This is a genomic window from Corynebacterium halotolerans YIM 70093 = DSM 44683 (assembly GCF_000341345.1).
Lineage (GTDB): Bacteria > Actinomycetota > Actinomycetes > Mycobacteriales > Mycobacteriaceae > Corynebacterium > Corynebacterium halotolerans.
This window is the reverse complement of the sequence record NC_020302.1, coordinates 2979139-3036606: the sequence shown is the minus strand read 5'-3', so window position 1 is coordinate 3036606 and position 57468 is coordinate 2979139. Positions and strand designations below refer to the sequence as shown.

At 64.8% G+C, this 57468-nt stretch carries 50 protein-coding genes and 3 rRNA genes (2 of these 53 cut by a window edge); 36 read left to right on the top strand and 17 right to left on the bottom strand.

Features of this window, described 5'->3' with window-relative positions:
• A protein-coding gene (locus A605_RS13840) for a bifunctional ADP-dependent NAD(P)H-hydrate dehydratase/NAD(P)H-hydrate epimerase (protein ID WP_015402132.1) crosses the window boundary here: on the bottom strand, positions 1-940 show its 5' portion. Its footprint begins 794 nt before the window's first position; 940 of the gene's 1734 nt are visible here — the first part of the coding sequence; it begins with the start codon at positions 938-940; its stop codon lies beyond the left edge, outside the window.
• A 16-nt stretch (positions 941-956) separates the two neighbouring features.
• The gene (locus tag A605_RS13835) at positions 957-1769 is read right to left on the bottom strand and encodes an Fpg/Nei family DNA glycosylase (RefSeq protein ID WP_015402131.1); all 813 of its coding nucleotides are present in this window, start codon (positions 1767-1769) and stop codon (positions 957-959) included.
• Positions 1770-2088: 319 nt separating this feature from the next.
• On the opposite strand from A605_RS13835, the gene dctP reads away from it, so the two are divergent.
• From dctP to A605_RS13820, 3 genes are read left to right on the top strand one after another with little or no spacing between them, the layout of a single operon-like run.
• Positions 2089-3186 (top strand): TRAP transporter substrate-binding protein DctP, encoded by a 1098-nt coding sequence (dctP, locus tag A605_RS13830; RefSeq protein ID WP_081602147.1) that lies wholly within the window; start codon positions 2089-2091, stop codon positions 3184-3186.
• Entirely contained in the window at positions 3183-3752 is a 570-nt protein-coding gene (locus A605_RS13825; protein WP_015402129.1) for a TRAP transporter small permease, read from the top strand. The genes dctP and A605_RS13825 overlap by 4 nt, the downstream gene beginning before the upstream one ends.
• 3 nt (positions 3753-3755) lie before the next feature.
• Entirely contained in the window at positions 3756-5066 is a 1311-nt protein-coding gene (locus A605_RS13820; RefSeq protein WP_015402128.1) for a TRAP transporter large permease, read from the top strand.
• Positions 5067-5338: 272 nt separating this feature from the next.
• Here the strand turns inward: A605_RS13820 and A605_RS13815 are convergent, their stop codons facing one another.
• Positions 5339-6835 (bottom strand): sensor histidine kinase, encoded by a 1497-nt coding sequence (locus A605_RS13815; protein ID WP_027004369.1) that lies wholly within the window; start codon positions 6833-6835, stop codon positions 5339-5341.
• 177 nt (positions 6836-7012) lie between these two features.
• Here A605_RS13815 and A605_RS13810 point away from each other — a divergent pair, with 177 nt between their 5' ends.
• The 6 genes from A605_RS13810 to A605_RS13785 all read left to right on the top strand — a co-directional run bounded on the left by A605_RS13810 (position 7013) and on the right by A605_RS13785 (position 12257).
• Positions 7013-8236, top strand: coding sequence for an acyl-CoA dehydrogenase family protein (locus tag A605_RS13810; RefSeq protein ID WP_015402126.1), 1224 nt, complete (start codon positions 7013-7015; stop codon positions 8234-8236).
• Positions 8237-8278: 42 nt separating this feature from the next.
• Positions 8279-8641: a hypothetical protein gene (locus tag A605_RS13805; protein ID WP_015402125.1), complete on the top strand. Its 363-nt coding sequence runs from the start codon at positions 8279-8281 to the stop codon at positions 8639-8641.
• Between the two features lie 48 nt (positions 8642-8689).
• Entirely contained in the window at positions 8690-9967 is a 1278-nt protein-coding gene (locus A605_RS13800) for an aromatic ring-hydroxylating oxygenase subunit alpha (protein WP_015402124.1), read from the top strand.
• Complete coding sequence (locus tag A605_RS13795; RefSeq protein WP_015402123.1) at positions 9960-10472, top strand: aromatic-ring-hydroxylating dioxygenase subunit beta; 513 nt, start codon at positions 9960-9962, stop codon at positions 10470-10472. Before A605_RS13800 ends, A605_RS13795 begins: the two co-directional genes overlap by 8 nt.
• A 10-nt stretch (positions 10473-10482) precedes the next feature.
• A complete protein-coding gene (locus tag A605_RS13790) occupies positions 10483-11241 on the top strand; it encodes an SDR family NAD(P)-dependent oxidoreductase (RefSeq protein ID WP_015402122.1) in 759 nt (252 codons plus the stop codon).
• 65 nt (positions 11242-11306) lie between these two features.
• Positions 11307-12257, top strand: a complete 951-nt coding sequence (locus A605_RS13785) for a PDR/VanB family oxidoreductase (RefSeq protein ID WP_015402121.1) — start codon at positions 11307-11309, stop codon at positions 12255-12257.
• 611 nt (positions 12258-12868) lie between these two features.
• Here the strand turns inward: A605_RS13785 and A605_RS13780 are convergent.
• From A605_RS13780 to A605_RS13770, 3 genes are read right to left on the bottom strand one after another with little or no spacing between them, the layout of a single operon-like run.
• Positions 12869-13504: a response regulator transcription factor gene (locus tag A605_RS13780; protein ID WP_015402120.1), complete on the bottom strand. Its 636-nt coding sequence runs from the start codon at positions 13502-13504 to the stop codon at positions 12869-12871.
• A gap of 52 nt (positions 13505-13556) precedes the next feature.
• A complete protein-coding gene (locus A605_RS13775) occupies positions 13557-13835 on the bottom strand; it encodes a hypothetical protein (RefSeq protein ID WP_015402119.1) in 279 nt (92 codons plus the stop codon).
• Complete coding sequence (locus A605_RS13770) at positions 13829-15172, bottom strand: amidase (protein WP_015402118.1); 1344 nt, start codon at positions 15170-15172, stop codon at positions 13829-13831. Before A605_RS13770 ends, A605_RS13775 begins: the two co-directional genes overlap by 7 nt.
• 205 nt (positions 15173-15377) lie before the next feature.
• Between A605_RS13770 and A605_RS13765 the strand changes: the two genes are divergently transcribed.
• From A605_RS13765 to trhO, 5 genes are all read left to right on the top strand, one after another.
• A complete protein-coding gene (locus A605_RS13765; RefSeq protein WP_027004367.1) occupies positions 15378-16820 on the top strand; it encodes an MFS transporter in 1443 nt (480 codons plus the stop codon).
• A 47-nt stretch (positions 16821-16867) separates the two neighbouring features.
• Entirely contained in the window at positions 16868-18070 is a 1203-nt protein-coding gene (locus A605_RS13760) for a flavin reductase family protein (protein ID WP_042440188.1), read from the top strand.
• A gap of 14 nt (positions 18071-18084) precedes the next feature.
• Positions 18085-18630, top strand: a complete 546-nt coding sequence (locus tag A605_RS13755; protein ID WP_015402115.1) for a nuclear transport factor 2 family protein — start codon at positions 18085-18087, stop codon at positions 18628-18630.
• Between the two features lie 393 nt (positions 18631-19023).
• Positions 19024-20517, top strand: coding sequence for a DUF1846 domain-containing protein (locus tag A605_RS13750; protein ID WP_015402114.1), 1494 nt, complete (start codon positions 19024-19026; stop codon positions 20515-20517).
• A 65-nt stretch (positions 20518-20582) separates the two neighbouring features.
• Entirely contained in the window at positions 20583-21497 is a 915-nt protein-coding gene (gene trhO / locus A605_RS13745; protein WP_015402113.1) for an oxygen-dependent tRNA uridine(34) hydroxylase TrhO, read from the top strand.
• A gap of 105 nt (positions 21498-21602) precedes the next feature.
• Here the strand turns inward: trhO and A605_RS13740 are convergent, their stop codons facing one another.
• The 4 genes from A605_RS13740 to A605_RS13725 form a co-directional block, all read right to left on the bottom strand.
• Complete coding sequence (locus A605_RS13740; RefSeq protein WP_015402112.1) at positions 21603-22124, bottom strand: hypothetical protein; 522 nt, start codon at positions 22122-22124, stop codon at positions 21603-21605.
• Between the two features lie 22 nt (positions 22125-22146).
• Positions 22147-23109, bottom strand: a complete 963-nt coding sequence (locus A605_RS13735) for a universal stress protein (protein ID WP_015402111.1) — start codon at positions 23107-23109, stop codon at positions 22147-22149.
• A 58-nt stretch (positions 23110-23167) separates the two neighbouring features.
• Positions 23168-23629: a MarR family winged helix-turn-helix transcriptional regulator gene (locus A605_RS13730; protein ID WP_015402110.1), complete on the bottom strand. Its 462-nt coding sequence runs from the start codon at positions 23627-23629 to the stop codon at positions 23168-23170.
• Between the two features lie 67 nt (positions 23630-23696).
• The gene (locus A605_RS13725) at positions 23697-24788 is read right to left on the bottom strand and encodes an inositol-3-phosphate synthase (protein WP_015402109.1); all 1092 of its coding nucleotides are present in this window, start codon (positions 24786-24788) and stop codon (positions 23697-23699) included.
• Between the two features lie 248 nt (positions 24789-25036).
• Between A605_RS13725 and A605_RS13720 the strand changes: the two genes are divergently transcribed.
• The 10 genes from A605_RS13720 to dnaB all read left to right on the top strand — a co-directional run bounded on the left by A605_RS13720 (position 25037) and on the right by dnaB (position 36287).
• On the top strand, positions 25037-25399 hold the full coding sequence (locus A605_RS13720) for a DUF5318 family protein (RefSeq protein ID WP_015402108.1): 363 nt from the start codon (positions 25037-25039) through the stop codon (positions 25397-25399).
• Between the two features lie 90 nt (positions 25400-25489).
• On the top strand, positions 25490-27751 hold the full coding sequence (locus A605_RS13715) for a transglycosylase domain-containing protein (protein ID WP_015402107.1): 2262 nt from the start codon (positions 25490-25492) through the stop codon (positions 27749-27751).
• Positions 27752-27977: 226 nt separating this feature from the next.
• Complete coding sequence (locus A605_RS13710) at positions 27978-29573, top strand: glycosyltransferase family 87 protein (protein ID WP_015402106.1); 1596 nt, start codon at positions 27978-27980, stop codon at positions 29571-29573.
• Between the two features lies 1 nt (position 29574).
• Positions 29575-29760: a hypothetical protein gene (locus tag A605_RS15540; RefSeq protein ID WP_015402105.1), complete on the top strand. Its 186-nt coding sequence runs from the start codon at positions 29575-29577 to the stop codon at positions 29758-29760.
• 129 nt (positions 29761-29889) lie between these two features.
• Positions 29890-30408, top strand: a complete 519-nt coding sequence (locus tag A605_RS14895) for a dihydrolipoyllysine-residue succinyltransferase component of 2-oxoglutarate dehydrogenase complex (RefSeq protein WP_015402104.1) — start codon at positions 29890-29892, stop codon at positions 30406-30408.
• A 156-nt stretch (positions 30409-30564) separates the two neighbouring features.
• A complete protein-coding gene (rpsF, locus tag A605_RS13695; protein WP_027004364.1) occupies positions 30565-30861 on the top strand; it encodes a 30S ribosomal protein S6 in 297 nt (98 codons plus the stop codon).
• Between the two features lie 118 nt (positions 30862-30979).
• Positions 30980-31660 carry a single-stranded DNA-binding protein gene (locus tag A605_RS13690; RefSeq protein WP_015402102.1) on the top strand — a complete coding sequence of 227 codons (681 nt, stop codon included), beginning with the start codon at positions 30980-30982 and terminating at the stop codon, positions 31658-31660.
• Between the two features lie 108 nt (positions 31661-31768).
• Entirely contained in the window at positions 31769-32221 is a 453-nt protein-coding gene (gene rplI / locus A605_RS13685) for a 50S ribosomal protein L9 (protein WP_015402101.1), read from the top strand.
• Between the two features lie 539 nt (positions 32222-32760).
• Positions 32761-34656, top strand: coding sequence for a glycoside hydrolase family 15 protein (locus A605_RS13680; protein WP_015402100.1), 1896 nt, complete (start codon positions 32761-32763; stop codon positions 34654-34656).
• Positions 34657-34823: 167 nt separating this feature from the next.
• Positions 34824-36287 (top strand): replicative DNA helicase, encoded by a 1464-nt coding sequence (dnaB, locus tag A605_RS13675; RefSeq protein ID WP_015402099.1) that lies wholly within the window; start codon positions 34824-34826, stop codon positions 36285-36287.
• 47 nt (positions 36288-36334) lie between these two features.
• Here dnaB and A605_RS13670 read toward each other — a convergent pair whose 3' ends face one another.
• Positions 36335-37543 (bottom strand): MFS transporter, encoded by a 1209-nt coding sequence (locus A605_RS13670; protein ID WP_015402098.1) that lies wholly within the window; start codon positions 37541-37543, stop codon positions 36335-36337.
• Positions 37544-37955: 412 nt separating this feature from the next.
• On the opposite strand from A605_RS13670, the gene A605_RS13665 reads away from it, so the two are divergent.
• Positions 37956-38135 carry a hypothetical protein gene (locus A605_RS13665; RefSeq protein WP_034990794.1) on the top strand — a complete coding sequence of 60 codons (180 nt, stop codon included), beginning with the start codon at positions 37956-37958 and terminating at the stop codon, positions 38133-38135.
• A gap of 51 nt (positions 38136-38186) precedes the next feature.
• On the opposite strand, the gene A605_RS13660 is transcribed toward A605_RS13665, so the two are convergent.
• From A605_RS13660 to A605_RS13645, 4 genes are all read right to left on the bottom strand, one after another.
• On the bottom strand, positions 38187-39536 hold the full coding sequence (locus tag A605_RS13660; RefSeq protein WP_034990793.1) for an MFS transporter: 1350 nt from the start codon (positions 39534-39536) through the stop codon (positions 38187-38189).
• 158 nt (positions 39537-39694) lie between these two features.
• Positions 39695-41986: a heavy metal translocating P-type ATPase gene (locus tag A605_RS13655; protein WP_015402096.1), complete on the bottom strand. Its 2292-nt coding sequence runs from the start codon at positions 41984-41986 to the stop codon at positions 39695-39697.
• A 221-nt stretch (positions 41987-42207) separates the two neighbouring features.
• A complete protein-coding gene (locus A605_RS13650) occupies positions 42208-42417 on the bottom strand; it encodes a heavy-metal-associated domain-containing protein (protein ID WP_015402095.1) in 210 nt (69 codons plus the stop codon).
• Between the two features lie 121 nt (positions 42418-42538).
• On the bottom strand, positions 42539-42739 hold the full coding sequence (locus tag A605_RS13645; protein ID WP_015402094.1) for a heavy-metal-associated domain-containing protein: 201 nt from the start codon (positions 42737-42739) through the stop codon (positions 42539-42541).
• A 129-nt stretch (positions 42740-42868) separates the two neighbouring features.
• Here A605_RS13645 and trxA point away from each other — a divergent pair, with 129 nt between their 5' ends.
• Both trxA and A605_RS13635 read left to right on the top strand, forming a co-directional pair.
• Positions 42869-43252 (top strand): thioredoxin, encoded by a 384-nt coding sequence (trxA, locus tag A605_RS13640; protein ID WP_015402093.1) that lies wholly within the window; start codon positions 42869-42871, stop codon positions 43250-43252.
• A 187-nt stretch (positions 43253-43439) separates the two neighbouring features.
• A complete protein-coding gene (locus A605_RS13635) occupies positions 43440-44390 on the top strand; it encodes a PspA/IM30 family protein (RefSeq protein WP_015402092.1) in 951 nt (316 codons plus the stop codon).
• A 58-nt stretch (positions 44391-44448) separates the two neighbouring features.
• On the opposite strand, the gene A605_RS13630 is transcribed toward A605_RS13635, so the two are convergent.
• Positions 44449-45738 (bottom strand): NYN domain-containing protein, encoded by a 1290-nt coding sequence (locus tag A605_RS13630; protein ID WP_027004362.1) that lies wholly within the window; start codon positions 45736-45738, stop codon positions 44449-44451.
• Positions 45739-45952: 214 nt separating this feature from the next.
• Here A605_RS13630 and A605_RS13625 point away from each other — a divergent pair, with 214 nt between their 5' ends.
• The 8 genes from A605_RS13625 to rrf all read left to right on the top strand — a co-directional run bounded on the left by A605_RS13625 (position 45953) and on the right by rrf (position 56250).
• On the top strand, positions 45953-46327 hold the full coding sequence (locus A605_RS13625; RefSeq protein ID WP_015402090.1) for a GntR family transcriptional regulator: 375 nt from the start codon (positions 45953-45955) through the stop codon (positions 46325-46327).
• Positions 46324-47193 carry an ATP-binding cassette domain-containing protein gene (locus tag A605_RS13620; RefSeq protein WP_015402089.1) on the top strand — a complete coding sequence of 290 codons (870 nt, stop codon included), beginning with the start codon at positions 46324-46326 and terminating at the stop codon, positions 47191-47193. The genes A605_RS13625 and A605_RS13620 overlap by 4 nt, the downstream gene beginning before the upstream one ends.
• A gap of 2 nt (positions 47194-47195) precedes the next feature.
• The gene (locus tag A605_RS13615) at positions 47196-48302 is read left to right on the top strand and encodes a hypothetical protein (RefSeq protein WP_034990790.1); all 1107 of its coding nucleotides are present in this window, start codon (positions 47196-47198) and stop codon (positions 48300-48302) included.
• A 14-nt stretch (positions 48303-48316) separates the two neighbouring features.
• On the top strand, positions 48317-49219 hold the full coding sequence (locus A605_RS13610; protein WP_081602145.1) for an AAA family ATPase: 903 nt from the start codon (positions 48317-48319) through the stop codon (positions 49217-49219).
• Entirely contained in the window at positions 49216-50301 is a 1086-nt protein-coding gene (locus A605_RS13605; RefSeq protein WP_015402086.1) for a hypothetical protein, read from the top strand. Before A605_RS13610 ends, A605_RS13605 begins: the two co-directional genes overlap by 4 nt.
• Before the next feature lie 720 nt (positions 50302-51021).
• Positions 51022-52543 (top strand): 16S ribosomal RNA (locus A605_RS13600).
• 393 nt (positions 52544-52936) lie between these two features.
• Positions 52937-56016: ribosomal RNA gene (locus tag A605_RS13595) — 23S ribosomal RNA — on the top strand.
• A gap of 116 nt (positions 56017-56132) precedes the next feature.
• A 5S ribosomal RNA gene (gene rrf / locus A605_RS13590) occupies positions 56133-56250 on the top strand.
• The 16S, 23S and 5S rRNA genes sit together here, the layout of an rRNA operon.
• 136 nt (positions 56251-56386) lie before the next feature.
• Here the strand turns inward: rrf and A605_RS13585 are convergent.
• A complete protein-coding gene (locus A605_RS13585) occupies positions 56387-57373 on the bottom strand; it encodes a pseudouridine synthase (protein ID WP_027004425.1) in 987 nt (328 codons plus the stop codon).
• Here A605_RS13585 and A605_RS15665 point away from each other — a divergent pair.
• Positions 57372-57468, top strand: partial view of a hypothetical protein gene (locus A605_RS15665; RefSeq protein WP_169331444.1) — the 5' portion only. 50 nt of this gene lie beyond the right edge of the window; only the first 97 of its 147 coding nucleotides appear in the window; the start codon lies at positions 57372-57374; its stop codon lies beyond the right edge, outside the window. The genes A605_RS13585 and A605_RS15665 overlap by 2 nt on opposite strands.

The window sequence follows — 57468 nt, the reverse complement described above, 5'->3', positions numbered from 1 at the left end:
GATACTGGCCCGAACCGGCGCAGATGCCGACCACCCCACCGGAGTACTTGTCCTCGTCCGCGCCGGGTTCCATTGACTCGCTGTTCGGGAAAGGATTGATCGGCCGCAGTGGTTCGGGCCATTCAATGCCTGAGGCGGCCGGTACCGCTCGGCTGACCAGGGTGCCGGGGTCGCCGCCCTGCCGGACCGAGGCGGATATCAGCCGACGGGACAGCTCGTCGCCGTCGATACCGATGTCGGTGAGCAGTACCTCGCCGCAGTCGGCGGCGACCGCGTGCGCCGGGCGCAGCGCGCCGAAGGTCACCGTGACCTCGGCCCGTATGTGCTGGCGCAGGACGCGCTTGCGCCGCTCATCCCGTCCGGCAGCCGGGTCTACCCCCAGGGCCAGGTTCGGTAGATCGGTGGTGACCTCCGGCGGGAGGGCGCCGGTGTCCGCGTTGATGCCCGAGGGCACGTCGACGGCCAGGACCGGGATCCAGAACATCGTGACAAGTTCCAGCCAGGTGGCCGTCTTCTCCCCGAGTCCTCCAGCGCCGCCGAGACCGAGTATCCCGTCGATGATCAAGCGGTAGGGCCGCACATCCATAGGCAGTCCCTCGAGCACCTCCCCGTCGGCCTCCTTGAAGGCCGTCAGCGCGCGCTCGTGCACGCGGCCGTCGCGGCCCAGCAGCACGGCGTCCACTCCCCTGCCCCCGGCGGCGAGTTCCGCGCCGGCGTAGAGGGCGTCACCACCATTGCCGCCGGCGCCCACGAGCAACAGGATGCGGTCGTCGGTGGCCTGCAGCTGCTGGATCAGATCGGGCTCGGCGGCGCACATGGCTTTCGCGGCCAACGCCACCGCATGGGCGGCCTGCCGCATGAGCTCGTCGGGCTCCGACTGGGCGTCGAGAAGCACCTGCTCGGCGGCTCGGATATCGGCGACGGGGTACGCATAGCTCATGCGCCCCAGGCTAACGTCAATCCGCCTGACAGGTCGGGCACCAGAAGAGGTTGCGGCCCTCCATCACCTGCTCGGTGATCGGGGTGCCGCAGAGATAACAGGGCTGCCCGGCGCGGCGGTAGACGTAGACCTCGCCGCCGTGGTCGTCCTTGCGAGGTGCGCGGCCCATGGCCTCCGGGGTGTGCTCGTCGCGGACGGTGTCGATGCGACCGCGCTCCACGCCGATGGCCATCAGGCCGACCAGATCCGCCCAGATCGAGTCGAACTCGGCGTCGGTCAGCTGATTCCCGGGCCGGAAGGGCGAGATGCCGAGGCGGAAGAGGGTCTCCGCGCGGTAGATGTTTCCCACCCCGGCGTAGAGCTTCTGGTCCATGAGCAGGGAGCCGATGCTGCGGCGGCTGCGCGCGATCCTCGGCCGGAGCTGCTCCGGGTCGGCGTCGGCGCGGATGGGATCCTCGCCCGCCTTGGCGACGACCGCGTCCCGCTCGGCGTCGGTGACCAGGCGGCACCATTGCGGCCCCCGCAGGTTCGCGGCCGTGGCCCCGTTGTCGATGCGCAGGCGGATCTGCCCCCACACGTCTTCGCTCGGTTCGAAGCGCAGCGAGCCGATCAGGCCCAGGTGGATGTAGACGATGTGCTCAGGGTGGTCGATGTCGAAGTCGACGAACAGATGCTTGCCGACGGCCTCGGCGTGCGCGATGCGGTGACCGTCCAGGAGGGCCGCTTCCGCGGCGAACCGGCCCTGCGGGGAGGTCACGGTCAGATCCTGTCCGGTGAAATCGCTGTTGAGTTCGGCGGCGAGACGGTGGATGACGTGACCTTCGGGCATGGGGGATCAGTGTAGTTGGTGACCGAACGAGGGTCCGCGCGAGTGAGCGGTACCTAACTTCTGCCAGGGTGGGAGATTTCCGGTCCTCCTGCCGTCATCTGGTCTAACCGGGTTATCGATGAGCTCGCGAGTGTTTCCTGAACATCTGTTGCCACTACTGCACAAGGCTTGATCGGCTAGAGGTTTCTTTACCGGGAACCAAGATATTTCTTATGGTTGAAGCCACTTTCCACTGCTTAATGTTAAGTAGTTCACACCTCGATCTGTGTGATTGTTGTTGCTCGAATGTCGCGTATTCACGCGCCAACCTGGGAGAAACATGAGGAAACTGCAGAAGGTCTTAATTCCTGCACTGCTCGCTAGTGCTTTATTATTTACAGGCTGTTCAGCCACTCTTGAAGACGAGACCACTTCCGAAGGGCCCGATCCGGTCACGCTGACTTTGGCAAGTTCTTTCGCCACGACTCATACAAATAATGACGGGCTGTGGATGTTTCTCGAGAACCTCGAGAAAAATGCTCCGTGGATCACCGTCGACTTCAAGGGTGGTCCGGAGGTCATTCATCCGAATCTACTCATTGAAGCTACCTCGGCCGGTGTAGTTGATATGGCACACCTGCCAGGCGACTATTACGTGAATCAACTTCCTGCGATGGACGTTCCGCGCTTTAGTCCCTTCACTCCGATGGAAGAGCGTGAGAATGGGGTTCGGGAAATTTACGACGAAATTCACCGGGATCAGCTGGGCCTGACTTATCTTGGTCACACAGTCTCAGGGATGCCGCAGGTCATCCTAGTGGACACTTCGCTCGATGGAGCTGACCTGGAGGGAAAGTCGGTACGAACATCCCCGGCCACCTCATATATCGTCGAGCAATTGGGTGGTATTCCCGTCGATCTGCCTGGGGGCGAGGTCTATACAGCGCTCGAACGCGGCGTGGTGGATGGAGCGACTTGGGCTTCTGTGGGGCCTGCAAGCCTCGGCCTGGAAGAGGTCGTCAATTATGACGTGAGCCCTCGCTTCTATGAGTCAGTCGCCAACCTCGTAATATACGAGCAGACCTGGGAGAACCTGGAAGAAGAAACTCGGGAAGCGCTCACTCGGACGATAGCGGAGACCGAACCGGACATTTTCCAGCACTACCTCAAGACCAACATCGAAGAGACCGCGGTTTGGAATGAAGCGGGCGTCGAGGAGAATCCACTCTCTGACGAGGCCGCCGAGCGGCTTCTCCAGTTGGCTTACCGTGATGCCTGGCAGGACCTGGACTGGGACTCGATCATCTCAGCCACTCCGGCCGCCGAACGACTCAAGACCGCCTACGAGACTCAATTCACTGGGGAACTGACTGAAGTGGTGCCCGGTGGCTATAACTCCGAAGCCACACAGGGCATTCTCGAGGAGATGGGACAATGATCGACAAAACTAGCGGGGTCGACGGAGGCGTCGATGTCGGAGAATTTGTGGAAACGGAGCACTCCGCAGGACAACTACAGGGCAGGGTGTGGGCTCCTGTACGTGTCTTGGGTCAGATTGCGGGACTGCTCACGCTCGTCCTTGCCCTCTTCGTTACAGCCACTGTCCTGCTTCGTGTCGTGGATCTCGGAGTGGTGGGTGCCGTCGAGCTGGCTTCGCTGAGCATGGTGGTCCTCACCGTCCTCATTATTCCTGCCGTTACCGCGGCGGACGACAATTTCCGGGTCGAGATCGTTGACTTCCTCGTAGGCCCTCGGTCCCTCCACTGGCTCAACGTGTTCGGGCTGCTCGTGCAGCTCTTCGTGACTGCCTTCATCACCTTCGCCGTGCTCGAACTCTTCATCCACGACATCGACACAGGCACGACAATGGCCGGCGAACTCTATCTGCGGCGTTGGTGGCTCACAGCAGTCGTGTTCATTGGTTTTGTCGGTGCACTGTACGCCACAGTCATCAATCTCGTCCGGGTCTTCCGCAGCACCTTAACTAACGAGAGCGAGGCCTAGGCCATGGAATGGTATCTTTTTCTCCCCCTGTTCATCGTCGCGCTTCTCATTGTTCTTTTTCTCCGGGTTCCGGTGGCCTGGGGTCTCTTCGCCATCGGCATCGTCTCATCCCTCATTATCTTCGACACTTTTGAGGCGACGACAACACTGGTGAGTCTGAGCGTGATCAGCTCAGTGAACAGCTTCACTTTCTCCGCTATTCCCCTGTTCATTCTGATGGGCGAGATTCTCTTCCGCTCCCGAATAGCTCAGGATGCATTGGCCGAGATATCGCTCCTCATGCGTCGGGTCCCAGGCCGCCTCCCGATGGTCACTGTTGCCGGCGGCGCCGCCTTCGGACTTCTCTCTGGCTCCTCACTCGCAAACACCGCCTTGTTCAGCCGTACCCTTTTACCTCAGATGCGGGAGGCGGGATACGCCACCAAACTCTCCGCTGGGTCAATCCTCGCTTCCAGTGGCCTGGCGATGGTTCTTCCTCCCACCGCTCTCGGCATCCTGTGGGGAGGTATTGCCCAGGTTCCAATCGGTCCGCTGTTGATGGCGGGTATCATTCCCGGTCTTTTGATGGCCGTCGGGTACGTGTTCATCGTGTTGTATCAGTCCCGCGGCGGAAAGGCTCGCGACAGCGAAGGGATGCCGAGCCGTAGCGCCGGTGAGGTCGTTCAGGGTTTCATGCGCAATCTGCTGATTCCCGGTGTTCTGGCCCTTGTCATTCTCGGCATCATCTTCTTCGGTATCGCTACTCCAACAGAGTCTGCAGCGATCGGGGCAACCGCCAGCCTCGTCGTCGCGATGGTCATTGGGCGTCTGCCCCTGCGGGAGTTGTTGAACGCCTGCATCTCCTCGGCGCGTATCACCGGCTCCATTTTTATCCTCGTCATGGCCTCGACACTGTACGCCCAGATCATGGCCTACATGGGCGCCACGCAGAGCTTGGTTGTCTGGGTCTCGGAGTCCATCACCAACGGAGCGTTGATGCTGTTCCTGATCATCGTGCTCTTGGTTCTCCTGAGCGCGTTCATCGACCAGGCATCCATCATGCTCATCACGGCACCGTTGCTCATGCCCATTGCCACTGGCTTCGGGTGGGATGGGGTCTGGTTCTCGATTCTGGTCCTGGTCACCCTCCAGATCGGCAATATTTCTCCACCGTTCGGTATGAGTCTCTTCGTCATGAAGGGTGTCGCCCCTTGGCTTCCACTGCCGACCCTCTACCGTTCGGCCATCCCGTGGATCATCTCGGACCTCGTGGTGATTCTCATCCTCGCGATCTTCCCGTGGCTGGTTCTCGTTATTCCATCCCTGATGGGCTGACATCAGGGTTCATTCTGGGAGGGACGACAACCAGTTCAGTATCCCCGGTCTCTGATTCGATGGTTGTGAGCGGCCGCCCGCGGAGAGTCCGAGGACCACGGAGATCTGCATGGTTATTCCCGCTAACGCTCGGTTAGATGTCGGCTCGGGGCCCGGATGATGGTGGACACGGTGATTGGGTAGGTAGTGCGATCAACGTCACGTTATGGTCTGCTACTTCGCGGTCACCCGGGTTCGGGCCTACTGCCACGCCTAATCGGCCAGCATTGTTTCTATCTCCCCGCCCCGTTCGGCTCCTGTTTCGACTTCAACGGCAGAGACAACGTCGCGATCGTTCCCTGCGGTTGATTCGGGGTAAACAGGATCGTCCCGCCGTGACGCTGGGCGATGTGCTCCGAAATGATCAGGCCGATGCCGGAGCCGTCCTTCTTCGAACTGAAGGCGCCGGCGGCCAGTTGCTCGTCTGGAACGGCACGCATGCCCCGTCCCTGATCTGCGATTGAAAGCGAAGCGAGGCCACCGAATTCGGTCAGTTTGATGTCCAGTTCCTTCACCTTGGTCTCCGGTCGCTTGATCTCATCGATCGCATTCATGCACAGGTTGATGATCACCTGGCCGATGAGCACGCTCTCGCCTTCCATCATCAGTTCGTCGGTTCCTAGGTCGGTGTTAACCGCCACCCCCTCCTCTTCGGCGCGGAGACGAACGAAGTAGAGGGACTCCTCAATGGTGGACGGGAAGCTGAATTCAGCGGCGGTGCTCTCGATGCGCCGAACATATCGTTTGGCGGAGGCGACGATATCGGAGGCGCGCCTGAGCTGCTTTTCCACCATCTCGATCCCGTAGTTCAGCTGGGTGAAATTCGGGGTGGGCGTATTGAGACGGGTCTTGAGTCCGCTGAGGAAATTGAGGGATGCGGCGAGCGGCTGGCCGAGATCGTGGGCCAGGACCATCGCCATGTCCCCCATCGCGTTGTAGCGGCTCAGGTATTGCAACTGGGTACGTTGTGCCTCCTCACGTTTTTCCGCCTCCACGCGGTCCGTGATGTCGCGCATAGTCAGCACTCGATAAGTCGTTGTTTCGATCCGCACGTTCTCCAGATAGCAGGCCAGCCAGCGTATATTGCTGTCGTCCACCCTCACCTTCATGCGAAAGTTCACCCGCCCCTCGGGCTGCTGGGCCGGCTCCCGGAGTTGCTCCTCGCTGATCCCGGGGTCCGTTGACCCCAGAGACTCCAGCTCCTGCCCAATGATTCCGGCGGCGGTGAAGCCGAAGAGCCCGGCGGCATAGGGGGAGGCTCGTTCGACCTGGTTATCGGTGTCGAGGACCAGGACGCCGGAGGCGGTGTGTGACATGATGCGTTCGAGTGAGGCCGAGACCCATTCCGGGGAATCTGGCACCTGCCCACTCTCCTCGATCAATCTCATTTCCACCATGATCACCTCGTCCTGTTTGAATGGAACGACGGTCGCTGTGGCGTCGGTGAGGAATTCAGTGCCGTCTGCGGCCTGGTATTTCCACTGCCTCCGACTGGAGCCGTAGAGGGCGGCCGAGTGGAGCCAGGCTACACCGTCCTCGCGCCGGTACCGCTCATCCTGCGAACTCATGTGATGCGCTTTGAGGGAGCGCAATTCGGCGAGACTGTACTGGAAGAGCGTGCAGGCCCGGTTGTTGGCCCAGAGGATGCGCAAAGAACCCTTCTCATGCAGCAGAACTGCGTTCTGCGAGTATTGCGCCATGGCCTGAAGGTCCTCACTGCCGGGAATCATGCTCATGATCCTAGATCCCCCATCTCCGCTGGCGAATCGGGAAAATTTCACTCTCTGCTAAAGAATTCCTTAGTGACCTGCCGGTTTTCTCCAATACCGCGACTGTGAGGGGCGCCATAGCATCGCCATTACAGCAATCGAAGTCGCAGGAATTGGAGCAAGGCGATGGGACTAGCAATGAAGGATGAAAGCGCGGCCGCGATCATCGCGGACACCGCTGACGCCGCCACGGCGGCCGGAAAGCTCGCGGCTGAGGTAGCTGCGGAGCCCGCGGGGCCAGCCCGTGAGGCCGCATTTGACCACGCTCTGGAGGTCCTGCGGGACCGTCGTGACGAGTTCAACGAGAAGGGCCACGTCCCTCGCGACTACATCGCCCTGCTCAAGAAAGCCGGCCTGTTCGGCGTGGCCATCCCCGAGCAGTTCGGGGGGCAGCCGCAGTCTCCGGCGAAGTTCATGAAGCAGGTCGAGAAGATCTCCGCCGTCGACCCCGCCACGGGGTGGGTAGCGAGTTTCGGCTCTGCTCCGGTGTACTTTGCCTCCCTTCCAGTGGAGACCCAGCGCAAGATCTACGCGGAAAGCACGGACATCGTCTTTGCCGCCGGTATGTTCCCGATGTTCGAGGCCGAGCGGGTCGAGGGTGGGTACATCTGCTCCGGCGAGTGGCAGTTCGCCAGCGGTTGCAAGGGGGCGGATCTGCTCGGCATGGGGCTCCGCGGCGGAGAGGGCACCAACGGTAAGCCGCTGACGGCGCTGGTGGATCCGGCGAAGGTCGAGATCGTCGACAACTGGTCCGTCGCTGGCATGAAAGCCACGGGATCCCATAACGTCCGTGCCGACCGGGTATTCATCCCCGAGGAGATGACCTTCGTCCGAGGCGGAGAGCCCACGATCGACGAGCCCATCAGCCGGTACCCGGTCATCGCCTACGCGGCACAGGTGCTGGCGGTCGTGGCCCTGGGTGCAGCCCGTGGCGCACTGGACTACGTCACCGAGGTCGGTTCCGCCAAGGCCTCCATCACAGGCGGCCCGGCCAAAGGTAACCGTCCGGTCTACAAGTCCGGTCTGGCCAAGGCGGAGGCGGATCTGCGTTCCGCCCGGGCGTTCTTCTACGAGACCACCGAGGAAGTCTGGGCCAAGGCGGTCGCCGACGAGGAGATCACTGACCGGGACAAAGCCCTGCTGCGGATGGCCTCGACCCAGGCTGCTCACGTGGGCCGAGAGGTGGTGCTTGCGGCGTTCAATCTCGCCGGAACCGGTGCCATTTTTGAGCGGCACCCGATGCAGCGCTTTCTACAGGACGGTCTGGTTCCCGCCCAGCACGCGATGCTCCAAGAACACACTTTCGAGGCCTCCGGTGCATTGCTGCTCGGTCTCAACGCCGGTATCCCCAGCTTCCCCTGATATCCCGGGCCACCTTCATCCTTGAACCGTTAGGAGAACTCCATGGCGCAAGACCAACTGCGCACCCTGTTCTGTGTCGGCAACAACCAGAACTTCTTCGATCTGCCGAAGGCCGACATCGGCCCGGTATGGGTCGCCACCCAGACCTTTCTGACCAGCCTGCGGGACATGGACGGTGTGGAGGTCATCGGCACCTTCGACGATGACTCCCACATGGTCGGTCCCTCCGACGGCTGGCCCTGGACGTTCTATGTGCTGGCCGACGTGAAGGATCAGGCCACCGTCAAGGAGGCGTGCAACCTGATGCGCACCATCATGGTCGGCGAGTTCGCCCTGTGGAAGTACTTCAAGATCGAGGCGCGGATGGGCCGGGAGCTGGTCATCCGCGACGACGTCGAACTCTGATCCGGCCTACAGCTCACTTTGACTCACCACAACAACTGGAGGAAAACGATGACCACCACGCAGGAACCCATGGGCGGATTCGCCACCCTGGTCGAGGGCGACCGGGTCGCCGGCGCGCTCTACACCGATCCAGAGATCTTCCAGGAGGAAATGGAGAAGATCTTCTACAAGACCTGGGTGTGGGTTGCCCATGAGAGCGAGGTCCCCGAGGCCGGTTCGTTCAAGACCACGCATGTCGGTGACCAGCCGGTGATCGTGAACCGCGACCGCAAGGGCAACTTCAACACCCTGCTCAACCGCTGTCGCCACCGGGGCGCCACGGTCTGCGACCAGCGCAACGGCAAGGCGAACGGCTTCACCTGCCCGTACCACAACTGGTCCTACACCCTGGATGGCCGGTTGCGCGGCATCCCCTACCCCGATGGGTACGAAGGTGTGGTGGACAAGAAGAACTTCCCGCTGCAGAAGCTGCGCACCGAGTCCTACCTGGGCATGATCTTCGCGACCTTCAACGAGGACGCCCCGCCGCTGGAGGAGCACCTGGGTGACGCGAAGATCTGGATGGAGCGCTTCCTGAAGCAGTCCAACGGTTTTCCGACGAAGGTCATCGGCATCCACAAGTTCCGCTTCAAGGGCAACTGGAAGATCCAGCTGGAGAATACCACGGACGGTTACCACTTCCCGATGGTGCACAAGTCGTGGATGGCATCGGTGGACGAGGAGACCGCCGACATGATGTCGTTTATGGACGACCCGGCGGCCGAGACCCACGCCCTGGGCAATGGCCACAGCGTGGGCATCATGGCGGCGGCTCACGTGGACCTGGACATCGACGACGGCACTGAGGAGATCCAGCCGCGGTTCCAGCACCTCGTCGATGAGCTGGAGGCGGCGGGTGAGAGCCCGGAGCGCATCCGCCGCTACATGCGTTCGATGCATGGGTGTGGCTTCAACCTCAACATGTTCCCGAACATCGGCATGTCCTCCGCCTTCTTCCGGGTGCTGATCCCGATCTCGGTGAATGAGACAGAGATCTGGCACATGGCCATTGGCATGGACGGCGGCCCCGAGAGCGTCAACCGTGAGCGGCTGCGCATCCACGAGCACTTCCAGGGGCCCTTCGGCTTCGGGTCACCGGACGACGCAGAGGGCTGGGACCGGGTGCAGATTGGCGCCGGCGGCAACCCGAACATGCCGATTCTGGTCAACCGTGGTCTGAACCGCGAATACAAGAACGACGAAGGCTGGCCCACCTCGCATGTCACCGACGAGACCGGCATGCGTGAGGCCTACTACATGTGGAAGAAGATGATGAGCGATGACTAATTCCCTGCTGAACCTCCAGTCGACCAGCCTCTCCGATGAGCGGGTGCTCTGCGCCATCGAGTTGATCTGGAAGGAGGCCGCGATCCTGGATGCCAAGGATTACCCGGCCTGGGAAGAGTTGTTCACGGACGAGGCCTACTACGTGGTGCCGATCGATCCTGACACCGAAGATTTCGCAGCCTCGTTGAACATGATCTACGACGACAAGCGGATGCGTCACCTGCGCGTCGAGCGCATGATGCAGGGCTATGCACCCTCCGCTGTCGCTGCAGCCCGAACCGCGCGGGTGGTGTCCACATTCGTGGTCAAGTCGGTCTCGGACGACGAGGTGATCATCCGTTCCACGCAGGTGCTCACCGCGTTCAAGCGCAACAGCCACCAGACCCTCGGAGCGGAACTGACGCACACTATCGCATTGTCCGACGACGGTGGCCGCATCGCCCAGAAGGTCGCCCGCCTCATCAACAGTGAAGACGCCGTCAGTGCCGCCGGCTTCCTCATCTAGGAGAGGCATCATGACAGAAACAGCACATATCCCGGGTGTCGCGGTCGTCACCGGCGCCGCCGGAGGCATGGGACAGGAAATAGTCCGTAAGCTGCACGCCGATGGTAACCGCGTCGGCCTCGCCGACATCGCGGTGGATAAGGCGGAGGAGCTGGCCAAGGAGCTCTCCACCGACGGTTCCACAGCCCGGGCTCTCCGGCTCGACGTGTCGAAGCGGGAGGATTTTGTCCGGGCTCTGAAAGACATCACCGCAGAATGGGCGACTCCCACGATCCTCGTCAACAACGCCGCAGTGACCCGTGCCGCCGACCTGATGACCCTCTTGGAGGAGGATTTCAATCAGGTGCTCACCACCAATGTGGACAGCATCTTCTTCGGGTGCCAGGTCTTCGGCGCAGCCATGGCCGATCAGGGTTACGGCCGGATCATCAACATGGCCTCGCTGGCGGGGCAGAACGGCGGCACGGCGACGGGCGGTCACTACGCGGTCTCTAAGGGTGCGATCCTGACCACCACCAAGATCTTCGCCCGCGAGCTGGCGGGACGTGGCGTGACAGTCAACGCTATCTCACCTGGCCCACACGATCTGCCGATCGTCCACCAGACCGTCCCCGCCGACAAACTCGACAAGGTGATCGAGGGCATCCCGGTTCAGCGCCTGGGCGACCCCGCCTTCATCGCCAAGACGGTGTCGCTGCTCGCTGACGAGGATGCCGCCTTCGTCACAGGTGCCTGCTGGGACATCAACGGCGGCCTCTACGTCCGCTGATCCAACCACCATCGCCGGTCACCGGTCGGTATTGACCGAACAGTCAAGGAAAGGGGAGTGCAGAGATGTCTCTCATCGACGTTGTGGTTTCGGACATTGTCCAGGAGACCCCCACCATCAAGTCGTTCTATCTGACGCTGCCCGACGGTAAGCCGGTCGGGCACTACTCCCCCGGCGCGCACATCGACGTCGTGGGTCCTAATTCACTGACCAGACAGTACTCGTTGTGCGGTCGACCCGACGGTGAGGATGCGTATCTTTTCGCGGTCAAGCGCGAGGAGGGTGGCCGGGGTGGCTCGGAGGCACTGCACGAGCTGAAAATCGGGGACCAGCTGCAGGTCTCCGCCCCCCGTAACCTGCTGCAGATCGCTGAGGATGCCGAGCACCATATTCTCGTTGCCGGCGGCATCGGTATCACCCCGATGCTCAGCCTCGCCCGGTACATGGATGTGCGTGACATCAGCTTCGAACTGCACTACTACGCCCGCAGCGAGGAGGAGGCCGCCTTCCTGCCGCTCCTCACCGAGAAGTGCCCGGACAAGCTCCACGCGCATCTCGGAGTCGGCCGCGAAGAGCAGAAGCAGCGGCTGACGGAGACCGTCGAGGCCACTCCCGAGAACACTCATCTGTACGTCTGCGGTCCCGAGGGATTCATGGACAATGTGAGGACCATCGCCGGGAAGAAGCTGTCGGAGGAGTCCATCCACTTCGAGAACTTCAAGCCAACGGAGCCGGAGGAGGCCTACGAGAACACCGAGTTCGACGTCGAGCTCGACGGGGAGACCTACCACGTGCCCGCCGACCGCTCGATTGTCGAGGTGCTCAACGACGCTGGCTGCGGCATTGACACGTCCTGTGAGGAGGGCATTTGCGGCACCTGCATCATGGAGGTGCTGGAGGGTACTCCGGAGCACCGTGACAACGTGCTGACGAAGTCGGATCGCGAGGCCGGCGAGACCATGGCAGTGTGCGTCTCCCGGACGAAGGATCCGAAACTGGTGCTGGAGTACTTCTGACACGTGACACCGAATCCGGTCCCGTTCCAGTGTAGAACGGGGCCGTTCTGGGATGGTCGGAAAATTGGACGCCCACCCTCTTCGAGCAATCTGATGTCGCTGAGGCCCTGCATCCTGCACGGGTTTCCACCAGGTCTGCGAAAAGCGGAGGGGTGGAGCTGTTGTTTTCCACCTAGTCCCGTTGCTGCGCAGAGGAAAATAACCATCCCTGTCACTCAAGCGAAGAAGGGGCTTTCCTTGCGGTACAGATTGAGGTGGATATTGTACTCCCCTCAATCTAGGACCCCCGACCGCCTCCACCTCATCCCGGACCTCCTGTTGATCTGGGCGGATGGATGGGCTCCTCTTCTTCCTCGCGCCGCAGGATCTCTTCCCAGTTATAAAGGAGAGTCTGCATACCTGGGCGTCCGTCATCCTCTCGATGCTCATGATGGGCGGGGTCTTCAGCGGGGGCAGTGTCCCTGGCCTTCTCTGCGTTTTTCGACGCGGGTAAGCGGTGGATCCAGGTCTCGCTGATCGCCGGCCGACGTTTACAGCCTCCATTGGGCTTCCTGGGAATACGCGCTAATCACTCCACACAAGCCCGTGCGGCCCCGATGCTTCCCCCTGGATCAGGACACGCTGACGTTGTACCGCAGAATATCGCGTACCAACGTGCCGATACTGTCCGCGCCTGTCTTCATCTTGATGCGGGTGCGATGCACGTCTACGGTCTTGACACTCATCCCCAGCTGGCGGGCGATGGTCTGACTGGGTAGCCCCTCGATGACTAGGACCAGCACCTCCCGTTCCCGGGGAGTCAGCAGGGCGATCTTCTCGGACAGCTCGCGAGCCTGAGAATAGGTCAGGAAGCGCTGCGCCGCGTTGTCCACCCCAAGCTGCACGGCGTCGATCAGCCGCTGGGGCTCGTAAGGCTTTTCCAGGAAATCCTGCGCGCCGGCCTTCATCGTGGACACAGACATATTGATGTCACCGTGCGCGGAGACGAAGATGATGGCCACGTGCGGGGCAATCTCGTTGAGACGTTCCTGAAGACGTGTACCGCTCATTCGCGGCATGCGCACATCGAGGACCAGACAAGCCGGACTGCCCGGATCGAACTGGTTGAGGAACTCATCGGCGCTGTTGCAGATGGTGCAGGAGATGGCCGCACTGTCGAGTAGCCATTCGACAGATTCGCAGAGTTCCGGGTCATCGTCGATGACGTAGACCTTGGTGGGCGGAACGGAGTCGATGTCCTGGGGCACGGCGTTCCTGCTCTTGGGCCCAGAGGAGATGAGTGAGCTGGTCATGGTTGTTTCAGTCCCAGGCTGCGTCAGCGGTCCAGTAGTTCATCCCGAAAGCACTTACCTGGTGCTTCCAGGCGGTGGTGCGGCGAAGGTCCGGCTCCTCTCGGCGAACAGACGTGTCCGCGGCCTCCGGACCGTCCGCCTCCACGGTCCAGTGGACCCAGTTCACTTCCCGGCCGTGTTCGTCATGCACGAACAGGTCAACATGATGCCAGCCATAGTTGAAGGTGTCCTCGTAACAGGTGAGGAACATGTGGTGGTGATTGGTCGGTCGGGGCTTGATTACCATGTCAGGTCCTTCAGCGTCGGTTGGGAGGTGTGTTCAGAGAACGAGGGCAGACGCCGCAGTTGCTTCTCGAGGTCTTGCCCGAGCGCGAGCAGGCGTTGCTCCGAGCCGGGCAGCCCGATCAGCTGCAACCCCAGCGGCATTCCGGTGGTGGACCGGGCACCAGGGACAACAACCACGGGCAGACCGAGCAGTTGCCAGGCGCGGCTGAGATCCGGCGACCCGGTACCTTTGTCTCGGTTGAGGGCCGGACCTTGGGCGGCGGGGCCGATGATCACTCCGCCGGGGCCGAGCAGCCGTTCAAGGGCGCGCCGGGAGATGTCTCGACGGGTCAGCGCCTCCCGGTAATCCTGCTCCTTGATCCCGGCACCGCCGCGCAACAGTTCCTGTAGCTGGGGGCTGAGCTCTGTCTCGTGCTCGGTCATGACAGCTGCCATCGTCTGTGCGGCTTCGTACCCCATCACCATGCGGTGGTCGTCGGCGAGGGTCGTCACGTGGTCGTTCCAGTCAAGGTCTTCGTGGTCGACTCCGAGATCAGTGGCGAGCCGCGGGATCTCCCGCAGCAGGTCTTGCATTTGCGGGGCCAGCGGCAGCAGATCGGAGCCGTGCCAGATGTGCAGTGTGGACTTTGGGGACGGGTCCGCGATGCCCTCGAGGTCTTGACCAGTGAACGTGGAGTAGACGTAGGCCAGATCGGTCACCGAGCGGGTCAGCAGACCGAGGGCATCCAGTGTTTCGCTCAGCCCGGACACACCGGCCATCGGGGTCGACCCGACAGCCAGCACCATGCCTGCAGCGCCGCAAAAGGACGCGGGGCGGGTCAGTGAACCCGCTGTCTGCGTGCCGAGGGCGACGGCGATGGTATTGGCGCCGATGGCGGCTGCTGAACCACTGGAGGATCCCCCCGGTGTGCGCCCGTGGTCCCAGGGATTGACGGTCGGTCCCGGAGAAAAGTAGCCGAACTCGGTGGTCACCGTCTTTCCCTGGATTACTGCACCGAGCTCGCGGAAGCGGGCGACGCACGCGGCGTCGGTGGTGGCTGGGGCATCGGATGTCACCGGCGAACCTGAGCGGGTCGGCAGGCCCGCGACGTCGATAATGTCCTTTACCCCGATCGACACCCCTTCCAGCGGGCGGAATTCGGTGGGCGTAAGAGCACCACCGGAGAGATCTGGGAGTGGATTGTTCACCTCGGCGAGGGCGATCCAGGCGTTGAGCTGGTTCTCGTAGCGGCTGATGTCGGTTCGGACCGCGGTGGCGAGTTCAGCGGCGGTGATGTCGCCGTTGTGGACGGCCGTCACCTGTTCGCTGATGCCCCGGTTCCGGTAGGTCGAAGTCATCGATTCTCCTGCACGGCTGGTGAAGTCTGCCGGTGTGGGGTTATTCACGTCAACAAATTGTGAAACTCACCCTACGTGAGGTCTTTTTCCTATAGGAGAGATCCGGAGTAAAGGTTTCCCCACTATCTGTGTAAGGCGGATCACAGTTACTTTTCTGTCACATCCATAGAGAGACACCGGAACTCGTCCGGGGATCGGAGAGATGATGACAGTCACAAAGCAGTCGGTGGAGGGGTTAGCACCGGCAGAATCGGAAAGCATCAGCCGGGACAGGCATCGTCCCACGGCCCGCGCCTGGATCATCGTCGGACTGCTGGTGGTTTTTCAGGTCATCGCGTTCGCGGACAAGGCGGTCCTGGGTTTGGTCGCTCCACAGGCGATGCCGGAGCTCGGGCTGACCCCGACACAATTCGGTTTCATCGGGAGTGCTTTCTTCTTCCTCTACGCCATTGTCTCGGTCATTACCGGCATCCTGGCGTCCAAATTTTCCGTCCGTTGGATCATCCTCGCTCTCGGTGTCACGTGGGCGGTCATGCAGTTCCCGATGTTGCTCGGAGGTGGCGCGGCGGTGCTGCTGGCCACCCGCATCATCCTCGGCGGTGCTGAGGGACCTGCCACCGCGATGTCGTTGACCTCCGCACACACCTGGTTCCACCCCTCGCGCCGGGCGCTGCCCTCGAATCTGATCGCCATCGGTTCCACATTGGGTCCCGTATTCGCCGCTCCCTTCATCGCCTGGGTGATCGGCATGTGGGGCTGGCGCTGGGCGTTCGGTGCACTCGGCATCATCGGCCTGGTCTGGATCACTGTCTGGCTGATCTTCGGCGGCGATGGTCCCTACAGTGCCGGCGGCGCGAAGACCGCCCCGGCGCGTGATGACGCCCCGGTGGCCTCCCCTGCGGCTACCGACCCCGAAACCGATACCGACACGGTGGACCTGCAGAAGCCGGTTAACATCTGGTACGCGCTGTTCAGCCTCGCGTTCCTGGCGGCGCTGCTCGGCGGCGCCTCCAACTTCTGGGTCCAGGGGTTCCTGACCACCTGGCTCCCGCAGTACCTGGACACCGTCATCGGGCTCTCACTCTCTGAGGTCGGCGTCTACACCACCTTCCCGTGGGTGCTGGGTGCGCTGGTTCTGCTAGTGCTGGGATGGCTCGGCCAGCGACTGCTCAAGAGCGGACGCTCCGCGCACGTGGCCATCGCGGTCCCCTTCGGCTTGTCGACGGCCGTTGCCGGTCTCGCCTTCCTGCTGGTGCCCGTCGCTCCGGACGCTCTGTCCGTGCTCCTGCTGACAATCGCAGGTGGATGCAGCCTGGTATTCCCGATGGCCGCTTCCGCCATCGGTTACGCGGTCGGGCCGAAGCAGCGCCCCATCATGATGGCCACCCTGGGTGGATTCGCCGCTTTCGGCGCCATCATCTCCCCGATCCTGGTGGGCTGGCTGATGACCGCCGCAGGATACCAGGCCCCGGCCAGCGGTACCGAGCCGACGGTGGCGATGGCCGTGGCGATGGCTGACGGCGTTCACTCCGCTTTCCTGATCACCGGCGTTTTCCTGGTTGTCGCCGGCCTGGTGGCCGCCCTCCTGCTCCGTCCAGAGCGGCTGGGTCGGCGCCTGCAGGAACACCACGCCAGGACCGATGCCTGAGACCGGGATCCGGCTCCCGTATCCCTCAAACAGAAAGGACTTTCACCATGACCGCCACCGTTCCCGAAACATTTGATCCCAGGGTCTTTCGTGAAGTGATGGGCCACTACCCCACCGGCGTCGCCGTCGTCACGGGGCGCAGCGCGGAAGGTGAGGTTTTGGCGCTCGTCGTGGGCACCTTCGCCTCGGTCTCCCTGGATCCGCCGCTGGTGTCCTTCATGCCGATGAAGACCTCGCGGACCTTCCAGAAGCTGCGCAACTGCGATTCGCTGTGCATCAACATCCTCGGTGGCGAACAGCAGGCCGAGATGCTGGCCATAGCGCAGCGTTGGGAGAACAAGCTCGACGGCATCGACTGGTACCCCTCGCCTTCCGGAGACCCGATCCTGAAGAACTCGATTGCCTGGGTCGACACCACCATCGCGGATGTCGTCGAGGCCGGGGACCACTGGATCGTGCTCTGCTCGGTCGCTGATCTCCAGGTGACCAACTCGGTGGCACCGCTGCTGTTCTTCCAGGGTGGGTACGGTAGCTTCGCCGGCGCTGAGCAGGTGTCCCGGATGAGCCACGAGATTCTCCCCGCGATCCACGCCGCCCACAGCACCAGCGAGAAGCTGGAGGATCTGGCGCATTCGATCGGCTGTGAGGTCTCGGTGTTCGCCGCCATCAGCGATGACGAATTCGCCACCGTCTTCTCGGAGCTGTCAGCCGATGCCACCCGTGAAGGTGGTCTGGCAAGCCGGTTCCCCCTGGTTCCCCCGATCGGTGACAGCTACATGTTCGATAAGCCCGCCGAGCTTCAGGAACGGTGGATGAACAAGCTGAAGAACGTCTCCGACGAGGTGCGCGAACGGCACCTGAAGCGTCTGGCGTTCATCCGGGAGCACGGCTACCTGCTGGCGCTCCTGCCTGAAGCCGGATCGAATGCCTACGACCAGATGATCCGCGCCACCCGGGAGTACAAGAAAGCGAACCTGACCCCGCTGGAGGAGCGCAGCATCCGGGAAGCGATCGGTGCCACCCGGCTGGACTACGACCCCCGCGAAGTCGAGGACGACGAAATCTACAATGTCGGCTCCATGGTGCTGCCGGTCCGTGATCCCTCCGGCATGTACACGATGACGCTACGACTCGCACAGCTGCCGCACGGGGTGACCGGTGCGGACGTCCGCGGCTGGGTGGAGCGGGCCAAGGCGGTCGTGCGGGATATCGAGACAGCCGGGAGCACCGAAAGCACGGAGGGGAACTGAGGATGACCGAAGATATGATCACCAGGCTGGAACGTCGGATCGATGTCCTGGAGGCGGAAGCCGAAATCCGCCGTATCCAGGCGAAGTACATGTTCCTCTGCGATACCCCGTTCCCCGGGTTCCCCCCGGTCAGCGACGAGGAACGCATCGAGCAGATCCTGGAGCTCTATTCCGAGGACGCCGTGTGGGAAGGCGTCGGCGAATACTACACCGGGCAGTTCGGCAAGGCGGAGGGCAAGGACGCCATCCGCGCCCACTTCAACCGATTCTGGCCAGCGGATCAGGATCCGAAGCTCATCCTCAATGCCCACTACCTCACCTCGGAGCAGATCTACGTGGACGGGGATGAGGCACAGGGTTACTGGATCCACATGCAGCCCTGGCTGTACTCGGACGGTACGGCGCTGTTGCGCTCCAGCAGGCTCAACAACAAATTCCGGCGGATCGCCGGTGAGTGGAAGGTCACCCGCACCCGCACGGAGAACGTCTTCATCGCCCCGCTGCCGGACAATTTCGCTGAGAGCTACCCGAGCACATCGGTGCTTCTCAAGGAGTCCTGACCGCAGCCTCGCGTCTCGAAGCCCCAACCACGTGGTGGGGGTCTTCGTTGGGCCTAGTCGCCAGGGATTTTCCGAAGATGAAAGGATCTCCGCCAGACAGTGGCCCGGGAGGAGTACCCAGCATCCACGCGGGTAGCGGGTAACGAGTGATGGCACGTCAATCCGTCACTCTTTAAGAGTTATCCAACGATGATCCCTCAATTTACCATTGGATAACTCTTATCCAATGCCGTTTCCGGGAACCGCGCACGGATAACCGCTACCCACACGAGCGTCGACAAGCGCTCACACCGCACTCCACCCGCCGCTCACCTGCGCACTCAGCGCGCCCACTCCCAGAGGGTAGAGTCGTTCCAGTCATACCCGGGAGACGTCGGAGAGGCTGACAAGCGCATGCCACACACGCAAGGATTCGATCCAGACCGCTATATCGAGTTGCAGTCGGAGCACATCAACGCCCGGCGCCGGGAGATCGGCGGCAGGCTCTACCTGGAGATGGGCGGCAAGCTCTTCGACGATCTCCACGCCTCCCGCGTCCTGCCCGGGTTCACCCCGGACAACAAGATCAGGATGCTCGAGCGCATCAGGGACGATCTCGAGATCGTCGTGTGCCTCAACGCCAAGGACCTGGAACGCCAGAAGGTCCGCGCCGACCTGGGTATCCCCTACGAGGAGGACGCCCTGCGGCTGATCGACGTGTTCCGGGAGCGCGGCTTCCTGGTCGAGCACGTCGTCATGACGCAGCTGACCGACGACAACCCGATGGCCCAGGCCTTCGCGGAGCGGCTGACCCGCCTGGGGCTGAAGGTCTCCCGCCACCGCGTGATCCCCGGCTACCCCACCGACACCCGCCGCATCGTCTCCGAGGAGGGCTTCGGCGCCAACGATTACGTGGACGTCTCCCGCGACCTCGTGGTGGTCACCGCCCCGGGCCCCGGCTCCGGCAAGCTGGCCACCTGCCTGTCGCAGGTCTACCACGAGTACCAGCGCGGCCAGGCCGCCGGCTACGCCAAGTTCGAGACCTTCCCCATCTGGAATCTCTCGCTCGAGCACCCGGTCAACCTCGCCTACGAGGCCGCCACCGCCGACCTCGACGACATCAACGTCATCGACCCCTTCCACCTGTCCGCCTACGACAGGCAGGTCACCAGCTACAACCGCGACGTCGAGGTCTTCCCGCTGCTGAAGACCATGCTGGAGCGGCTCGCCGGCTCCTCGCCGTACCAGTCGCCCACCGACATGGGCGTGAACATGGCCGGTCACTGCATCTCCGACGACGAGGCGTGCCGGGAGGCCGCCCGCCAGGAGATCATCCGCCGCTACTACAAGGCCCTGGTGGACGAGCGGCGCGAGGAGCTCGACGACATCGTCTCCTCCCGTGTCGCCATGGTCATGAGCAAGGCCGGCTGCGCCATCGAGGACCGGCGCGTCGTCGCCCCCGCCCTGGCCGTGGCCGAGCGCACCGAACTGCCGGGCTCCGCCATCGAACTCGCCGACGGCACCATCATCACGGGCAAGACCTCTCCCCTGCTCGGCTGCTCCGCCGCCATGCTGCTCAACGCACTCAAGCACCTGGCGGACATCGACCCCGAGCTGCACCTGCTCTCCCCGGAGTCGATCGAGCCCATCCAGACGCTCAAGACCACCCACCTCGGCTCCCGCAACCCGCGCCTGCACACCGACGAGGTGCTCATCGCCCTGTCGGTCTCCGCGGCCGGTAACAACGAGGCGCGCCGGGCCCTGGCCGAGCTGAAGAACCTGCAGGGCTGTGACGTGCACACCACCACCATCCTCGGTTCCGTGGACGAGGACATCTTCCGCAACCTGGGCGTGCTGGTCACCTCCGAGCCGGAGTACTGGCGCAAGTCGCTGTACCGGAAGCGGTAGAGCACCCGGGGGTTGACGGACGGCCAGGTTCGGAGGCCGCTCAGTCACCCACTACACTTCCCCGGGTGTCGATCAGCAAGATCCTTCTGTACTACCGCTTCACCCCGATCCCGGACCCGACGGCCGTGATGCTCTGGCAGCGCGACCTGTGCGAGTCCCTGGGACTCAAGGGGCGCATCATCGTCTCCCCCCACGGCATCAACGGCACCGTCGGCGGTGACATCGACGCCTGCAAGCGCTACATCCGCAAGACCCGCGACTACCCCGGCTTCCATGACATGGAGTTCAAGTGGTCCGAAGGCGGCGCCGACGACTTCCCCAAACTGTCGGTGAAGGCCCGCGACGAGATCGTCGCGTTCGGCGCGGCGGACGAGCTGGAGGTCGACGCGGACGGCGTCGTCGGCGGCGGCGTCCACCTCGCCCCGGAGGAGGTCAACGAGCTTGTCGACGCCCGCGGCGACGACGTCGTCTTCTTCGACGGACGCAACGCCCGCGAGGCCGAGATCGGCCGCTTCCGCAACGCCGTGGTCCCCGACGTGGACACCACCCACGACTTCATCGCGGAGATCGAGTCCGGCAAGTACGACGAGCTGAAGGACAGGCCGGTGGTCACCTACTGCACCGGCGGCATCCGGTGCGAGGTGCTGTCATCGCTGATGATCAACCGCGGGTTCAAGGAGGTCTACCAGCTCGACGGGGGCATCGTCCGCTACGGCGAGAAATACGGCAACTCCGGCCTGTGGGAGGGCTCGCTGTACGTCTTCGACAAGCGCATGCACATGGAGTTCGGCGAGGACCATCAAAGGCTCGGCCGATGCATCCACTGCGGCGGGGCGACCGAGAACTTCATCAACTGCGTCAACGAGGACACCTGCCGTAAGCAGGTGCTGGTCTGCGAGGCCTGCGCGGCGGAGACGGCGACCAGCCACTGCGGGCGGCCGGGCTGCGTGGAGGTGGCGGCACAGCTGGTGGCCCGGTAGCCAGCGGTCGGGAGCGTAGCCGCTCGCCGGTGCCCGGCCCCGCACGGCGAAGGCCCGTCACCGCAGTTCGTGGTGACGGGCCTCAAGTCTGCTCGGGGCGGCGGATCAGAAGAAGTCGCCGCCGGTCATGGCGATCGGGATCGTGGAGGTCATCCACAGCATCGTGAAGGGGACGAGGGCCCAGAACACGCCCATCCAGATCCGCCACCGGGTGTAGGTGCGCAGCTTGCGGACGATGATCACGGCGCAGCCGAGGAGGCCGGTCACCGGCACGAGGCTGGTGATGATCGGCCACCAGATCTGGGCGGAACGGGTGCACAGCCACGTGGAGTCACCGTCCTCACACAGTGGTCCGCCGAGGAGACGGAAGACGACGCCCAGCACGACGGCCAGCACGAACGTCAGGACGGGAACCCCGACCAGCCAGGCGACGGCCTGCCGGCCGGACCGGCGGTTGCGCTCCTCCTGGGCGACGGGATCGACGGAGTCGGCGAGGTCATCGAACGTCCTCGGCTCCGGCCGGGGAGGGATGCCGTACTCCTCGTCCCTCGACAGATCGTTCTCGGGATGACCGGATCTGCGGTCCCATCCGGGCGTGTCATCCCCGCTGAACTTGTCCTCACTCATGGACCCCACTCTAGCCCGTGGCTCAGGTGCGGGGTGCGGGGTGGATGACCACGGGGACGCGCACGTGGCGGAGGAAATCGGTGGCGGTGGAACCGATGAACACGCTCTCGATCGGCCCGAGCGGAGTGGAGCCCAGGCACAGGAGGTCGCCCTTCTTCCACTTCAGGGCGTCGATCGCCCCGGCCCACCCGACGCCGGTGCCGATCTCGGTCTCGACGGTGAGTTCCGGGTAGCGGTCACTGACGGCGTCGCCGGCGCGGTCGAGCATCGCCAGCGAGTGTTCGCGCCACTCGTCGGTGAGCTCACTGCTCAGATCCCGCCGGTCATGCAGGAGCGGGTCCGCGATACCGGACGGGGAGAACGCGAGGATGCGCAGCGGGACGGACCAGCGGGCGGCCAGGTGCGCGGCGAAGTGGAGGCTGGAGTCGTGCTCGGTGCCCCGGCTGTCCAGGAAGGCGAAGTTGACGCGCGTGATGCCGCGCTTGGAGAGCTTGACCGCCCGCGGGGCCAGGCCCAGTGGCTTCGGCGAGGAGTGGAGCAGCGCGTCCGCGGTGGAGCCGGCGAGGAAGCGGCCCTTGGGGGCGGTGGCCCCGGAGCCGAGGATGACCAGGTGGGCGTCGTACTCGTCGGCGGCCTCGGTCAGCAGCACCGACTCGGAGGTCCCGTCGGCGAAGACGGAGACCCGCTCATCCCAGGAGTCCTTCTCGATGCCCGCGTTGGTGAACGCCCGACGCACCTTCTGCTCGCAGGCGGCGGCCTCCTTCTCGTACCACTTGCGGTACTTGCCGCCGAGCTTGCTCAGCGACGTCGAGGGCCACGGGCGCAGGAGAGTCGTCACCGCACGCACACGCACATCGGTGGTGCGGGCCAGCCACGCCGCGAACTCGATCGCCTCGGTGCCCCGGGAGTCGGGGCGCCAGGCTACGAGCACCCGGATCGGGGTGGCGTCCGGGTCAGGGGAGGAAGAGACGTCGTTATGTGACATTCAGTAAACGGGGGTTGAGGAACATGAGGGCCGAGTGAACGCCTCCCATTATTCCCGTTTACTCGGTGTCGGAGGAAATCAGGTCGGCACCGTACTTGTCGGCGAGCTCGTTGATCACGCCGGCGAGCTCGTCGACGCGGGAGAGCTGCTCCTCATCGAGGGTGGCGATCATGTCGGCGAGATACTTCGTGCGCTCCTCGCCGACGCGCTGCAGCTCGCTCTCCCCCAGCGGGGTGAGGGTGACGCGGACACCGCGACGATCCGACTCGTCCCGGATCCGCTCGACCAGCTCCCGCTGCTCCAGCTGGTGCAGCGCGTTCGAGGCGGTGGGCATCCGGATGCCCTCCTCCCGGGCGATCTGGCTGATGCGTGAGGGGCCACGCTCCTTGAGACGGGACAGGATGGACAGCTGCGGCCCGGTCAGGTCGGACTGCTCCGCGATGCGGAAGTACATCACGTAGAGCTTGGTGAGTGCCGGACGGATACGTGCGGCGATGTCCTCGGGCCTCGGAGTTGTCATGGCCTCATCATAGGCATGTTTCCCCGAGAAACGTATAATCCCGAATCCCGTGCCCCGGGTGCCCCAATCAGTCCTCGGAGCCGATGATGAAGGCCTCGAGCTGCGCGCGGGCCTCATCGTCGCCGAGCTGGACCGGCGGGGACTTCATCAGGTAGGCCGAGGCCGGCAGGACCGGCCCGGCGACGCCGCGGTCCAGGGCGATCTTGGCGGCCCGGACGGCGTCGATGATGATGCCGGCGGAGTTCGGGGAGTCCCAGACCTCGAGCTTGTACTCCAGGTTCAGCGGCACCTCGCCGAAGGCCCTGCCCTCCAGGCGGACGTAGGCCCACTTACGGTCGTCCAGCCACTCGACATAGTCGGAGGGGCCGATGTGGACGTTACGGTCGGAGACCTTGCCGGCCAGCGGACTCTCGTGGAGGTTGGAGGTCACGGCCTGGGTCTTGGAGATCTTCTTGGACTCGAGGCGGTCGCGGTCGAGCATGTTCTTGAAGTCCATGTTGCCGCCCACGTTGAGCTGCATGGTCCGCTCCAGGCGCACGCCGCGGTCCTCGAAGAGCTTGGCCATCACGCGGTGGGTGATGGTGGCACCGACCTGGGACTTGATGTCGTCGCCGACGATCGGGAGGCCGGCGTCCACGAACTTCTGCGCCCACTCCGGGTCGGAGGCGATGAACACGGGCAGGGCGTTGACGAAGGCGACCCCCGCGTCGAGGGCGGCCCGGGCGTAGAACTTGTCGGCCTGCTCTGAGCCGACCGGCAGGTAGGAGACCAGGACGTCGACCTCGGCGTCGCGGAGCGCCTGCGCGACGTCGACGGGCTCGGCCGTCGACTCGGTGACGGTCTCCCGGTAGTGCCGGCCCAGGCCGTCGAGGGTCGGTCCGCGCTGGACGGTCACGCCGGTGGTCGGGACGTCGGCGATCTTGATGGTGCAGTTCTCGGAGGCGTCGAGCGCCTCGGCGAGATCCCTGCCGACCTTCTCGGCGTCGACGTCGAAGGCGGCGACGAACTCGACGTCGCTGACGTGGTACTCACCGAAGGCCACGTGCATCAGGCCCGGCACCTTCTCCTCGACGGGGGTGTCCCGGTAGAACTCCACGCCCTGCACCAGCGACGCGGCGCAGTTGCCCACGCCGGCGATCGCCACTCTGACCTTGCCCATGTATCGCTTCACTCCTCGGAGTCGATGTTGTTTCCGCGTCACCGCCGCCGCTTGAGCGGACGGTGACTGTGACGACGGCGCCGTGCGGCCGGTTGTCCGGCGCAGGCCCGACGCACCAGCCTCCCACCGTAAGCCGGGGGCGTCGGCAGGAGACCGGGATTGCCCACCGGATCGATCAAGAAAGCCCGCGTTGATCGATTCAGAAGCAATCCGGGCAGCCGTTTTGCGGGCGGGGATAGAATGTCCACGTGGTCGTCTATCGCAATGAAATCTCGCACCAGTGGGAGCGCCGGATGCTGCTCGCCCGCTGGCACCGCGGCTCGGTGAAGCGGGACGAGATCTGCGACGCCGACTTCCTGCTCGTGACCGCCGCCCGTTTCCACGGGGTGCCGGCGGGCGCCCCCTGCCCGATCTGTGACTCGGAGGAACTGCGGGTGGTGCAGTGGATCCACGGTGAGCAGCTCGGCCGGATGTCCGGCACGGCGCGCAGCACCGAGGAGATCGAGCAGATCGCCGGGACCGGCCGGGAAGTGACCGTCCACACCGTGGAGGTGTGCCCGGTGTGCAGGTGGAACCACCTGCTCAAGGCGGTCACCGCCACCGCGGGGTGAACCGCGTCAATTGCGGTTCCTTCCGGGGCGGTCAGGAAGTAGTGTGCACTGTGGTAACAGTGCCGTCAGTGATAACAGTGGGGACTAGAGGTGTCTGAAAAAAAGAACGCCACCGGCACCGGAGGTGCCAAAGGTGGCAACGGCGCCAACGGCGCAAAATCCGGGCGGTCACGCTCCGGCTCAACAAAGCAGAAAACGGGGCGCCCCATTCTCAAGCGCTCCATCATCGGTGCCGTCGTGCTGGCGGTGCTGATTCCCCTGGGCGCCTTTCTCTTCGCCTACATCACCGTCGACGTGCCGGAGCCGGAGGAACTGACCGCCGCACAGGTCTCCTCCATCTACGCCTCCGACGCCGAGACCGAGCTGGCGCGGGTCGTGCCACCCGAGGGCAACCGACGGCAGGTGCCGCTCGAGGAGGTGCCGGCGCACGTGCAGAACGCGGTGCTGGCCGCCGAGGACCGGGAGTTCTGGACCAACCAGGGCTTCTCCGTCACCGGTTACGGCCGGGCCATCCTCGGCCAGCTCACCGGCGACGACTCCGCCGGCGGCGGCTCCACCATCACCCAGCAGTACGTCAAGAACGCCCTGGTGGGCAACGAACACTCCTACATCCGCAAGGCGCGTGAGCTCGTCTACGCGGTGAAGATGGCCAATCAGTGGCCCAAGGAGGACGTCCTGTCCGCCTACCTCAACACCGTCTACTTCGGCCGCAACGCCTACGGCATCGAGGCCGCCGCCCACGCCTACTTCGGCAAGTCGGCCTCTGAGCTGACCGTCGAGGAGGGCGCGGTGCTGGCCGCCTCCATCCAGCGACCCAGCGAGCTGGACCCCTGGACCAACCCGGAGGGCGCGGAGGCCCGCTGGAACTACGTCCTCGACGGCATGGTCGAGATGGGCGAGCTCACCCCCGAGCAGCGGGCCGCGATGGTTTACCCGGAGACCCGCGATCCGGCCGACTACAGCGCCTACACCGAGGCCACCGGCACCAACGGCATGATCAAGAACCACGTCATGGCGGAGCTGGAGGAGATCGGCATCAGCGAGGAGGCCGTGACCACCCGGGGTCTGCGCATCACCACGACCATCGACACACGGGCGCAGGAGGCGACCGTCGACGCCGTGCAGGAGAACATGGCCTCCCTCGACCCGAACTACCGGGCCGCCGCCGTCTCCGTCGAGCCCGGCACCGGTGCCGTCCGCGCCTACTACGGCGGCGAGGACGCCACCGGCTGGGACTACGGCAACGCCCCCCTGCAGACCGGCTCCACCTTCAAGATCTTCGGACTGGCGGCCGCCCTCCAGCAGGGCATCCCGCTGTCGACGATGTACAGCTCCGCGCCGGTGACCCTGCCGGGCGGCATCACGATCAACAACGTCGCCGGCTACCAGTGCGGCTACTGCTCCATCCAGGAGGCCCTGAAGTACTCGCACAACACCAGCTTCATCCGTCTGCAGAACGACCTGGAGAACGGCACCCAGGACACCGCCGACATGGCGCACGCCCTGGGTATGGCCCGCTCCCTGCCGGGCGTCCCGGAGACCCTGACCGAGAACGGTGAGCAACCCTACGAGGGCATCATTCTCGGCCAGTACCAGTCCCGTCCGCTGGACATGGCCGTCGCCCTGGCGACCCTGGCCAACGGCGGTGTCTGGCACGAGACCCACTTCGTCGAACGCGTCGAGACGGGCAGCGGCGAGGTGCTCTACGAGCACGAGCAGGGCGAGGGCGAGCGCCGCGTGTCCGACACCGTCGCCGACAACGTCATGTACGCCATGCAGCCGATCGCGGCCTACTCCAACGGCAACGCCCTGGCGGGCGGGCGCCCCTCCGCCGCCAAGACCGGCACCACCCAGCTCGGCGACACCGGCAACAACCGGGACGCCTGGATGATCGGCGCGACCCCGCAGCTGTCGACGGCCGTGTGGGTCGGCGACGCCGACAGCGGCCCCATCTTCAACGAGTGGGGCGGCAACCTCTACGGCTCCAACACGCCCACCGACATCTGGAAGGACACGCTCGACGGTGCCCTGGAGGGCAGGGAGGTCGAGTACTTCGACGACCCGGCCCCGGTCACCTGGGGCACCGGTAACGCGGGCAGCGCCTACATCCCGCCGGCGACGACCTACGCCCCCGCTCCCCCGGCCGCTCCCGCCACGCAGCCGGAGGCGCCCGTCGAGGACGGCACCGGCGGCGAGAGCCCCGCACCGACCGGGGAACCGGAGGCGCCCGCCCCGGAGCCGGCTCCGGAGCCGGCCCCGAATCCCGCCCCGTTCGAGCTCCCGATCCCCTCCCCGGATGAGGGCATCGAGCTACCGGAGCTGGTCCTCCCCGAGGGCCTGCTCCCCGAGTAGCACCCCACCGGCCCGCACTGACCGGTTCCACACTGTTCGGCCCCGCCCCCGTGACACGGGAGCGGGGCCGCAGCCGTCCCAGCCGGCCCCCACCGCTGTGCCGCCGCCCCGCCGTGGTGCGCTGGATCGAGGGCATGGCCTACGGTCTACAGGGAAAGCGCGGGAGGCCGTCAAGACGCATCCCGCAAGACAGCCCCCACCCGTCCCGAGGAGCCACGGCGAGCGTATGAAAGCCCCCATCCGCGAGAAGGACCCCCGGCCGTCGGACGGCCGCCGCCCCACCGGCACCGGTACCGATTCGGGCCCCTCCCACCCCGCGCGCCGGGTCTCCCCCGCGACGACGGAACCGCTCGCCCGCGGATTCATCGGTTTCCTCGGCGGGCCCGTGGGCCGGTTCGCGGAGGTGGGCCGCTCGCGCTGGTGGACTCCGTTGCGCACCCTGATCTTCACCGCCCTGGTCTTCCTGTCCTTCGGTTTCCTGTCGAAGGCCAACTGCATCCAGGGCGCCCGTGGTGAGGACGGCACACTCGGCATCGACTGGTCGGGCAACCGCCAGTACGTCTCCGCCTGCTACAACGACCTCGTGCCGCTGTTCGCCGGCCGCGGCCTCGACGTGGGCGGTTTCCCCTACGCCTGGTCCTGGCAGGAGGGCGACCTGACCCGCTACCTGGAGTACCCGGTGCTCACCGGCCTGTTCCAGGGCGCGATGGGCTGGCTCACCCGGCTGACGTGGCCGCTTGTCGACGCCCTGCCGGGCAACACGCTGCCCCAGGCCGGCTGGTACTTCGCGCTCACCGCCCTGGCCCTGTCCGCGCTGTGGGTGCTGACCATCCGGATCGTCGCCGAGTTGGCGGGCAACCGCATCTGGGACACCATCCTGGTGGCCGCCTCCCCGCTGGTGATCGTCCACGCGTTCACCAACTGGGACATCCCCTCCATCGCGGCCGTCGCCGCGGCCATGCTCGCGGTCAAGCGCGGACACCCGTTGTGGGCGGGCGTGCTCATCGGCGCGGGCACCGCGTTCAAGCTCTGGCCGCTCTACATCCTCGGCGCCTACCTGGTGCTCGCGGTGCGTGGCGGAAAGCTCCGACCCTTCCTCGGCATGCTCGGCACCGCCGTCGTCACCTGGCTGGCGGTCAACCTGCCGGTGATGCTCGCCTATCCCGCGGCGTGGAACGAATTCCTGCGGCTGAACAGCGAGCGCGGCTGGGAGTGGACGACCATCTGGGCCGTGATCTCACGTGAGACCGGCTGGTCCGGCTTCGACTCCGGCCCCGGAGACCCCGTCATCCTCAATGCCGTCACCTTCCTCCTCTTCGCCGCCGCCTGCCTGGCGATCGCCGCGTTCGGGCTGTGGGTGGAGCGCCGTCCCCGTGTCGCGGAACTGGTGTTCCTGATCGTCGCCTGCTTCCTGCTGCTCAACAAGGTGTGGTCGCCCCAGTACTCCCTGTGGCTCGTCGTCCCCGCAGTTCTGGCCCTGCCCCGCTGGCGACTGCTGCTGACCTGGATGGCCGTCGACATGCTGGTCTGGCCGATGGTCATGTGGCACATGCTCGGCGCGGAGAACAACGGCATCCCGGGACAGCTTCTCGACGTCGTGATCCTCACCCGCGACGGACTCATCGTCGCGATGATCGTGCTGGTGGTCCGCCAGATGATGGGCCGCTCCCCCGACAAGGTCCGCGCCGCCCACGACGGCCGCGACCCCCTGGCCGGCCCCTTCGGCGAGGAGGACGCCTTCACGCTGCGCCCGCGCCGGGACGCGGGCGGCGGTGAGCGGAGGGAGGGCTCCCCTGCCACCCCCGTGGGCGATGATGGGTGACATGACTGCCACTTTCGTAGCCATCGTCTGCGTCTTCCTCGGCTTCCTGTGCATCGCGGGGGCCTTCGTGGGATTCATGTACGGGAAATCCGCCGTGCTCGTGGGCGGGCTGCTGGCCACCGCCCTGGTCCTGGTGACGGTCATCCCGGTGATCCTGGCGGTGGTCCTGGGCACCACCGCTGGCTGAGCGGGAGGGGCGGATGAGGATTGCTGCCGGCAGGATCCGGAAACCTACTTTTGGCCGGAAAAATCCCTACCGTGGATGGTGACGCTGAGACACTGAGGCACCGTGCAAGACGGTGGACGGAGGGAAAAGATGAAGATCCGCGCAGTATTCCGACACGCCACCCTGGCCCTGGCGGGTGCCGCCGCGCTGACGCTGACCGCCTGCTCCGACAATGGTGGCAGCCAGGCCCCGCAGGCCCCCGACGATGCGGCGACGGTGACCTCCCCCGCGGTTGAGGGCGACACCAGCATCAACCCGGACGGTGACGGTGACCGCGACCGGGCCGATGTCTCCGCCCCGGTCGGGGAGCCGACGACCCAGACCCAGACGCAGGCCGAGAATCAGGGGCAGGCTGCGGAGCCGGCCCCGCAGCCCGGTTCCCGTCCCGCCGAGGGGCCGCCCTGCGAGGTCAGCGGGTACACCGAGAACGCCGAACGTGCGCTCACCGAAGAAAACGTGGGCAAGGACGAGGTCGTCCACGTCGTCGCCGAGGGCTGCTCCGACAACGGCGAGGTCGGCTGGGAGGATGAGGGCTACTGGGAGATCGGGCTCGACGGGACCGACGTCGACATCTACCCGAACGGGGTGGTCAACGAGGTTGACCGCTGATCCACCCGGATGCTCAACCCCTCAAAAGTTCCTACCGCACGGAAATTTCCCCTTTTCCCGCAGGTGGGGTACTTTTGAGGGGTTGCTTGACGCAACGACCCTCCTGCTGCATCCACAAGGGATGCGGCCGAACAAACTACTAGACCACAGGAGGTGATGAGGTCCGTGCGTCACTACGAAATCATGATCATCCTGGATCCTAGCCAGGATGAGCGCACTGCAGCCCCGTCCCTGGACAAGTTCCTCGAGATCGTCCGCAAGGACAACGGCAAGGTTGTGAAGGTTGACGTGTGGGGCAAGCGTCGTCTTGCCTACCCGATCAACAAGAAGGAAGAGGGCATCTACGCCGTCGTCGAGCTCGAGTGTGAGTCCGCGACCGTGCAGGAGCTCGACCGCGTGCTGAACCTGAACGACACCGTTATGCGCACCAAGGTGCTGCGCACCGACGCCTAAGAGCGGATACTGGAGGGCGAGCGAGAGCCCGTACCTTCAGGGTGCAGGCCCGTCGGTTCAGACAGGCTAATTCAGAAACGGCACACTCCACCGCAGATCAGGAAGGCTGGACACGCACATGGCAATCGGAGATACCCCCATCACGGTCGTCGGTAACGTCGTCAACGACCCCGAGCTCCGCTTCACCCCCTCGGGTGCGGCGGTGGCAAATTTCCGGGTCGCCTCCACCCCGCGCCGGTTCAACAAGCAGACGAACCAGTACGAGGATGGCGAGGCGCTGTTCCTGACCTGCAACGTGTGGCGCCAGGCCGCGGAGAACGTCGCTGAGACGCTCTCCAAGGGCATGCGTGTCATCGTCAACGGCAATCTCCGTCAGCGTTCCTACCAGAACAAGGACGGCGAGAACCGCACCGTCTACGAGATCGAGGTCGACGAGGTCGGCCCGTCCCTGCGCTTCGCCAGTGCCCAGGTCAACCGCAACCCGCGTGAGGGGGGCGGCAACTTCGGCGGCGGCGGAAACCAGGGTGGCGGTTTCGGCGGCGGTAACCCCGGCCAGCAGGGTGGATTCGGCGGCAACGCCGGCCAACAGGGTGGCTTCGGTGGCAACCAGGGTGGTTTCGGTGGTGGGAACACCGGCAACCAGGGTGGCTTCGGCGGCAACGCCGGCAACCAGGGCGGCTTCGGTGGTGGCAACACCAACCAGCAGCGGCCCTCCCAGGCCCCGGACAATGACCCGTGGAACTCCGCCCCGCCCGCCGGAGGTTTCGGCGGCGCGGCCGACGATGAGCCTCCGTTCTGATCGAGCAGACCCACCAACAACTTCTTTGTAAAACTTCCCCGCCCCTGACCGCCCGGCTCCGCGCCGGTGCCGGCTCCGGGGCGGGACACACAACGAAAGGCAGGGATCATGAAGCTGATCCTCACCGCAGCCGTTGACAAGCTCGGCGTCCCTGGTGACATCGTCGAGGTCAAGGACGGCTACGGACGTAACTACCTGCTTCCCCGCGGTCTGGCCATCGTGGCCACCCGCGGTGCGGAGAAGCAGATTGAGGGCATCCGGCGTGCCCAGGAGGCCCGCGCGATCCGCGACCTCGACCACGCCCGTGAGGTCCGTGAGCAGCTGGAGGAGCTGACCGGTGTCACCGTCGCCGTGCGCACCTCCGACAAGGGCAAGCTCTTCGGCTCCGTGAAGGCCGACGATATCGCCGCTGCGGTCAAGCAGGCCGGCGGCCCGAACCTGGACAAGCGCACCATCGAGGTGCCGAAGGGTCTCGTCAAGAAGACCGGCAAGTACCAGGTCAAGGTCCAGCTGCACCCCGACATCGCAGCAAAGATCAACTTCGAGGTCGTCGCCGCGTAATTCACGCGTCAGACGGCGGCTAGTTCAGCTAGCCCAACGACAACAGCAGGCCGGCGGCCCCGCCGGGAAGTCCAGGTTCATGTGAGCCGGGACTCCCGCCGGGGCCGTCGGTCTTTCTTCCCACAGGGGTGGCTCTCCCGTGGGCCCGGGACCTGTGGACAGTTGTGGATAACTTGTGGATAAACTTTGCACGGTTAACCTGAGGGCCACCAAATTCACCTGGAGTTTTGGGGTGGGTCATCGATTAGCGGCTTTTCGGAGGGCTGTCAAACCAGCTGGTGGCTCCGTTATTCACTGCTCGGGCGCGGTTATTCACAAGCTGAACAATGGTCCTGAACTGCGGTTATCCTTTTCCCTCGCCATTGTGTCCCCCGGTTGTCCACAAGTTGTCCACAGGGCGGGCTGCCTCTGCCGGTCCGTTGACGGTGGAAGACGGAAGTTATCCACAGGATCTGTGGACAATTCTGTGCCGGGGGTGTGTATTCTCAGCCTGTTTCCCCGCCCGACGGGGGTCCCCGGGAACGGGTAGAAAAGGAGGCATGGCTGACGCGACTCCGACGATCAAGACCCCGCCCCGTCGCTCCACTCCACTGGAGGACTACGCGCTGCTCTCGGATCTGCGCACCGGCCCACTGGTCTCCCGCACCGGCTCGATCGACTGGTTGTGCCTGCCCCGTTTCGACTCTCCGGCGGTGTTCGCGGCCCTGCTCGGGGACCCGGACAACGGCCGCTGGCGGTTGTCCGTCGTGGGCGGCGCGGTCGTCGAGCGCAGCTACCGGGGCGACACCTTCATCCTCGAGACCATCTGGCGCTCGGCCACCGGCACCGCGAAGGTCCTCGACTTTCTCCCGCCGTCGAACCGCCGCGCCGACATCATCCGGCGGGTGGAATGCCTTGAGGGCTTCGTGGAGGTCGAGCACGATCTGCGGGTGCGCTTCTCCTACGCGCGCGTCCTGCCCTGGTTCCGCCCCGTCACGGTGCCCGGTTCCGGGGACGAGACCGGGCTGCTGTGCACCGCCGGTCCCGAGGGGCTGCTGATCTCGGGGCCGCTGCTGCAGGACACCACCACCCCGACCCAGGACGACGAGCTGCCCGGCACCGATCTCCCCGCGGCCTCCGGCGGCATCGCCCCGCGGCTGACCGGCACCTTCCGCATCGACGCCGGAGAACACCGGGACTGGGAGATGACCTGGTTCCGCCCCTGGCGCAAGTGGCCCAGGCCCGACGACGTGGATGTGGCGCTGGCGGACACGGAGGAATTCTGGACCAACTGGCTCGCGCAGCTCGACCTGGACCCGCTGTACCGTCCCCAGGTCGCCCGCTCCCTGCTCGTCCTGCGTGCGCTGACCCACGTCGAGACCGGTGGCATCGCCGCGGCCCCCACGGCCTCCCTGCCGGAGGATTTCGGGGGCTCCCGCAACTGGGACTACCGCTACACGTGGCTGCGCGACGCGGCGCTGACCGTCGAGGTGCTCGTCAACCACGGGCTGGTCAAGGGTGCGCACGCCTGGCGGGACTGGCTCATCCGCGCCGTGGCCGGGGACCCGATGAACCTGCAGATCATGTACGGGCTCGGCGGCGAGCGCGAGCTGCCCGAGCAGGAACTTCCCCACCTGCGCGGCTACGAGAACTCCCAGCCGGTGCGCATCGGCAACGGCGCGGCCGCACAGTACCAGGCGGACGTCACCGGCGAGGTCATGCTCGCGCTGGCGGCGCTGCGCGACGCCGGCTACCACGACACCCCCTACTCCTGGGGCCTGCAGACGGCGCTGCTGGAGTACACGATCGAGAACTACGACCGCAAGGACCACGGCATCTGGGAGATGCGCGGCGACACCCACTACTTCACCCACGGGCGGGCCATGATGTGGGCGGCGTTCAACGAGGGCATCCGCGCGGTGGAGCTGCACGGCTACGAGGGGGACGTGGAGGTGTGGCGGGAGTACCGCGAGCGGCTGTACGACGAGATCCACGAGCGCGGCTGGAACGAGGAACTGCAGACCTTCACCCAGACCTACGGCGGCTATGAGGTGGACGCCTCCCTGCTGGCGCTGCCCCACACCAAGTTCATCACCCCGGACGATCCGCGGATGCTCGCGACGGTCGCGCGCATCGAAAAGGATCTGGTCGACGAGGGCGGGCTGGTCTACCGATACCGCACCGAAGCCGGCATCGACGGGCTCAAGGGCGACGAGTACCCCTTCCTCATCTGTGCGTTCTGGCTCGTGGAGCAGTACGCGGCCTCCGGGCGGATCGACGACGCCCGCCGCCACATGGACGAGCTGCTGAAGTACACCACGGATCTGAACCTCATGGCCGAGGAGTACGACCCGGACACTGGGCGGCTGGCGGGCAATTTCCCGCAGGCCTTCAGCCACCTCGGCCTCATCCGGGCCGCCGACGCGATTTCCCGTGCGGTACGACGGCGGGAGTGACCGACCGGTTCCCGACGGGGCGCGGGGCTGTGGGCAACCGCCTGCTTTGTTGCCGCAACATTCAGGTTATCCACCGTCTGCCCTGCGCTGGTACAGTGAGACAGCTGCAGAGAATTACACTGTCTGAGCAGGTGGACAGAGCTTCTGGGGTAGGAAGGAACGGGGTCATGACCGCGGGAATTGGTGGGGCCAGCTTCGACGACGACTACGTCCCGCCCGCCGAGCCGCCGGCCCCCGAGCCGCCGGAGAGCGGCGGCTCGCGGCGCTACCGGAACCGGGACAATGTACCGGCGCGCGCCAACTTCGGGGAATTCCGCCAACCCCCACATGACCGGGACGCCGAACAGGGCGTGCTGGGTGCGATGTTGCTCAGTCCCAACACGGTCTCGGAAATCATCGGCGACCTGAGCCCGGACGATTTCTACCATCCGGCGCACCAGCTGATCTACCAGGCGATGATCGACCTGTGGTCGAACAACAAGGACATCGACCCCGTCATCGTCGCCGCCCGGCTCGACCGCGACAACGATCTCGAGCGCGTCGGCGGTGCCCCGTACCTCCACACGCTGATCTCGTCCGTGCCGACGGCCGCGAACGCCCGCTACTACGCCGAGATCGTCGCCGAGAAGGCCGTGCTCCGGCGTCTGGTCGAGGCCGGCACGCGGGTGGTGCAGCTCGGTTACGAGGGCACCGAGGGGGCGGAGGTCGAGGCGGTCCTCGACCTCGCCCAGCAGGAGGTCTTCGCGGTCGCCCAGCGCACCGAGACCGAGGACTACGCCGTCCTGGCCGACATGATCCAGCCGACCATGGACGAGCTCGACGCGATCGCCACCACCGGTGGCCTCGCACAGGGCATCCCCACCGGATTCATCGACCTGGACAACCTCACCAACGGTCTGCACGGTGGGCAGATGATCATCGTCGCCGCCCGGCCGGGCGTTGGTAAGTCCACCATGGCGCTGGACTTCATGCGCTCGGCGTCCATCAAACACGGCAAGGCGTCGGCCATTTTCTCGCTCGAGATGAGCAAGTCCGAGATCGTGATGCGCCTGATGTCCGCGGAGACGGAGATCCGACTGTCGGACATGCGTGCCGGCCGGATGACCGATGAGCAGTGGGCCAAGCTCGCCACCCGTGTGGGGCAGATCTCCGAGGCCCCGTTGTTCATCGACGACTCCCCCAACCTGACCATGATGGAGATCCGTTCCAAGGCCCGCCGTCTCAAGCAGAAGCATGACCTGCAGCTGGTGGTGCTCGACTACCTGCAGCTGATGAGCTCGGGCCGCCAGGTCGAGTCCCGTCAGCAGGAGGTTTCGGAGTTCTCCCGTCAGCTCAAGCTGCTGGCCAAGGAGCTTGACGTTCCGGTCATCGCCATCTCGCAGCTCAACCGTGGCCCGGAGGCCCGTACCGACAAGCGTCCGCAGCTGGCCGATCTGCGTGAGTCCGGCTCCCTGGAGCAGGACGCCGACATGGTCATGCTGCTCTACCGCCCGGACTCCCAGGACAAGGACAATGAACGTGCCGGCGAGGCCGACATTATCCTGGCCAAGCACCGGGGTGGCCCCATCGACACCGTCTCCGTCGCCCACCAGCTGCACTACTCCCGCTTCGTGGATATGGCGCGCGGCTGACCACGCCGCAACCTCTTGCGCCCCGGCGTCGGCCCGCGCGGTCGCCGTCAGTCACCGTCCCGGATCCTGGTCGGGCGTCCGGTGGGCGCGGACTGGACCGGGGTCCGTACCGGGCGGGTGGACCGTGCGTTGGTGACGACGACCGGCACGGCCGACAGACCCGCCACCACGGCCCCGATGAGGAAGCAGGTGGGGTAACCGATGAGCGGCCCCAGGTAGGACAGTGCGAACGGGGCGAAGAAGCCGATATACGTCAGGGAGTAGAACACCGCGGTGGCCGCACCCAGCTCGGAGCGCGGGGCGATCGCCTGGACCTCCCGTAGCCCCGAGACCATCAGGACGCCGTAGCCGGCGCCGAGCAGCACGGCAGCCGGCACCACCAGCCACGCGGATTCCGTGACCGCGACGGCCACCGCGGCGAGCATGCCCACCACCGTCAGGCCCAGGCCCGGGACGGCGGGCGGGATCCGGGCGAAGCGGGTGGCCACGGGCTGGATGAACGCGCCGGTGCCCATGGTGACGGCCGCGATGAAACCGGTGTAGGCGATGAGGTGGGACACGGAATCCGCCACCAGGGCGGGCAGGGTCGCGAACGAGAGGCTGGCGGCACCGAAGACCCAGGGTGCCCATGCCGCCACCGTCCACAGGAAGCGGCCCGAGAACACGCTCCGGGAGAACCAGGCCCGTGGCGTCGACTGCGGTGCCACCGTCCGCGTCGTCCACACGAGTGGGCCGATCACCGCGAGCAGGGCCAGGTGCATGAGGTAGGGGAGCAGGTCGGGGTGGGGGAGAAGCTCCGCGATGAGTCCACTGATCAGCGGCCCCAGGCCGAAGCCGACGGACAGGGCGACGGTGGCCCGTCGGGCCCCGAGGTGGGCCGGGCCGGTGGACAACTCCTTGAGCCAGGCCGCCCCCGCGGCCATGACCAACCCGATGGCCGCCCCGGCGATGAAGCGGCCCGCTGACAGCACCGCCACGGATCCCGTGATCCCGGCGGAGAGCACGAGCGAGCCCACCGCGGACGCCACCAGGGCCGGACGCATGATCGCGCGTCGGCCGTGGAGGTCGGAGAGCGGACCACCGATCAGCAGCGCGGGAATCAGGCCCGCGACGTAGATGGCGAGCAGGAAGGTCACCTGGGACTGGGAGAGACCCGCCCCGAGGCGGTAGGCGGGTAACAGGGGAGCGAAGATATTCGCCCCGAACGCGATGATGAACATCCCGAGTCCCACGCGCAGCCAGTCATGTTTCACCATCCGGTTCCTCCTCGCCGGTGCCGCTCAGTCCATCAGTGGGCTCAGTCTACGCACCGGGCTCAGGTCCTATACCGCACTTCCGCACAATCGCGCGCCCTCCCCCGGGTCAACGCCGGGGTTTCCCCTCATCGGAACCACCCCCGAAATGGGGCGAAAAATTAAGTGACACAGTTCAATGGGGATCGGGCACTGGTGACCTGTATCACTGAAAAGCATGGCAAAACCGGAGGAAGGCGGACTTTTTAGGTCACCCTATTTAAGGGCTGCTTCACTTAGGCGTGGCTTACCAATGGTGTCTGAGCAGGGGGAATCCGGCTAAAGTCAGGGCCAACGAACGACCGGATCACCACCGAGCCCCACCCTCGGGCACGGATCAACGGATAAGCCCCCACACACCATTGAGGAGCCCGACATGACCTGCCGCGCCTTTGACCCTTCCACGGCCTCTCTGAACCACGCGATCACTGTCCGTCGCACTGATCACGCCACCATCCTGCTCAACGTGCCGCGCAACATCAACGACTTCACCGCGCCGAAGAAGAAGCCCGGAATCTTCGACCGGGTGGCGGAGATGTTCTCCTTCGCCCGCTGATGACACCGGCCGGAATCCCGTGGCTCACGGCCGAATCCTCGACGCCACCATTCAGGCGTCGAGGATTTTTCCGCGCTGCTCGGGCAGCGTGAACGCGGCGACCGCCGCGATGAAGAAGGCGGCGGAGAACAGGCCGAACAGGACCAGCGGCCCGCCGAACGCGAGGATCGGGGGAACGATCAGCGGGGCGATGATGGAGGCCAGGCGTCCGAAACCGGCGGCGGCCCCGGTCCCGGCGCCACGGATATTGGTGGGGTAGAGCTCCGGGCCGATGGCGTAGAGCGCGCCCCAGGCGCCCAGGTTGAAGAAGGACAGTAGGCAGCCGGCGATGATGATCAGCGTCTCGGTGTCCGCGGTGCCGTAGAAGGCGGCGGCCGCGGCCGAGCCGATGAGGAACACCGCCAGGGTCCTGCGCCGCCCCCACCGCTCGATGAGCCAGGCGGCCGTCGCGTAGCCCGGCAGCTGGGCGAGCGTGATGATCAGCGTGAAGGTGAAGGACTGGACCAGGGTGAAGCCCTGGCCGACCAGCAGCGACGGAATCCAGATGAACGCACCGTAGTAGGCGAGGTTCACACTGAACCAGATGATCCACAGGGCGGCGGTGCGCCCGCGCAGGGCCCTCGACCAGATGGAGGTCTCATCGGGGAGCCCTTCGCGGGCCACGGCCCCGGTGCGGGAGGCCTCCGCGGAATTCGCGGCGTCGATACGGGCCAGCTCATCGCGCGGCACCTGCGCCTCGAAGGAGGACACGACCTCCTCCGCCTCCCCGTGGCGGCCCTTCTTCTCCAGGAAGCGGACGGACTCCGGCAGGCCGCGACGCACATAGAGGGCGTAGACGGTGGGAATCATGCCCAGGGCCAGCGCCCAACGCCAGCCGTTCTCGGAGGCGGTGACCACGAAGGCGCCGATCACGGCCGCGGCGATCCAGCCGAGTGCCCAGAACGCCTCGAGCAGGACGACCATGCGGCCACGGATGCGCCGCGGCGCGAACTCGGAGACCAGGGTGGAGGCCACCGGCAGCTCCGCGCCCAGGCCGAGGCCGATGATGAACCGCAGCACGATGAGCACGCCGAGGCCGGTGGCCAGGGCGGAGGCGCCGGTGGCCAGACCGTAGACCAGCAGCGTGAGGGCGAAGACCTGCCGGCGGCCGAAGCGGTCGGCCAGCAGGCCGCCGAAGGTCGCGCCGATGGCCATGCCCACGAAGCCGATGGACGCCAGCCAGGAGGTCTCCGTCGAGGTCAGCCCCCAGTGCACGGCCAGGGCCGCCATGATGAAGGAGATCAGGCCGACGTCCATCGCGTCCAGGGCCCAGCCGATGCCGGAGCCCACCAGCAGCCGCCGGTGCCTTCCTGTGACCGGTAACCGGTCGAGACGTTCATTCCTGGTCAGTCGTTCGCTCATGCGCGGCAACCCTTTCACCACGGTGCCGGCCCGGTGTCGGCACCTCCTCGCCCACGAAAACGCCGCGCCCCCGGACCACCGCTCGTCACGGTGCCGGGGGCGGAACGGATGCGCTCACTGTATCGCCGGTGAATCGGCGCCACAATCACGCGGGGGCATCACGCGTGGGAGGGCCGGAAGCCACGCAGCCGCAGGGAGTTGGACACGACGAAGACCGAGGAGAAGGCCATGGCGACACCCGCGAGCATCGGGTTGAGCAGGCCGAGGGCCGCGACCGGGATGAGTGCGACGTTGTAGGCGAAGGCCCAGAACAGGTTTCCCCTGATCGTGCCGAGTGTGCGGCGGGACAGCCGGATGGCGTCGACGGTCGAACGCAGGTCGTTGTTCATCAGGGTGATGTCGGAGGCCTCGATGGCCACATCGGTGCCCGCGCCCATGGCCAGCCCCAGGTCCGACTGGGCGAGCGCGGCGGCGTCGTTGACCCCGTCGCCGACCATGGCCACGCGGCGGCCGTCGTTCTGGAGCTTTTCGACGACGCTGACCTTGTCGTCCGGCATGACCTCGGCGATGACGTGTGCCGCGTCGATGCCGACCTCGGTGGCCACCGCCTTCGCGGCGCCGGCGTTGTCACCCGTGAGCAGCATCGGGGTCAGGCCCAGTTCCTTCAGACCGGCAACCGCGGCGGCGGAGGTCGGCTTCACGGTGTCGCGGACGGCGATCACGCCGGCGTTGCGGCCGTCGATCTGGACGACCACCGGGGTGCCTCCCCGGGTCTGGGCGTCGTCGAAGGCGGACTGCAGGTCGACGGGCAGATCCCCGGCCGGGCGGCCGACGGTGACCTCCCGGCCGTCGACCGTGCCCGTCACGCCCCGGCCGGCGGTGTTGGCGAAGCCGGTCACGGCCGGCACCGGGACGGTGCGCTCGGCCTCGCGGACGATGGCCCGGGCGATGGGGTGCTCGGAGGCGGATTCGACGGCCGCGGCCTTGGCCAGGACGTCGTCACGCTCGAAGCCCTCGCCGGTGGTGACGCCCGCGACGGACATGACGCCGGAGGTGACGGTGCCGGTCTTGTCCATGACGATGGTGTCGACCTGCTTGGTGGACTCCAGGATCTCCGGGCCCTTGATCAGCAGGCCCAGCTGGGCGCCGCGGCCGGTGCCCACGAGCAGGGCGGTGGGGGTGGCCAGGCCGAGGGCGCAGGGGCAGGCGATGATCAGGACGGCGACGGCCGCGGTGAAGGCGGGGGCGGTGCCGCTGCCGGTGAACAGGTGGACCGCGAGCGTGGCGAGCGAGATGGCGATGACCGCCGGCACGAAGACCTGGGAGATGCGGTCCACCAGGCGCTCGACCGGTGCCTTCTTCGCCTGGGCGTCGGTGACCAGCTTGGCCATCTGCGCCAGGGTGGTGTCGGCGCCGGTGCGGGTAACCTCCACCAACAGGCGGCCGGAGGTGTTCAGCGTGGCACCGGTGACCGTGGAGCCCCGGGTCGCCTCCACGGGCACGGACTCGCCGGTGAGCATCGATTCGTCGATGGCCGAGGAGCCCTCGGTGACACGGCCGTCCGTGGCGATCTTCTCGCCCGGGCGGACGATGAAGACATCCCCGACCTTCAGCTGGTTGACCGGTACGCGGTGCTCCGCGCCGTCGCGGATCACGGCGGCGTCCTTGGCGCCCATGTCGAGCAGCGCGCGCAGCGCCTCGGAGGACCGGCCCTTGGCCTTCGTCTCGAACCAGCGGCCGAGCAGCAGGAACGTGATGACGACGGCCGTGGTCTCCAGGTAGATGTCGTTCATCGTGGAGTCCGTCGGCAGCAGGTGCATCTCCATCGTCATGCCCGGCGTGCCGGCGTTGCCGAGGAACAGCGCCCACAGCGACCACACGTAGGCCGCCGTCGTACCCAGGGTGATCAGCGTGTCCATGGTGAACGAGCCGTGGCGCAGGTTGGTCAACGTCGCCCTGTGGAAGGGCGCGCCGCCCCAGAAGAACACCGGGGTGGCCATCGTGAGTACCGCCCACTGCCAGTTGGTGAACTGCAGGGCGGGGATCATGCTCAGCAGGGTGATCGGCACCGTCAGGATCGCCGAGACGATCAGCCGCTTCTTCAGCTCGTCGGCCTCGCGCTCGCGGGCCGCCTTGATCTGGTCCTGCGGATCGCCCGCGCCGGGGGCGACGTCGCCGGCGTCCCCGGTGTCTGCCGGGGCGTCGTCGGCACCGGCCATGGCGAAGGCGTCGTAGCCGGCCCCGCGCACGACCTCGATGAGACGGTCGGGATCGGTCTTGCCGGGGTCGTACCTCACGGAGGCCGACTCGGTGGCGAAGTTGACGCTCGCGTCCACGCCGTCGAGCTTGTTGAGCTTGCGCTGCACCCGTGACGAGCAGGAGGTGCACGTCATGCCGGTCACACCGAGGTCGATCTGGAGCAGGTCGACCGGAGGCTGCGTCTGGGTCATGGTTGATCAGTCCTCACTCGGGGCACGGTCTTCGTCCGGGGCGGTTCCCCGCGTGCTCCCACCGGCTCCAGAATATACCCCTTAGGGGTATAGGGCAACGGTGCCGGGGACGGGCCCGCCTGCCGGTGCCCCTCCGCTTCTCCCCGGTGCCGGTTGGTGAGGGTGGGCATGGAAAGGGCCCGGCCCCCACGTTGTGGGGACCGGGCCGTGGCCCGGGATGGTCACTCCTTGACGGAGTAGCCCGCCTCGATGATGGCCTCGATGACGTCGTCATCGGTGAAGCCCTCGCCGGAGACCGCGACGCGGCCCTGCTCGACGTGGGCCTCGACGTCGAAGACGCCGTTGATCTCGCCGACCTCCTCCTCGACGGAGGCCTTGCAGTGCGCGCAGGTCATGCCTTCGACCGTGTAGTTCTTGGTGACGGATGCCATGGGGGTCCTTTCGGTGGGGTGTCGCGGGGTTTTGGCGTACTGCCCCGTTTCCCCTTGATGCTATACCCCACGGGGGTACGCGTTCAATGGGGAGGCGGGATACGGTCCCGTCACCACTGCATCATTGCTTGACCGCGTAACCGGCCTCCTTGACGGCGGCGATGATGTCGTCGTCGCTGAAGCCTTCGCCGGTGACGGTCACACGACCGCTCTCCAGGTCGACATCCACACCCTGGGTGCCCATGACCTCGCTGATCTCCTCCTCAACGGAGGCCTTGCAGTGGTCGCAGGTCATGCCCTCGACGATGTAGTTCTTGGTCATTGATGCGTTCCTTTCTGCGGCCAGTTACTCCCGCCCCGGGAATAAGCGGCCACCGGGTACCGTTGTGCGGGACAAGGCCTTAAGTGGTCCTTGCGCATGACCTTACAAACAACACGTCAGGAGTATCCCTTGGCCACCATCGATGTAACTGAAGACACATTCGAGCAGACCGTTACGGGGGAGGGCATCGTCCTCGTCGACGCCTGGGCCTCCTGGTGCGGTCCCTGCCGCCAGTTCGCCCCGACCTACGAGGCGGCCTCTGAGAAGCACCAGGACGCGACCTTCGCGAAGCTCGACACCGAGGCCAACCAGAACCTCTCCGCCGCGCTCGAGATCCAGTCCATCCCGACGCTGATGATCTTCCGCGACGGCATCATGGTCTACCGCGACGCCGGTGCCCTGCCGCCCGCCGCCCTCGAGGACCTCATCGGCCAGGTCAAGGGTCTGGACATGGAGGACGTCCGCCGTCAGATCGACGAGGCGAACGCCGCCCGCGACGCCGGCCAGAACTAGCCGAACCTCCCGTGGCCCGGCACGCCCGCCCCAGGGGGTGCCGGGCTTCGTCATGCCTGCCGACGCCCGAGCGGCCCCGTCCCGGCTCCCGATCCCCCGGCGACGCATCCGTGTTCTCCGTAGACTGGGGGAAAACACACGGACCGTTCAGCGTCTCCGCGATCCTCCAGAAAGTGAGCTTGACGACATGGCTAACCCGTTCAGCAAGGGCTGGAAATACCTGATGGCCTCCTTCGACCAGAAGATTGACCAGAACGCCGATCCGAAGGTCCAGATCCAGCAGGCCACCGACGCCGCCAAGAAGCAGCACCAGCAGATCACCGAGCACGCTGCCTCGATCATCGGCAACAAGCGGCAGCTGGAGATGAAGATCGACCGTCTGCGCAAGTCCCAGGAGGAGCACCAGCAGCAGGCCCGCACCGCCATCCAGGCCGCCGACAAGGCCGCCCAGGAGGGGGATGCCGCCAAGGCGCAGGAGCTGAGCAACACCGCGGAGATCTTCGCCTCCCAGCTCGTCGCCGTCGAGCAGCAGCTCGAGGAGGCCACGGCGATGCACAGCCAGGCCACCCAGGCCGCCGAGCAGGCCCAGCAGCAGCAGAAGGAATCCGAGATGCGGCTCAAGGAGCAGCTCTCCCAGATCGACCAGCTGCGCGCCCAGGCCGATCAGGCCGCCATGCAGGAGACCGCCAGCCAGGCCATGGACTCCATGAACTCCCTCAAGCCGGATGACAGCGTGCCGACGCTCGACTCGGTGCGCGACAAGATCGAGCGCCGCTACGCCGACGCGCTCGGCGCCCAGGAGCTGACCCAGAACTCGGTCGGTGGCCGCATGAGCGAGATCGCCCAGGCCGGCACCGACATGAAGGCCTCCGCCCGCCTCGCCGAGATCCGCGCCCAGCTCGGCGATTCCGGCACCAGCGGTGAGATCACCACCGGGGCGGGCGAGGACGCCGGAAAGACGGCCGACAAGGCGGTCGAGGCGGACAAGACCTCCGGGGCCGCGGAGCCCACGGAGGCCGCCGGGGGCGACAAGAAGGACCGGGGGAACAAGGATGCCGGTGCCGCGGATGCCGGGGCCGACGTTCCCGAGGCCGAGGTGGTCGAGGAGACCGCGCCGGAGCCTGAGGACAGGAAGTAGCCACCGGCCCCCGCGGCCGGACGGGGCTCAGTCCGGCGCGCCGGGGGCGGGGCGGGAGCTACTGTTCGCGGCGGATATTGATGAGCACGCCACGGATGCCGGAGTGGAAACCGTCGCGCAGATTCACCCGCTGATGCTCACTGAGGGTGTACTCGTGCAGCGTCTCACAGGCGAACTGCAGCAGTGGACGGTCGATCTCCGGGGGCAGTCCACCGCCGGAGAGCAGATGCGCCTGATCACGCTGATCATTCGTGGCGGCGTTGTCGTACCACCAGGTCGCGTACTGCTGACCCACATCGAAGGGGGTCTGGAACCCGGCGGAGGACCACACCTCCTCGGGCAGCGGCACGTAGCGGGACCGCAGCTTCCTGCGCGGGGCCATCATCGAGGGCTTTGGCGCGGAAGGCTTGGGGGAGGGCTTGGGGGCGGCCGGTTTCGGGGCCTCCCTGGCCACCTGTTCCTCCACGTCGGAAGGGGTGGGGGATGTCGGCAGGTTCCCGTCGGCGCCGGGCTCCGCCTGGGCGTCGGACGCGAGGTCCGGCGTCGTCGGCTGGCTGACCAGGCCCGGCTCGGCCGGTAGGGCGGGCTCCGAGACATGTGCCTCGCCCCCGGCAGGGGAATCGGAGGTCCCTGAGGGTTCGGTTCCGTTCGTCCGGGCCGGTTCCGAGGTCGGGGGAGTGGCGCCGGGCGAACCGGGCCGGGTCGGGTGCACCGCGCTGTCCGGGACGAGAGTGGGGCCGGGTTCCTCGGGCGGCTCGGCATCGCCCAGCGGCCGCGAGCGCACCACCGGCGGCAGGGGGCCCTCGAGCACCTGCAGCTGCATCGCGTCCGCGAAGTCCTCGCGTGGGTCGAGGATGGTGGTGGTGTCGCAGGCGTGGCGCAGTGCCGAGGACATCGAGTCCCAGCCGAAACCGTAGAGATGGACGCGCACGCCCGCACCGGTGGCCTCCTGCACGCCGGGGATCATGTCGGCGTCGCCGGAGACCAGCACGAAGTCGCAGACCTGCTGCTGGACCGCCGCGACCACCATGTCGGCGACCAGCCGGGTGTCCACGGCCTTCTGGGTGCGGCGCTCGCCCCACTCAATGAGCTGGCCCGCGCGCAGCTGCACACCGTCGCAGGTGCGCAGGGCGCGCTGGTAGCGGTGCGGCCCGGAATCGGGGATGCCGTCGTACCAGAGTTGGCGGTGGATCGGCTGATGGAGCTGATTCTGAATCATGTTGCCGAGGACGGCGACGACCTCGGGCAGGTCAATCTCTAACTGGGATCGGGCGCCCGTTTCCCATGAGTTGTAAAAGCTCGCAAGGAGATAAGAGGTGTCCACAAAGACGAGTGTGCGTTCAAGCATGGCTCCTAATTTCCGTATCTGTTCGTGGTTTTAAACGAGTTTTCTTTACACAAGCATGCCTTACCGCATGCGCGAACGTCGATAGTGCACACCATTTCAGCTGCGCAACTGCTTTCCCCGATCCGGACGACGGAACTGAGAAGTATTGCCCATGGTCACCATTGGCCCTATGGTTAGTTACAGAACCAACTAACCAACTAGCCAAGGGGAGAGAATGGACGACACCGCCGCCCCGCTCTTCCGGCAGATCGCCGCCCTCGTCGAGGATTCGATCGTCGACGGCACGCTCGTCGCCGGCGAGCGCGCCCCCTCGACCAATGAGCTCGCCGTCTTCCACAACATCAATCCCGCCACCGCGCGCAAGGGCCTGACCCTTCTCGTGGAGACCGGGGTGCTGGCGAAGCGGCGTGGCATCGGCATGTTCGTCACGTCTGACGCCCGGGAGAAGGTCCTGGCCCGCCGCCGTGACGAGTTCGCCGCCTCCTACCTCGCCCCGCTCATCGACGAGGCCGTCAAGCTCGACCTCAGTCGCGCCGACATCCACGAACTCATCGACGCCGTCGCAGAAAGCCGAGGACTCTACCAATGACCGTGCCCGATACCCCCGTCGTGGCCGCCTGCGGCCTGACCAAGAACTACAAGGGCAAGAAGGTGCTCACCGGCCTGAGCTTCGAGCTCGCCGAGGGGCGTCTGCACGGTCTCCTCGGCCGCAACGGCACCGGTAAATCCACCCTGCTGGGCCTGCTCGCCGGACAGATCCGGAGCAGTGGCGGGAAGCTGCAGGTGTTCGGCAAAGCCCCCTTCGACAACGCGCGCGTGATGGACCAGGTCGCCTACACCGGCATCGACGTGCCCTATCCGGCCGCCTGGAGCCTGCGGGAGATCACCCGGGCAGCGGAATTGCGGTACCCGAACTGGGATGCCGCGGCCGCCCAGCGGCTCGCCGAGGACTTCGGCTTCGACAACCGTACCCGCCGTTACACCCGCTACGGGGAACTCTCCCGGGGCCAGCGCTCCATGATCGGCATCATCGTCGGACTGGCGGCCCGCGCCCCGCTCACCCTGCTCGACGAGCCGTACCTGGGGCTCGACGTCCACAACCGCGAGCTGTTCTACTCGGCCCTGCTACGGGAGGTGGAGGGGCACCCGCGAACCGTCGTGCTCGCCACCCACCACATCGAGGAATCCGCGAAGCTGCTCGACAACTTCCTCTTCCTCGGCCGCGACGGAAAGCTCGTCCACCAGTTCAGCGCCGATGACCTCGACGACGCCTATGTCCTGGTCTCCGGCACGAGCCTGCCGCGCATCGACGCCGCGCTGGCCCGTTCGGAGGTCGCCGGCCGCACCCGGGTGCTCGCCCCGCGCGAGGCGGTGGCGGGCATGCGGCTGGGTGGGGCCTCAGTCGAGGCGGCCGACCTCAACCAGGTCATCCCCGCACTGCTGGAGGAGGTGTGATCATGGCGGCACCGACATTCCTGCGCTCCTCCCGCCGATTCCTCAGCCCGCAGTTCAACAGTGAGGGCAGCACCTGGGGCTCGGGGGTCGCTGGCATCGGCTTCGTCGCGTACCTCCTCCTGAACAACCTGCTCATTGAGGTGGGGGATAACCCACTCATCATGATTGCCTACGTTGTGGCCCTGTACGCCTACCTCACCGTCATTCTCTCCGGTGATCGGCGCATGTACCGGGCCCTCGGCATGAACCGCACCCGGGCGGTGCTCCAGCAGGCGTGGATTTCCGGACCGCTGTCGCTCCTGCTGCTGGTGGGGTTCATTGTGCTGTGGGACTTCCCCACCCTGCTGCTGGGGATCGGAGTGGTCACTGTTGTGTTCGCGGTCGACCTGGCGGTCACCGCCCGCCTGTGCAGCGGCGAACGCAGCGACGCGGGGACGGCGCAGGTCGGTTTCCTGCGCAGTCCGGGGGCCCGCGACAGCCTGATCCGGCGACTGATCTGGGCGCCTCTCGCGCGGACGGCCCTGCCGATGGGTCTGGTCGCGGGCCTGGTGGTGGCAGGGGCCGGGCGGATCCACCTGGAGAGCACCGAGATTGTGTTGCTGATCGTCGGAGTGCTCCTCATCTACCTCGTCCCCGCTCACGCCTACCTCAACGCCAGTGCCTCCGCGGGCACCTGGCAGGCCTTCGGGCTGACACGACGGCGGTGGGCCGAGCAGGTGACCCTCGCGGCCGTCGTCACGCAGTTGCTGGCCTGGCTCCTCGCGTGGGCAGTGGTGGCGGTTCTGGCCAGGGTCGGTTTCACCGACGCCGGTCTCCCCGGCCGCCTGGTGGTGCCGGTGCTCGGCCTGGCCATTCTGCTGGCTGGCTTGAACGCGGTGACTGCCGCTGGCGCTGGATTCGACGCCCCCAGCGGGTACTTGGCCGTCTACCCCGCCGCGGCAGGCGTCCTGGTCCTGAACCTCAGCGTCCCGGTGCTGACGGCGGTGGCTGCTCAGGTCGTGGTCGGACTCCTGCTGTTGATCGCCGCCATCTGGATGCAGGTCCACTTCACCCAGGGCAGGCGCGGCGGAGGTCGCGCAATCCTCGACACCCGAAAATTCGCAGAATGACAGGAGGTCCACTCATGACCCCACCTTTGATCCACGCCGAGGGGCTCACCGCCGGCTACCCGAAGGGCGGAGACGTCCTGCAAGGCCTGACCTTCAGCCTCGGATCCGGCCTTGTCCACGGGCTCATCGGCCCCAACGGTGCCGGCAAGACCACCCTGCTACGCGTGCTCGCCGGCCAACTCCAGCACAACGGTGACGTACGCGTCTTCGACACCGACCCCTTCGACGAGCCGGCCGTGATGGACCGGACAGTCCTCGCTGGCATCGACGCCCCATTGCCCGACGGCTGGTCGGTGAAGAAGCTGCTGGCCGTGGGTGCTGCCCGTTACCGGGGCTGGAACGGGAGGCGCGCCGAGGAACTCGTCGAACGTTTCGACCTGCCACAGAAGAAGAGCTACATGTCTCTGTCCCGGGGCCAGAAGTCCGCCGCCTCCCTGGTGCTGGCGTGCGCCTCCGGCTGTGAGCTGCTGCTGCTCGACGAGCCGTACCTCGGACTCGACGTCGAGAAGCGTGAGGAGTTCTACCGGATTCTGCGCGAGGAGATGGAGCGGCAGCCACGGACCATCGTCCTGTCCACTCACCACCTCCACGAATCGGAGAAACTGCTGGACACCGTGCTCTTCATCGACGCGGGGCGCGTGCACATCAACGGTCCCGCGCAGGACCTCGCCGAGCAGATTCTGGAGATCGTCGGTCCCGCCGACGACGTCGACCGCGTGCTCAACCGCCTGGGCCCGGTGCCGGAGCTGCGCCGCGACGAGATGTCCATCGGACGGCGCAGCGTCATCGACCTGCGTGGCCGGCCGCAGCTTGCCGACGCCGTGTTCGACACCGCCCGGCAGGTCAGCGGGCGCGTGCGCGTCTCCGAGGTCACGCTCGAGCAGGTAGTCCTGGCGATGAGCGGGGAGGAACGATGAACCGCACCACACATGAGGTAGCGCTGTTCCGCCAGCTGGCGCTGAACCCAAATAACGTCATCATGCTGGTGATCGGGGTCGTCATGGCACTCATGGCGACCACTGCGGACAGCGGCTGGCAGCACTGGTTCTTCACCCTGCTGGTCGTCTCGTACCTGCTGATCTGCAGGCCCAACTTCAGTGACTACCGAGCGCTGAATCTGAGCCGCTCGCAGTGGGTCCGGCACAAGCGGCTGATGGTGGTCCTGTACGCCGCCGTACTGCTGGCAACCGTCACCCTCGTGGAGATACTGACCCCGGAAGCCCTGGCGTGGCCGGTGACCAGCGGAGTGGTGGCGGCGACGGGCTGGCAGCTGCTCTGCCGTCCTCGTCCGAGTGATTCCTGGGCGGGAAACGTCACGGCCCGAGACACGGATGAGGAGGCGGCAATCCTGAAATGGTTGCCGCCGACCCCGGTCAATCAGATCCTCCGGGGCATGCAGTTGAGAATCTGGGCAGCGACCTGGTTTTCCTTCCTCGTCGTGGTTCTTCTGATCAGCCTGGTAACCGGATACTTCGGTGAACTGATGTGGATGCAGGGCACAACGGTGATCATCGTCATGGGATTGTTCGTGTCTGGTCCGTTGATGAAGGTCATCGGCACTTCCCTGGATGAGTGGGTTGCCTTCGGCGGGACACGACACACGTGGGCACGAGAGACTGCACTCCTTGGGTTGACGGGGCCGGTGGTGGTGGCGATCTTCTCCCCGATCTTCGTCCTGCTCCCCGGTCTTGACCAGGCAGCAGAGGCGATCACCATTCTGTTCTCCGTGGCACTGCTCCTTCCGATCCTGGTGATCCTCCTCGAATTGAGTGACAGGAACCGGATCTGGTGGGTGAGCCTTCCATTCACCGCTGTCGCGTTCGTTGCCGTGGCGCTCCGGATCCGGGAGAACATCGGCAATCCGGGCTTCCTTCTTCTGCTGGTTCTCCTGTATCTCGCATTTGCTCTGGCGCTTCCTTCAATCACCCGCAGACACGTCGTCTTCACTGCCGGCCTACGGGGATGGCTCGGATTGACCCTCGGAGAACGGAATCGATGAACAGCTCCAGGGGATTCAAGGAGGATGGCAATTTCGGTGGTGGAGCCGAAGCGTCGAAACCAAGGATGAACTGCGGATTTGTGGAAAATCGGCGGCCTGTGTAACTTTATGTGAGTCAGCGAGACCGACAACGCCCCGCCGGGTGGAACATTCCGGTGAGATGGCGGACAGGAAAACAGTCGCTGGTGATCATGGAAGAGGCTTCCGGGTGCGGAATTGACTTCGGTTGGTTCGGTCGAGTAAGTTTCTTCAAGCCGCTTGGGAACAAGCCCGATGAGATCGGGTGCGGGACGGGTGTGCGGATGTTGTGTGAGAACTCAATAGTGTGCCAATGTACTTTTTATTTTTGTCTGTGACGTTGGTTGTGTCGTCGGTTGCCCGGCCGGCCGGTCCCTGTGGGGATGGGTTGGTGGGTGCGTGCCGGGTGGCCTTTCGGAAATGGGGCCACTGTAAAGAAATGACACCATCTTTTGTGGTGGTGTGTGTTTCCGGTGCGTGGACGTGCAACACAATTTGGTTGCGGATGCCGGCCCTTGTTTTCAGCCCCGTCGGGTGTGGGGGTCGGTGGAAGTTTATGCAGTAAAATTATTTTGGACAATCATGAGCGCCATGGCTTTCGGGTCGTGGTGTGCTGGTTGTTCGTTTTGTTGGGTTCGGGCTTTCTACGCCTGGAAACATCCCTTCTTGAGACGGGTCTTGTGCTTGTTTTGAGGTTTGTTTTTTGTGGAGAGTTTGATCCTGGCTCAGGACGAACGCTGGCGGCGTGCTTAACACATGCAAGTCGAACGGAAAGGCCCCTTCGGGGGTACTCGAGTGGCGAACGGGTGAGTAACACGTGGGTGATCTGCCCCGCACTTCGGGATAAGCCTGGGAAACTGGGTCTAATACCGGATAGGACCTTCCTTTAGCGTGGAAGGTGGAAAGTTTTTTCGGTGTGGGATGAGCTCGCGGCCTATCAGCTGGTTGGTGGGGTAATGGCCTACCAAGGCGTCGACGGGTAGCCGGCCTGAGAGGGTGGACGGCCACATTGGGACTGAGATACGGCCCAGACTCCTACGGGAGGCAGCAGTGGGGAATATTGCACAATGGGCGCAAGCCTGATGCAGCGACGCCGCGTGGGGGATGACGGCCTTCGGGTTGTAAACCCCTTTCGCCCACGACGAAGCGTAAGTGACGGTAGTGGGATAAGAAGCACCGGCTAACTACGTGCCAGCAGCCGCGGTAATACGTAGGGTGCGAGCGTTGTCCGGAATTACTGGGCGTAAAGAGCTCGTAGGTGGTTTGTCGCGTCGTCTGTGAAATTCCGGGGCTCAACTCCGGGCGTGCAGGCGATACGGGCATAACTTGAGTGCTGTAGGGGAGACTGGAATTCCTGGTGTAGCGGTGAAATGCGCAGATATCAGGAGGAACACCGATGGCGAAGGCAGGTCTCTGGGCAGTAACTGACGCTGAGGAGCGAAAGCATGGGTAGCGAACAGGATTAGATACCCTGGTAGTCCATGCCGTAAACGGTGGGCGCTAGGTGTAGGGGACTTCCACGTCTTCTGTGCCGTAGCTAACGCATTAAGCGCCCCGCCTGGGGAGTACGGCCGCAAGGCTAAAACTCAAAGGAATTGACGGGGGCCCGCACAAGCGGCGGAGCATGTGGATTAATTCGATGCAACGCGAAGAACCTTACCTGGGCTTGACATACACCGGACCGGGCCAGAGATGGTCCTTCCCTTGTGGCCGGTGTACAGGTGGTGCATGGTTGTCGTCAGCTCGTGTCGTGAGATGTTGGGTTAAGTCCCGCAACGAGCGCAACCCTTGTCTTATGTTGCCAGCACGTGATGGTGGGGACTCATGAGAGACTGCCGGGGTCAACTCGGAGGAAGGTGGGGATGACGTCAAATCATCATGCCCCTTATGTCCAGGGCTTCACACATGCTACAATGGTCGGTACAGCAGGTCGCGAACCCGTGAGGGTGAGCCAATCCTCGTTAAAGCCGGCCTCAGTTCGGATTGGGGTCTGCAACTCGACCCCATGAAGTCGGAGTCGCTAGTAATCGCAGATCAGCAACGCTGCGGTGAATACGTTCCCGGGCCTTGTACACACCGCCCGTCACGTCATGAAAGTTGGTAACACCCGAAGCCAGCGGCCCAACCGGTTTACCGGAGGGAGCTGTCGAAGGTGGGATCGGCGATTGGGACGAAGTCGTAACAAGGTAGCCGTACCGGAAGGTGCGGCTGGATCACCTCCTTTCTAAGGAGCATAAACAAGTCGGCCCGCGCGGTAGCGCAGGTCGCGTATCGCTGGTTGGTGGTCACGAGTGTTGACCCGCCGGCACTATCAATCGGGTGGACACGCACCCCACGACCCACAGATGGTTGTGGCGGGGTGGCCGCACGGGCAGGACCGGTGGAGCAGGCGGAAATAAATGAGTGGGTATGTTGGCATGCTGTTGGGTGTCTGGGGCAACATTGTCCTGACTGACCATCCGTGACCGCACCTGTGGGGAGTGTTTCTCCTTCTGGGTGTGGGGTGGGTGGTGTGTTGTGTGAGAACTGTATAGTGGACGCGAGCATCTTTATTTTTCTGGTGTTTTTTGTTGTGAGTATGTTGTATCCCGCACGCGCCCCGGTGGGGTGTGTGTGGTGTGTGTTTGTGTAAGGGCACATGGTGGATGCCTTGGCATGCTGGGCCGATGAAGGACGTGAGAGGCTGCGTTATGCCTCGGGGAGCTGCCAACTGAGCGTTGATCCGAGGATGTCCGAATGGGGAAACCCGGCCACCGTTGTGGGTGGTCACCCGATCATGAATTCATAGTGGTTGTGGAGGGTCACGCGGGGAAGTGAAACATCTCAGTACCCGCAGGAGAAGAAAATAATAATGATTCCGCTAGTAGTGGCGAGCGAACGTGGAGGATGGCTAAACCGTGTGTGTGTGATACCTGGCAGGGGTTGCGCATGCGGTGTTGTGGGGTTCCATGTGTCGGGTCTGCCAGCCCGGCGTCGGTGGTCGTGTGGTGAGCGGAAGTGGTCTGGGATGGCCCACGGAACAGGGTGAGAGTCCCGTACGTGAACATCATGCGGTGCTGATTGTGGTGTCCCCGAGTAGCAGCGGGCTCGTGAAATCTGCTGTGAATCTGCCGGGACCACCCGGTAAGCCTGAATACCCAGTGTGACCGATAGCGGATAGTACCGTGAGGGAATGGTGAAAAGTACCCCGGGAGGGGAGTGAAATAGTACCTGAAACCATGTGCTTACAATCCGTCAGAGCACCATTAAAGGTGTGATGGCGTGCCTTTTGAAGAATGAGCCTGCGAGTCAGCGGCATGTCGCGAGATTAACCCGTGTGTGGGGTAGTCGTAGCGAAAGCGAATCCTAACAAGGGTGACCATAGTGGCATGTCCTGGACCCGAAGCGGGGTGATCTACCCATGGCCAGTGTGAAGCGACGGTAAGACGTCGTGGAGGCGCGAACCCACTTAGGTTGAAAACTGAGGGGATGAGTTGTGGGTAGGGGTGAAAGGCCAATCAAACTCCGTGATAGCTGGTTCTCCCCGAAATGCATTTAGGTGCAGCGTTGTGTGATGCTTGCCGGAGGTAGAGCTACTGGTTGGTTGAGCGGGACTACCATCTTAGCAATGTCAGCCAAACTCCGAATGCCGGTTTCAAGTTAGCGCAGCAGTGAGACTGTGGGGGATAAGCTTCATAGTCGAGAGGGAAACAGCCCAGATCGCCGGCTAAGGCCCCTAAGCGTGTACTAAGTGGAAAAGGATGTGGGATCGCGACGACAGCCAGGAGGTTGGCTTAGAAGCAGCCATCCTTGAAAGAGTGCGTAATAGCTCACTGGTCGAGTGGTCCTGCGCCGACAATTCAGTGGGGCTCAAGTACACCGCCGAAGCCGCGGCATAAACATTGTTTATGGGTAGGGGAGCGTCGTGCACGGGGTGAAGCGGTACCGTGAGGAGCCGTGGACTGTGTGCGAGTGAGAATGCAGGCATGAGTAACGAATTGACAAGTGAGAATCTTGTCCGCCGGATGACCAAGGGTTCCTGGGTCAAGTTCGTCTTCCCAGGGTGAGTCGGGACCTAAGGCGAGGCCGACAGGCGTAGTCGATGGACAACGGGTTGATATTCCCGTACCCGTGTGTGCGCGCCCGTGGTGAATCAGTGATACTAACCACCCACAAACCCAATCATCACCTTCGGGTGGTGGTCGGGGGCGTGCGTGGGGCCTGAGCTGGTAGTAGCCAAGTGATGGGGTGACGCAGTGGGGTAGCCGAGCCACTGATTGGATTGTGGTGTAAGCGTGTAGGGCCGGTGGTAGGCAAATCCGCCACCGATCAATGCCTGAGGCGTGATGCGTAACCCATATTGGGTGATGTCGGTGATCCCGTGCTGTCGAGAAAAGCCTCTAGCGAGTGCACATACGGCCCGTACCCCAAACCGACACAGGTGGTCAGGTAGAGAATACTAAGGCGTTCGGGTGAACTGTGGTTAAGGAACTCGGCAAAATGCCCCCGTAACTTCGGGAGAAGGGGGGCCACCACCGGTGACGGGAGCTAGCCTCCGTGAGCTGGTGGTGGTCGCAGAGAATAGAGGGAAGCGACTGTTTATTAAAAACACAGGTCCGTGCGAAGACGATAAGTTGAGGTATACGGACTGACGCCTGCCCGGTGCTGGAAGGTTAAGAGGACCTGTTAGGACCCTTGTGGTCCGAAGCGGAGAATTTAAGCCCCAGTAAACGGCGGTGGTAACTATAACCATCCTAAGGTAGCGAAATTCCTTGTCGGGTAAGTTCCGACCTGCACGAATGGCGTAACGACTTCCCTGCTGTCTCAACCACAGGCCCGGTGAAATTGCAGTACGAGTAAAGATGCTCGTTACGCGCGGCAGGACGAAAAGACCCCGGGACCTTCACTACAGCTTGGTATTGGTGTTCGGTTCGGTTTGTGTAGGATAGGTGGGAGACTGTGAACACACCACGCCAGTGGTGTGGGAGTCGTTGTTGAAATACCACTCTGATCGGATTGGACACCTCAACCTTGGCCCATGATCTGGGTCGGGGACAGTGCCTGGTGGGTAGTTTAACTGGGGCGGTTGCCTCCTAAAGAGTAACGGAGGCGCCCAAAGGTTCCCTCAGCCTGGTTGGCAATCAGGTGGCGAGTGTAAGTGCACAAGGGAGCTTGACTGTGAGACTGACAGGTCGAGCAGGGACGAAAGTCGGGACTAGTGATCCGGCACCTACTCGTGGATGTGGTGTCGCTCAACGGATAAAAGGTACCCCGGGGATAACAGGCTGATCTTCCCCAAGAGTTCATATCGACGGGATGGTTTGGCACCTCGATGTCGGCTCGTCGCATCCTGGGGCTGGAGTAGGTCCCAAGGGTTGGGCTGTTCGCCCATTAAAGCGGCACGCGAGCTGGGTTTAGAACGTCGTGAGACAGTTCGGTCTCTATCCGCCGCGCGCGTGGAAACCTGAGAAAGGCTGTCCCTAGTACGAGAGGACCGGGACGGACGTACCTCTAGTGTGCCAGTTGTCCCGCCAGGGGCACGGCTGGTTGGCTACGTACGGAAGGGATAACCGCTGAAAGCATCTAAGCGGGAAGCCTGTTTCAAGATGAGGTTTCATCAATCAGGCCCCCCACAGACGATGGGGTTGATAGGCCAGAACTGGAACCACCGCAAGGTGAGGAGGTGACTGGTACTAATCGGCCGACAAAACACACACAACCCCCACACGGGGATTGGATGTGCACCCACGCAACGAACCTGAAAACATGTTCGCGTCCACTATGCAGTATCTGACACAACACGTCAGGACCCCACCACGGGGCCCCACGACTGTGTCGGTGGTTGATAGCGGCAGGGACACGCCCGGACCCATTCCGAACCCGGAAGCTAAGCCTGCCCGCGCTGATGGTACTGCACCCGGGAGGGTGTGGGAGAGTAAGTTACCGCCGACCAAAAACAAAACAACAACTAAATACTGAGACAAAGAGGGAGAGCGGCCACCGTACGGTGACCGCTCTCCCTCTTTGTCGTTTCTACGGTCCTCGGGGATCCGGGCCGAAGCCGGCCTCCGGAAGCTCCTGTGGGATCTCAGAGCCGGCGGGAGACGAAGCGGCGCGCCTCCCCGGAGAGGGGATCGGTGAACTCGAGGGAGCGGGCGATCAGGTGCATGGGCACGGCCATGTCCTCTTCCGCCTCGGAGTAAATCCGGGGATAGACGGGATCCCCGAGGATGGGGACGCCGGCGGCCCACATGTGGAGCCGCAGCTGGTGCGTACGTCCGGTCTCCGGTCGCAGGACATACCTCGCCTGCCGCTCGAGCGGCCCGTGCACGGACTCCATCGCCGTCTGCTCGTCATCGGTGAGCGGCACGACGTCGGCAAGCGTGGTGCGGGCATTGGGTTCGCCGTCGACGATGTAACCCTGAATCTCACCGGGGGTCTTCACCATGCGTGACGCCCACTCCAGGGGGGTCGTGGCAGCCAGGGCGGTGTCGTGGCGGGCGATGGCCTCGTAGGTCTTCGTCACCTGACGCTCGGCGAAGAGCCGTTGATAGGCGCCGCGAACCTCCGGACGGACGGTGAACACCAGCACCCCGGAAGTCAGGCGGTCGAGCCGGTGGGCGGGGGAGAGCTCCTGGATGCCGGTCGAACGGCGGAGACGCACGGTGACGGTCTCCGTGATGTGGCGGCCGCGCGGCATGGTGGCCAGATACGGAGGCTTGTCCACCACGATGAGGTCCTCGTCCCGGTGGATGATTCCGATCTCATGGGGCACCGTGGGCTCTGGCGCCGGCATGCGGTAGAAGTACACGTCCCAGCCGGGCTGCACGAGGGTCTCCGGGGTCAGTGGCTCCCCGGAGCGCAGGACGACCTCGCGGGCGTCGAAACGTGCCTGCAGTGCCGCCAGGTCGTCGTCCGGGTGGCGGTGACGCTGGGTCGCGATGAGTCGTCCGACCATATCCCACGCGGAGGTGGGGGCGGCGTCCTCAGGCAGGCGTGCCCGGGTCGCGTTCAGGCCGTCACGGATCGGCAGAGGTGTCCTCTTTCCCCGCTGGTGTACTAATCTATTGCCCATGAACTTTGATGAAATTCTCGCTCCGATGGTTGATTTCTCCTCCGACGGTATCGGCGCCATTCTCGCCCAGATCGGGGAGATCCTGTACACGATCC

What these genes read in the sequence shown, in the direction of transcription:
- A605_RS13835 (WP_015402131.1), bottom strand. Translation starts at nt 1,769, where the DNA reads ATGCCCGAAGGTCACGTCATCCACCGTCTCGCCGCCGAACTCAACAGC.
- dctP (WP_081602147.1), top strand. Translation starts at nt 2,089, where the DNA reads ATGAGGAAACTGCAGAAGGTCTTAATTCCTGCACTGCTCGCTAGTGCT.
- A605_RS13825 (WP_015402129.1), top strand. Translation starts at nt 3,183, where the DNA reads ATGATCGACAAAACTAGCGGGGTCGACGGAGGCGTCGATGTCGGAGAA.
- A605_RS13820 (WP_015402128.1), top strand. Translation starts at nt 3,756, where the DNA reads ATGGAATGGTATCTTTTTCTCCCCCTGTTCATCGTCGCGCTTCTCATT.
- A605_RS13815 (WP_027004369.1), bottom strand. Translation starts at nt 6,835, where the DNA reads ATGATTCCCGGCAGTGAGGACCTTCAGGCCATGGCGCAATACTCGCAG.
- A605_RS13810 (WP_015402126.1), top strand. Translation starts at nt 7,013, where the DNA reads ATGAAGGATGAAAGCGCGGCCGCGATCATCGCGGACACCGCTGACGCC.
- A605_RS13805 (WP_015402125.1), top strand. Translation starts at nt 8,279, where the DNA reads ATGGCGCAAGACCAACTGCGCACCCTGTTCTGTGTCGGCAACAACCAG.
- A605_RS13800 (WP_015402124.1), top strand. Translation starts at nt 8,690, where the DNA reads ATGACCACCACGCAGGAACCCATGGGCGGATTCGCCACCCTGGTCGAG.
- A605_RS13795 (WP_015402123.1), top strand. Translation starts at nt 9,960, where the DNA reads ATGACTAATTCCCTGCTGAACCTCCAGTCGACCAGCCTCTCCGATGAG.
- A605_RS13790 (WP_015402122.1), top strand. Translation starts at nt 10,483, where the DNA reads ATGACAGAAACAGCACATATCCCGGGTGTCGCGGTCGTCACCGGCGCC.
- A605_RS13785 (WP_015402121.1), top strand. Translation starts at nt 11,307, where the DNA reads ATGTCTCTCATCGACGTTGTGGTTTCGGACATTGTCCAGGAGACCCCC.
- A605_RS13775 (WP_015402119.1), bottom strand. Translation starts at nt 13,835, where the DNA reads ATGGTAATCAAGCCCCGACCGACCAATCACCACCACATGTTCCTCACC.
- A605_RS13770 (WP_015402118.1), bottom strand. Translation starts at nt 15,172, where the DNA reads ATGACTTCGACCTACCGGAACCGGGGCATCAGCGAACAGGTGACGGCC.
- A605_RS13765 (WP_027004367.1), top strand. Translation starts at nt 15,378, where the DNA reads ATGACAGTCACAAAGCAGTCGGTGGAGGGGTTAGCACCGGCAGAATCG.
- A605_RS13760 (WP_042440188.1), top strand. Translation starts at nt 16,868, where the DNA reads ATGACCGCCACCGTTCCCGAAACATTTGATCCCAGGGTCTTTCGTGAA.
- A605_RS13755 (WP_015402115.1), top strand. Translation starts at nt 18,085, where the DNA reads ATGATCACCAGGCTGGAACGTCGGATCGATGTCCTGGAGGCGGAAGCC.
- A605_RS13750 (WP_015402114.1), top strand. Translation starts at nt 19,024, where the DNA reads ATGCCACACACGCAAGGATTCGATCCAGACCGCTATATCGAGTTGCAG.
- A605_RS13740 (WP_015402112.1), bottom strand. Translation starts at nt 22,124, where the DNA reads ATGAGTGAGGACAAGTTCAGCGGGGATGACACGCCCGGATGGGACCGC.
- A605_RS13735 (WP_015402111.1), bottom strand. Translation starts at nt 23,109, where the DNA reads ATGTCACATAACGACGTCTCTTCCTCCCCTGACCCGGACGCCACCCCG.
- A605_RS13730 (WP_015402110.1), bottom strand. Translation starts at nt 23,629, where the DNA reads ATGACAACTCCGAGGCCCGAGGACATCGCCGCACGTATCCGTCCGGCA.
- A605_RS13725 (WP_015402109.1), bottom strand. Translation starts at nt 24,788, where the DNA reads ATGGGCAAGGTCAGAGTGGCGATCGCCGGCGTGGGCAACTGCGCCGCG.
- A605_RS13710 (WP_015402106.1), top strand. Translation starts at nt 27,978, where the DNA reads ATGAAAGCCCCCATCCGCGAGAAGGACCCCCGGCCGTCGGACGGCCGC.
- A605_RS15540 (WP_015402105.1), top strand. Translation starts at nt 29,575, where the DNA reads ATGACTGCCACTTTCGTAGCCATCGTCTGCGTCTTCCTCGGCTTCCTG.
- A605_RS14895 (WP_015402104.1), top strand. Translation starts at nt 29,890, where the DNA reads ATGAAGATCCGCGCAGTATTCCGACACGCCACCCTGGCCCTGGCGGGT.
- rpsF (WP_027004364.1), top strand. Translation starts at nt 30,565, where the DNA reads ATGAGGTCCGTGCGTCACTACGAAATCATGATCATCCTGGATCCTAGC.
- A605_RS13690 (WP_015402102.1), top strand. Translation starts at nt 30,980, where the DNA reads ATGGCAATCGGAGATACCCCCATCACGGTCGTCGGTAACGTCGTCAAC.
- rplI (WP_015402101.1), top strand. Translation starts at nt 31,769, where the DNA reads ATGAAGCTGATCCTCACCGCAGCCGTTGACAAGCTCGGCGTCCCTGGT.
- A605_RS13680 (WP_015402100.1), top strand. Translation starts at nt 32,761, where the DNA reads ATGGCTGACGCGACTCCGACGATCAAGACCCCGCCCCGTCGCTCCACT.
- dnaB (WP_015402099.1), top strand. Translation starts at nt 34,824, where the DNA reads ATGACCGCGGGAATTGGTGGGGCCAGCTTCGACGACGACTACGTCCCG.
- A605_RS13670 (WP_015402098.1), bottom strand. Translation starts at nt 37,543, where the DNA reads ATGGTGAAACATGACTGGCTGCGCGTGGGACTCGGGATGTTCATCATC.
- A605_RS13665 (WP_034990794.1), top strand. Translation starts at nt 37,956, where the DNA reads ATGACCTGCCGCGCCTTTGACCCTTCCACGGCCTCTCTGAACCACGCG.
- A605_RS13660 (WP_034990793.1), bottom strand. Translation starts at nt 39,536, where the DNA reads ATGAGCGAACGACTGACCAGGAATGAACGTCTCGACCGGTTACCGGTC.
- A605_RS13655 (WP_015402096.1), bottom strand. Translation starts at nt 41,986, where the DNA reads ATGACCCAGACGCAGCCTCCGGTCGACCTGCTCCAGATCGACCTCGGT.
- A605_RS13650 (WP_015402095.1), bottom strand. Translation starts at nt 42,417, where the DNA reads ATGGCATCCGTCACCAAGAACTACACGGTCGAAGGCATGACCTGCGCG.
- A605_RS13645 (WP_015402094.1), bottom strand. Translation starts at nt 42,739, where the DNA reads ATGACCAAGAACTACATCGTCGAGGGCATGACCTGCGACCACTGCAAG.
- A605_RS13635 (WP_015402092.1), top strand. Translation starts at nt 43,440, where the DNA reads ATGGCTAACCCGTTCAGCAAGGGCTGGAAATACCTGATGGCCTCCTTC.
- A605_RS13630 (WP_027004362.1), bottom strand. Translation starts at nt 45,738, where the DNA reads ATGCTTGAACGCACACTCGTCTTTGTGGACACCTCTTATCTCCTTGCG.
- A605_RS13625 (WP_015402090.1), top strand. Translation starts at nt 45,953, where the DNA reads ATGGACGACACCGCCGCCCCGCTCTTCCGGCAGATCGCCGCCCTCGTC.
- A605_RS13620 (WP_015402089.1), top strand. Translation starts at nt 46,324, where the DNA reads ATGACCGTGCCCGATACCCCCGTCGTGGCCGCCTGCGGCCTGACCAAG.
- A605_RS13615 (WP_034990790.1), top strand. Translation starts at nt 47,196, where the DNA reads ATGGCGGCACCGACATTCCTGCGCTCCTCCCGCCGATTCCTCAGCCCG.
- A605_RS13610 (WP_081602145.1), top strand. Translation starts at nt 48,317, where the DNA reads ATGACCCCACCTTTGATCCACGCCGAGGGGCTCACCGCCGGCTACCCG.
- A605_RS13605 (WP_015402086.1), top strand. Translation starts at nt 49,216, where the DNA reads ATGAACCGCACCACACATGAGGTAGCGCTGTTCCGCCAGCTGGCGCTG.
- A605_RS13585 (WP_027004425.1), bottom strand. Translation starts at nt 57,373, where the DNA reads ATGGGCAATAGATTAGTACACCAGCGGGGAAAGAGGACACCTCTGCCG.